We start from the raw sequence: 57671 nt of genomic DNA on the forward strand, positions 1-57671 counted from the left end.
CCCATCCAGATTCTTGATCTCATATCCCCCACTGCCTGGAAGTGGATTCAGTCCGGCGGACACCGCTTCTGGAAGCTGGCGATAAGGATACACCACATCACTACCTGCTTTTAAAATAATGTCACTGTCCTGGCTATCGATGCCCGCATACTCCTCGACGAGTCGCTCGATATTAATACGCAGAAACAGGATGCCTACCGGTTCCAGGGTCATCGGTTCATAGGCTCGCATTTGACGCACCATAACCAGCATCGGGTCATCGTCATCCGGGTATAACCAGCGCACTGCACCATTGGCCTGCTCCGCAGCCGCAATCATCCGATCATATTTTTCCTGAGATACGGTTAGTGTCTCGCCATATTTATTGACTCTTCCCCTGGAATCAATCAGATGAACGGACTGCACATATCGTGCAGCCCCACTAATATGCTCCCATAGCCGATCCGTGATCTTTTTTCGTTCAATAAAGCTTGAATATGCGCTATCGTCATCCAGCAACGACTTCAAGGCTCTTTGAATCTGCGTATCGGAGATCATGTTTAATGATACCGCTTCCAACTTCTGAAGTTCAACATCCACTGTAGACGAAGAAAGGTTCAGAAGTCGGGACGACTTATCAAACAGCTGTTTGTCATACACCGAGTACGTATAATACAAGGACCCAAACGCGAGGATGATGACAAACGCCATCATGAACATAATCATCAGAAACATTTTCATTTTGATGCTGAGTTTGCGGTAGGCTGTCATGACCAAAGCGCTCCTTTGAACCACGTGATACTACTAGGTATATCACATACAGGAAGGTTTCCCCAAAGTTTTAGCGCTCGATTTCTCACGTTTTATTTAGACTGATATCGATCATACGCAGCCTGATGAACCTCAATCGCCCGGTCAATATCCATGCTCTTGATTGTTTCGGCCATCTTGTCAAATTCGGTGATCGGCTTCTGTCCGCTAATAATGGCAGTCATCGTCTCATTCAAATACGTATTCACCTGACTCATGATGGATGTACTTGTGGTCACCTCATCTGTTGACAAACGAATTGGAGGAAGCGTTAATGCTGAGCTTGCTTTCATCCATTCCGCATTTGCCGCACGCTGTCCATCGTCAAATAATAATGCATCCAGATAACGACTATCCTGATTGATTGGACCGTCCATAATGGATAAGGCATAGGAAGCCAGTGCCTGGTCATACGTTAGACCGTTCGGATTATCAATGATGGTATCTGTGAATTTGACACCTTCCCCGTCACGAACATAGCTGTCATTTTCGATACCAAAGTTGAACAGATCACTACCCTCTTCGCTATAGTTGTAGTCCATCCACTGTACAATGTATTTCAATTTGTCTTCGTCTGCGGAAGCCGTAATAGCCTCACCATAAGACAACACTTTAGTGTCCAGATTAAATGTCGCATACGAAGTTCCATCCGGAGATACAGGCCATGGTACACCCGTCACGTTAAAGTTCGGATCCGTATCTCTCATCAGATTAAAGTATTTCCCCATGCCGCTGAACACACCACCCTGATATGCGCCTGCCAGATTGCTGGTAACCTTGTAATCGAAAGCTTTACCGTCATTGGTCATGATCTCGGGATCAATCAGCCCTTCTTTGTACCACTTGGCCATGGTCTCCAAGAAATCACGGTAGCCCGGCTGAATCGGTCCAAACTCCACCTTGTCTCCATTCATCTGGAAACCACCAATGACACCAAATGCCGCGGCAAAATCATGGAGCTTGGTCAGGTTGCCCGGTCCCCAGTTTCCGGTGAATGGTAGCTCATCTGGCTTGCCGTTGCCGTTAGGGTCCTGTTCCTTAAATGCCTTAAGCACCGTATACCACTCATCAATGTTGGTAGGTACTTTGAGATTTAATTTATCAAGCCAGTCCTGGCGCATAATTAAACCTGAAGTGGCATTCAGCTTCAATGCATCCAGCTTCAGCAGCGGGAACATATAGATCGTGCCATCGTCGAGTGCAATCTGTTTTTTCACATCCGGATCGGATTCAATAATCCGCTTTAAGTTCGGTGCATAACTGTCGATCAATTCATTCAACCGGATGATCCGGCCGTCCTTGATCATTTTTTCCGGTCCGCCAACGGCATCCGCCCAGTTATAATAAATGACATCCGGCAGCTCCTTCGTGGAGATCAGCAGATTGAACTGGTCACGCTGTTGTCCAAGCGGAGGATGTGTGAACTTCACTTTGATGCCTGTCAGCTTCTCCTTTTCCTTATAAGCCGCCATATCGCCAAAATTGTTCAAGGAAGCTGTCAGTTTGGCATCATTGGCGCGCCAGTAATCAATGGTAAATGGCTCACTTGTAATCGGTAGCGGAATCTCGGTCAACGCCTGAACCGCAGGTTCTGTTCCTTCTGCTGGCTCTGCGTTACCTGGTTCATTATCACCTGTACAGCCCGCCAGTAAAGACATGGTAAGTAGCGATGACAACAGGATGGACCCCATTCTTTTTTTCACGTAATTCGCCTCCATAGGATACATTTTTTATTGTTTCACAGCACCGATTAGAGCGCCCTGAACAAAATAACGTTGGATGAACGGATATACCAGCATGATCGGCAGTGTGGAGATAATAATCGTCGCATATTTGATGTTCTCCCCAATGGCAAAGCCGGTATCGGCGCCAGCGCCCATGGCCTCTGTACTGCTGCTGATCAGAATATCACGCATAATAATCTGGATCGGATACAACTCCTGACTGCGCAGGTAGAGCATCGGTCCGACATAATCATTCCAATGGTCAACCGCATAATACAGCATCATGACCGCCAGGATTGGCTTTGACAAAGGCAGTACAATTCGGAACAAAATCAGAAAGTCATTGGCACCATCAAGCTTCGCCGATTCGATCAGACTGATCGGGATGCCTTCAAAGTTTGTTTTCATAATGAGGAAATAGAATGTGCTGATGGCACCCGGAATAATAAGCGCAAAACGGGTATCCACCATGCCCAGATTCTGAATCAGCAGAAAAGTCGGAATCATACCCCCACCGAAGAACATCGTGAACGTAATTAATTTCATCAGCGTTTTTCTGCCCATCAGATCACCGCGTGACAGCCCATATGCAGCCAGTGAAGTCATGAGCAGATTAATGGCGGTACCCACCACAACATAGAACAAGGTGTTCATATATCCCGTATAGATGCGAGTATCCTGAAATACCGACTTGTACGCTCCCAGCTGAAAACCTTCAGGAATGAGCATCAGTGAACGGGAACGCAGCATCTGGTCCGGGTCGCTGATTGAAGAATTGAACACGTACAGCATCGGGTACAAGCATAAAACCATGATCACCAAGAGCAGCAGTGTATTAAATACATCAAAAAGTCGTTCCCCTATAGACTGTTTCATCGCTTCACCTTCCGATTACCATAGACTGGTTGAGTTAAGCTTTCTGCTGATCGCGTTTGCGATAATGAGCAGCGCGAAATTAATGACGCCGTTAAATAGTCCGATGGCGGTTGAATACGTATAGTTCCCCTCCAAAATACCGGATCGATAAACAAAGGTGGATATGACATCCGATGTCTCATAGGTCGGTGCTGTTTGCATCAGCAATATTTTCTGAAAATCCGCATTCATGACCGCCCCCATACGCAAAATTAACATGATCACAATCGTGGGCATAATGCCCGGCAGTGTAATATGTAACAGCTGTCTCCAGCGGCCTGCGCCGTCAATTTTGGAAGCCTCATACAACTGAGGATCAATACCACTTAGTGCTGCCAAAAAAATAATCGAGGCCCAGCCTGCGCCCTGCCATATGTTGGACAGAATGTACATCGGACGGAACATATCTTTTTCTGCCAAAAACATAATTGGCTGCAGATCGAAAAAGTCACGAATGACGTTAAACAAGCCACCGTCCAAAGATGAGAACGTTTTCAACATTCCAACCACGACGACAACCGAAATAAAATGCGGCATATAACTGATGGTCTGTACTGCACCTCTGAACCACTTCTTCCGGACTTCATTCAGTAGCAGTGCTAGTAGAATCGGAGCCGGGAAACCAAACACAATACTGTAAAAACTTAAAATCAGTGTGTTCTTAATCAGTCGCCAGAAATAATAACTTTCAAAAAACATGGTGAAGTTGTCAAATCCGACCCATTCGCCTGCCAAGATTCCTTTGATCGGGTTGTAGGATTCCTGAAATGCCATCAGTAGCCCGTACATTGGCCCATAGCTGAAAATCAGATAGTAGGCTACCACAGGAACGAGCATCAGATAAACGTATCTGTTGCGGACAAGTTCCTTTTTCACCGAACTCCATTTGCCAGCTGGCTTCAAACGCCCAGGTTCAATCCCCCGGCTTCGATTCAGCTCCATCCACTCAACCTCCACTCTCGATGTTCATTCACTAACATGACACTTCTAATGATAGAAGCGAGCGCCTTTTCTTCCCATGCTCATTTCCGATAAATGGATGTTCAAAACCGAGTTCCGTCCGACAAAAAAAGACCCTGCTGCCGATGAATGGCGTACAGGGCCCGATCACAGATTAGATGTAGATCGGATATAAAGATTAGCTATGTAGAAGCGACAGCAACGCTGTCTTAGGGTACTTTTTTATACTCGGAAGGGGAGAAACCCGTGTATTTCTTGAACATTTTGCTGAAATACGGCCAGTTGGCACCAAAGCCTGTCTGTTCGGCAAGCGAGGATACAGTGCAGTTCCCGTCCTGCTCCAGAAGCTCCAACGCTTTACGGATGCGGTAGCTTAACACATAGTTCGTAAATTTCTCACCCGTTTCTTTTTTGAACATTTTGCCGATGTAGTCTGGATTCATGTATATTTCCCCAGCGATGGACTGGAGTGTTAATGTCTCGTCCTTGTAGCGTTTCTCTACCAGCTGTTTCACACTACCTACCATCTGCGATTGTCTGGAGCGATGTTGATCATAGCGGCGCAAGGTGATTTCTTTGGCGACGGCAAGCAGAAACTGTTGAAAAGAATGCAAGGTGCTGGATTCAATCATGCCTGGCAACTGGTCCATATACCTTTTCATCTCGGCAGAGCCACTGAGTCGAATCATCTCCATAAACATCTGAATAAGATAGGACTTCGTTTGGGATATATCGTATCGCAAGCTGGCAAGCAGCTGAAACATCCGGTTCAGCTCTGATCCCACTTCCTGCCAGTGTCCCGCCTTGATTGCAGTAACCATCCGCTCCGGATCGTATTCGAATTCAGGAAGAATGCGTTCTCCGGGAGAGTAAATATCCCGTTCCATAATGAGACTGCCCTCACCGAGGTAAAAGCGGTAATTGAGATAAACCAGCGTCTGCATGTACAAATGGCGTGCCTGCGAGAGGTCTCCTGGCTCGCTTAGCGCTATCGTGAGATCATCATGATAATATCGGGTAAATGTGGCGCGAATCTCATCGATATTATGGAACAACTGCGTTTCAGACAACTTGTCCTCCATAATTAGTAGCACATGCCTTCCAACCGTGGCACTTAAGATGGGATTGTGAAAAATATCTTCGGCAATGTTCTTCACCGCGAACAAGTGCAAATACTCATGATCCCCCTCAATCTCTACCAGCAGCAACCGCACACGCTGATCCTGAAACTGTACATCGAATAATTCCTCGAAATACTTCCATTCCTTGACCCCGTATGTTCTGTTCGTGACTAGCTCTTTCAGAAAATATTCCTTGGCATGCGGCAGTACACGCTCCAGATCATATTGGATCGACTGCACAAAACGCTCCTGATCGGTTAACTCTCGCTTCTCACTGACCAATTCACTGATAGCCTGTACAAGATGCTCCTCGCTGCAGGGCTTAAGCAAATAGTGCTTCACCCCATACTGCATGGCCGTTTTCGCATATTCGAACTCCGTAAAACCCGTGAGCATGATAAACGAGATATGCTGATACTTCTCTGCCACAGCTTCAACCAGCTGTAACCCATCCATTCCCGGCATGCGGATGTCCGAGATGATGATATCCGGGCGTTGCCGCTCAATTGAAGCAAGCGCTTCCAATCCATCTTGAGCAATGCCGATCAGTTCTGTTCCTAATCTGGACCAGTTCACCACACTGGAGATCCCGTCCGAGATCATAAATTCATCATCAACCAGCAAAACCTTGTACATCGTATGCATCCTCCTGCCTTTAACCAGTTCCATTCTATTATATGGGCATTATGCACAAATAGAGGGGAGGACATTGAATGACATGGAATTGCACACTAACAAGTCTGATTGTTGAACATTTGTATCACGTGTGATGTTATTGGCTACAGAATCATGGTTTGTGCTGTTCCTTTGATCAAACCAAACAACCTTCACCCTGCCACAGGGTGAAGGTTTGCCGCTACTATGCAAATGCGGGCTATATAGGTGACTTACATGCCCGGATCGATTTATTTTTTTACTGCGTGAATGAAATGTATCGTTTCAAATGCCCTTAGATGATCGATTCGATCCTGGAAAAACTGTTCCTGAATCGCCTCGGGAGTCAGATGCTCATAAATAAGTAGCCCTGCTTCATCAAGCAAGGCCTCCATCTCCACATATGCATAGCCGGATTGCATCGGCTCACCACCCATTGCAGCCAATTTAACCATATTTTCAACCCGATTAAACATTCCTTTTTCCTCAAAAAGGTGCTCATCTGCATAATCCAGAACTATAGAGCTTCCGGTTGGCAGGTTCGCAAACACATGACGAATCACGTTAAACAGATCATTTTGGGGCAAATAATACGAAACACCCAAGAGACTAGCCAACGTCTTCCGTTTCTTCAAACCTTCAATAGTCAAGCTGTCATTCGAAAGCTCACGCGTAAAATCCATGGGTACCAAGTGAAGATTGTCCGGAATAGTCAGCTCGGCCTGATTCAGCCGCTCTTTCTTGAATTGCTGTGTAGCCGGATAATCCACTTCAATGATATCCAGCGTGTCCTCCAATTCCGGATGCCTCAAAGCAAACGTATCCATCCCGGCGCCAAGAATGACTACCTGCTTCAATCCCAACGCGACTTCATGCAAAAGTACATGCTCACAGTAAGCGGCCCGAGCCAGAGTTATTGGAGATAACTGTACCTGGGTAATCCATTTTAGAACCTTTTCCGGGTCGTCCTTGAGCTCGTGAGCCATATCCGGGTTGAAAAAATGAATGCCTCTAACCATGTTATTGCTGATATCTGAAAACTCTTGAGGAGAGATCAGCAATCTCGCCATAAAATCATCGAAAATGAGGGGTGTGTCATGTTGGCTGTGATAGGCTCGGCCAAAAGTCGAAATCAATGATGTGATACTGGATTCATTTTGCTTCATACTTATTCCTCCCGTACAAACAAAAATAAGATTCCCCTGGCCAGGAGAATCTTATTATATACGGAATATTTTTATATGTAAATTATAGCATAAATACATTTTTTTGTCAACCATAATTTACGGATGAACAGACAGTTTACAGTGGATTTACCGTCCACTTCAACTCGTTCTTCCTTCCGCATCCTATCCAACCCGATGAGATCTGTTAGGCGTCCATTCCATACTCCTTCACTTCACGATTACGGTTCAACACCGCATGCAACACAAAACCAAGTACCGCAATAGCTGCTGTGCCTGTTGCCAGCCACGCTACCGGAATAAGTCCCTGTTTGTCATACATGACCCCCATCGCATAGGGGCCGATAACCCGTCCAACCGCACCGATCCCACCCGATATCCCGATGTAAAAAGGTGCCGCCCTGCCAGCATGCTCGGAGATAAATGCAGGCGTTGCAGGGGAGATCAACATCTCTCCAAACGTGGCAAGTACCATTGCAAGCACCATGCCTGGATAGCTGTACATGGTAATCATCACAATGTAGGCCATGCCATAGAATACCGCACTCGCCGTCATCTGGGCAGTGGAGGTACGGGCCATGGTCCGTTTCACCCAGCTGGTAAAAGGTTGGCCCACAAAGATCAGCACCCCGTTCAGGGTCCAGAGCAGACCGTACATTCTTTTTTCCATACCCTCAGAGATGATATACGGGGACACACCTGTGTTCCAGATGGAGTTGCCGAATAACAGGAAGAGTACGCCCAAGCTCATAAACAGATATAGTCGGGTATTCCCCAGCAATGCCCAGACGCCCGGCCCATCGGGGACGGTTTTCCGTTTCGTCAGATGTACTTCCCCCTGATCCGGTTCAACCCGCGACAGATAATACCAGAAGAAAATTGCAAATCCGGCTGAGGTCACCCCGTTCAGTACAAAGCTGAGGTGATAGGAAAAGTCAGCCAGAAAACCGCTCAACGCCGTACCAATCGCCACCCCGATATTGTTCGCCACATAGATAATATTGAATAATTCACCGCGTCGCTCCGCAAACCGGAAGCCAATAAAGGCTTGAATCGCTGGCAGCGACAATGAACTGAACAGACCAATCCAGCCCATGGCACATATAAATACGACCCAATACGCACTAATCCACGGCAACGCAAACAAACCTAACGCATTAAGCGCCAGTGAGCCAATAATCAGCTTCTTCACGCCTACTCTGTGATACAACGAACCACCAAGCAATTGTCCAAAGATGCCACCCAGGGACTGAATGAGGATTACAAAACCCGCGTTTGCCATCGTCCGTCCAAGCTCATCAAACACATACATGGTGGTCAGCGGCCACATCAAGGCACTGCCTGTTGCGTTAACCAGACTTGCTAATAAAAATACTCTCACTTCTTTTGGATAGTTATCCAGCCATCTCATCATCTCTAGTTCATTCTCCTTAGTACCTCTGCACATACAAATGGCCATAAAAAATAGACCTTTGCCCTGACGGCATAAATATAACCAGCCAGAGCGAAGGTTTTATGAAGTGTTACATCAATTGCACTATAATCCTGCTCAAGTTCTAGCCTTTGTTCATCTTACCTCAAAAAAATCATGCTGCAAGCACACTCATTGACGCTTCACTTCAACAGTGGCTGAGAAGAAGGTCGCCCCGTTCCCCATGTCCGACAACCGATTGGACGTCAGTGAATTCGCCCGCTGCTTCTTCCCGTCACCATCCCACCATAAGCCTTGGCTAATCACTGTTCCCGGCAGCATGGCTTCACTCACCTTGGCGGTAAGTTCAATGCGCCCACGATCATTCCATACGACTACTTCATCTCCATCCTCTAGGTTTCTACGGATGGCGTCCTCGGGGTGTATCTGCAATAAAGGCATCTTTTCCAAACGCTGATGTTTGGCTGAATTACCAAAGGTGGAGTTCAGGAAATTATGGTTTGGCGGCGACAGGAACATCAATGGATACGTATCGGCAGGTCCAGCCGGATGCTCCCCATCATATCCTTCAACCAGAGCACTATAGGTAGGGAGCGGCGGAAGCCCTCTCTGTTCCATCGTCTCGGAATACAATTCAATTTTGCCTGAAGGTGTGGGCAGCTGATCCAGATATGCAGCATATGGCGTCATATCCAGCTTCACGAATCGATGTTCCTTCAGTCCTTCCAACGTGACCCCATTCATGTAGGGGTTGCCTGTGCCCTGAAGTGCGTCCTCAATCATCTGTTCCGGTGTTTCTCCGAAGATTGCAGGATCGTACCCCATAGCCTGCCCAAGCAGTGAGAACAGTTCCACATTGCTCTTGCTCTCCCCAATCGGTGCAATCACCGGCTCTTGCAGATGAACGTACTGATGCCAATAAGAGGTGTACAGGTCCGTCGCTTCAAATGAAGATGTGGCTGGCAATACGATATCTGCATACTTCGCCGTATCCGTCATGAACAGATCATGCACAACCGTGAACAGATCCTCCCGTGCAAAACCTCGCTCCACCCGCTCGGTATCCGGTGCCACCACCAGTGGATTGCTGCAGTAAACCATCATCGCTCGGATTGGCTGCTCTGCTTCCAGCAACGCTTCACCAATCCGGTTCATGTTCACCACTCGCGGCTCCGGATTCTGCCGTAGCTCCGGACGTTCGAGCGCGTCGCTATTTGTGCTCGCGTAGCTGTTAGTGCGAACGGCACCGCCGCCTTGCTTCAGCCACTGCCCTGTAATGGCAGGCAGACATGCAACGCTACGCACGTTCATCCCCCCATTATCATGGTGCTGGAGGCCATTGCCGATGTGAATATGGGCTGCCTGTGCGTTGCCGTATAGTTCGGCCAGCTCCACAATGGTTTCCTCCGGCACGCCCGTAATGCGTGCAACACGTTCAGGGGTGTAACTGCGGACATGATCACGCAGTGCTTCATGACCTACCGTATACTTTTGCATAAACGCTTCATCCGTTAGTCCCCGTTCGAATAGCACATGCATCAAACCCAGCGCCAGTGCGCTGTCCGTGCCCGGATACAGCGGAATAAACCAGTCGCCCCATTGGGCGGTACGATTGCGATGAACGTCGATGACGACAATCTTGGCGCCTTTCTTACGGGCTTTCTCCGCCAAAACGACCTGGTGCATATTTGTACTGACGATATTGCCGCCCCACACCAGGATGAGATCCGCATGCTCCGTATCTTCCGGCACCGTTCCCCGGTTGGCACCCATCGTATATTTCCAGCCCGTATTTCCAGCAGAGTTACAGATCGTCTGCTCCAGTACACTCGCACCAAGCGCATTGAAGAAACGCCGATCCATACCGTCTACGCCGAGAATGCCCATGTTACCGTAAAAGCTGTAGGGCAGGATGCTCTCCGGGCCGTAGGTTTCGGACAATGCGGTGAATTTGGTCGTAATCTCGCGAATCGCTTCATCCCAACTAATTCGTTCGAACTTGCCTTCACCTTTGGCTCCTACACGTTTCATCGGATATTGTAGACGCTCGGGGTGATACACCCGCTCAGTCATATTTCTAACTTTATTACAGATGGCACCCTTGGTTATGGGATGATCCGGATTGCCTGCCACCTTCACAATTTTGCCGTTCTCTTTATGTAATAACAGACCACAAGTGTCCGGACAGTCGAGCGGGCACACCGCCGCAAATACACCATTCTCCTGATCGATCATCGTAAGGCTCCCTTCTTTAAAAGCTATCCCTATATCATATCTTCTTCGAGGTTATCGCGTAAAGAGAACAGTATGTTTTTGCTTCATATTCGCCGCTATAGCGGCTTTAAATTATTTTCAAAAAAATGTTTTTGAGTTTGATTCAACTTCAGAATTCAGGGGTAAATTAAAAATAAGGCATTAGGCTAGTGTTTCCCCACTTCCTCCTCATGCCATATCATGGACCACTCCCGAAATTCGCCATGAACAGGTTTCGTTCCCCCGAACCTTGTCATGGCGAATTTATTTTGCGTTAGACTCCAACAAGAACCCCATACAAAAAAACGATCCCGCCCTGCTCCCTCACAGCATATTCGCCATGAACCGAGCAAGATCAGAATCGTCTTCTCTTCTATAACCCGTGCACACATGCTACGCTGTGCCCGCTATGCTTGTTTGCTCAACATCACTCTAGCCTCCGTCTCCACAGCTTCGATCGACGTTGCTATCTCCGGCTTCACTTTCGGCTCAGCTTGGCGCAGGTACACCACCCAATAGGCTGCAGCTACAAACAGAGCACCACCAGTCAGATTCCCGAGCCATACCGGAATGAAATTCATCACATATTGACCCCACGAATAATGTCCTTCAAAGATTGCCGCCGGGATGAGGAACATATTGGCCACAACGTGCTGGAATCCAATCGCCACAAATGCCATCGTTGGAAACCAAATGCCCAGTACCTTGCCACTCATCGTATCCGAAGCATAAGATAACCACACGGCCAGCGCGACCAGCCAGTTACAGCCGATGCCAGAGATGAAAGCTTGCAGGAAACCCTCATGCAGCTTATGCCCAGCCATATCCACCACTTTTGCCAGATATACACCCTCTCCGGTCAGACCCAGCACATGTCCAAACGCGTACGCGACAAACAAAGCTCCAACAAAATTACCAATCGTCACTAAGGTTAGATTTTTCAACATGCTACCCACGGATAATTTTCTTGCAATCGTTGCAAGTGGAACTGCCATCATGTTACCTGTCAACAGCTCTCCACCACCGATGAGTACCAAGATTAATCCAACCGGGAACACTGCCGCTCCAATCAGATTGACCAGACTTCCCCACTCTGCTGGCGCAGAAGCAATCACTCGAATATCCAGTAGAAACCCCAGCGCAATAAAAGCACCTGCCAGAAAACTAAGCACCAGTACAGAAGACGCCGGATATTGAGCCTTCTTCATGCCTGTCTGCGCCGTATATTGTGCAACCTCAAGAGGTGTTTTTGCTGCCATATCATTCATCCTCTCCTTCATTGTTCATCGTTGGATAAAACCATCTGAATTCCTTTGTTTATGCGTTGAATACCATATCTCAATTGTATCTCGGTCCTAAACATAACTTTGTGCAAATTATCACAATGTTGTTTAAAAAGATACTTTAAGAGTGTCTTGGAATAGTTATGACAGCAAGAGTGTAGTAAGGCCTTTTGTAGCTAAAAAAATCACAAAAAAGACTGACGATATACTCGCCAGTCTTCTTTTCCTTTATAATCATCCGCCTTGTTTCGAATCTTGGCAGTTATTGTACTCCTCTTATTTACGGACAAGCATGACTTATCTTTGTATGGCGTTTATCATGCCCTCTGTTCAACCATCTATTCTGCTTCCTTACACCATTGCTGGTGCTTTTACTTCTATTGGAGGCAGTGCTTGCAGACCCGCCGTGTTCAGGAAGTTCCACGGTTTGTTGTAATGTGGCTGGAAGAAGAAGTCGATGAAGGCCAGCTCATCTACGGTCATGTTATTTTGGATGCAAACCGAGATTGTATTAATCGATTGAGTCAGATCAACCTGAGACATCACCTGTGCTCCAACGATCCGACGAGTAGCCTGCTCATATACTACTTTGAGCAACAGTTTCTCAGCCGTTGGCATGAACTCCGGACGGTAGCTGTCTTCCAGTACGACAGATTCAACAATCAGGCCTTCGTCAGCAGCAGACATTTCCGTCATCCCTGTACCCGCGATATTTTGCTCATAAATTTTGATACCCGATGTTCCTTGTGTACCCATATACGGTGTCGTAGGACGAACCAGGTTACGGGCTACGAGTGTACCCATCCGCACGGCGTTGGTTGCCAGTGGAATGTAAGATGCTTTGCCTGTTGGGTTGTAATGAATAGCACAGCTGTCACCCGCAGCGAAGACGTCTTTTTGACTCGTTTGCATATATTTATCCACGATGATTGCGCCGTTTGGCAGCATATCCACTTGGCCTTTGAGCAGCTCTGTATTTGGACGGAAACCAATGCACAGAATAACCAGATCGGTTTCGAACTCTCCTTTGGACGTGATCACTTTAGTCACTTTGCCATTTTCACCAGTAAACTTCTGTACCGTTTGACCAAGTGCCAACTTGATGCCGCGTCCAGTCAACGTATCTTCAATCGCATCCGTGAACTCAGGGTCCAAGTATTTATTCAAAATCCGGTCCACACTGTCGATCAGGGTAACTTCCTTGCCGTTCATTTGGAAAGCTTCCACCAGCTCTACGCCGATATATCCTGCACCTACAACGGTGACACGTTTGGCATCTTTGGCTTTTTCAATAATCGTGTTGGAATGATTGTAGTTTTTGCAAAGTAAAATGTTATCCATCTCGATGCCTTCAAGCTTTGGAACGACAGGCCATGACCCCGTTGTCACGATCAGTTTGTCAAACGTATCTTCAAATTCTTCCCCGGTTTGCAGGTTTTTAGCCTGAAGGGTATGGCCCTTGGCATCTACTGCTGTTACTTCATGAAGCATCTTGGTCTCAACACCAAGCTCTGCCAGTTGATTAGGCGAAGAATAGAACAAACCGTCAGGGTCTTTCACAACCCCACCTACGTAGAGTGCAATGCCACAAGATAGGAAGGAAATATTGTCATTGCGCTCATACACGGTGATGGTAGCATCCGGGTACAATTTAGCGGTATTTACGATGGCTGCGGTTCCTGCGTGTGTACATCCGATAACTGCGATTTTCATTAAAAGTTCCTCCTCGAAATATATAAATGAGTTTGAATATAAGGTTGTTATGGTTGTGAAACATTTCACTTCTTGTTCGAAACTGTGTATGTGATTTATTTCACTTTATACACTCATTATAATGTGATATTTTTCACATTGCAATAGGTTGAGCAAAAAAAGTTTGTCGAAGGAGGTCATTTCCCTGTATTTAAGCCTTTCTTCCCTTCATTGTATTGATTTCATTGTCCCCGGATTTGGGCGGGTTTATGCTATGTAATGGCTTCCGTGATCCCTGTATGAATGCAGTGTGGACGTATAAAGTTAGAGGCGTCTTCTGCATTCATGTTTGACTTATACAAAAAATAAATGGCTTCAATTTTCATTACAGAGTTGATCTCATGGATCCAACTCATACCTGTGAAGAGAATAAATCTGCGTATATAAAATAATCAAAGAAGCCCATCTTTGCTTATGCAAGGACAGGCTTCTCAAACGTTCTTGTATTAACCGAGCAATTTCTCGATATCTGCAATCATTGTCTCCGGAGATTCTTTCGGTTCAACACGACCTACCACTTCACCTTCACGGTTAACAAGAAACTTGGTGAAGTTCCATTGAATGTCGCTTGTTTCACCTACGCCAGGTTGTTGCTCCTTCAGGTATTGGAACAGGGGATGAGTGCCCTCACCATTCACATCTACCTTGGCAAACACCGGGAAATTCACACCATAGTTAATCTGGCAAAATGATTCCGCTTCCTCACTTGTACCTGGCTCCTGCCCTCCAAACTGGTTACAAGGGAAACCCAGTACAACCAAGCCTTGATCACGATAACGATCATAAAGCTTTTGCAATTCACCGTATTGCGGGGTCAGCCCACACTTGCTGGCTGTATTGGCAATGACCAATACCTTACCTTGATACAGATCCAGTGAGACTTCTTGGTTCGCGGTGGTTACCGCCTGATATGAATATACGGACATGACTGATTCCTCCCATGACATATGTTGGTTTGGGCTGTTGCGAGCACGTTGGCATAACCAATGAACCCACAGCCTGTCCTATTATTATAAACCTGATCCAATGTGATTACCAAATCCCGGGTCTACTCGTCCCCTTTGCTCCCATGCATTGCAAATCCCCCATGAATGCAAAAGAGCCGCGTGCGATAGCGCACAGCGGCTTCATTCTATAATGTAAGGACCACATATGGCCCATTTCGTTAACTTCCTGTCGCTTGAACACGTGGTTCTGCCCGTCCTCCAGCATGAACCATCGCGCTGTTCATGACCAGCTGCTCTGGCGTCTTCGATTGCTGGCGTTCGCCTGCAAGAGCGTAAGGCAAGCAGAGCGGTACACCGGAACGCGGATCAATCACGATATCTGCTTCAATGTTGAATACTTCACGAAGTACATCTGAGTTCATAACTTCCACAGGTGAACCATGAGCGATGGCTTTACCTTTTTTGATACCAATCATGTGATGTGCGTAGCGGGAAGCATGATTCAAGTCATGCACAACCATAACAATGGTACGGTTGGCTGTGGCATTCAGTTGCTCCAGTAATTGCAATACTTCGAGCTGGTGAGCCATATCCAGGAATGTAGTCGGCTCGTCCAGGAAAAGGATATCTGTTTCTTGGGCAAGTGCCATGGCAATCCAGGCACGTTGACGCTGTCCACCGGACAGTTGATCAATCGGACGATCATGGAATTCAGTCATGGCTGTCACTTCAATAGCCCATTCAATCATACGTTTGTCTTCCGCACGCATGGAGCCAAATCCTTTTTGATAAGGAAAGCGACCATACGATACCAATTCAGTAACGGTAAGACCTTCAGGGGCTGTTGGATTCTGTGGCAGAATCGCAAGTTGCTTGGCAACTTCACGCGTGGACTGTTTATGGATGGACTTCCCGTCGAGCAATACATTACCTGCTTTTGGAGCCATAATGCGTGCCATCGTTTTCAGGATGGTTGACTTCCCTGAACCATTGGCTCCAACAAGTGCTGTAATTTTTCCTTGGGGAATCTGAATATTCAGATCCTCTACAATTAGTCTTTCCTCATAAGCGATATCCAGCTTGGTCGTCTCCAGACGAAACATGCGATCATCCCTCTCTCATTTATCCCGGTTATGTAATCCGGCTATGACAACAAAAACGAAATTGTAATTCTGTGATTTCCGACGCAAATATCTTCTACACTAAAGATACTGATAATCATTATCATTTGTCAACATAAAAAACCAAATTTTCTTCTCTTTTCGTGCTTTATTTGGACTTTCTGTAGCAGAAATCCCGCTCTTTTCTCAAGTACACATGAGATCTTTTCTCATTCATTCCGCGCACTTTATCACTTCTGACTGTTTTTCAAACTCTTGAATCGCAAATTTTGTGTCTGAATTGTGAATGTGTGAGTTTTTTTCATGCAATGGCTGTATCCGCCATATCAAATAAAAAAAGATGACCTTGAAATCTAAAGTTCAAGGTCATCTCACATACGCTCGTTTAATAAGGTATGAGGTCAGCATTTTTCATTATTGGATCAAAAGACACTTAATGAATCTATGCAACATGCTCATATAAAATAACTTACAGCTTCGGCTGAGGCATCAATTGAATTACAGTCATACTGCCCTGCGTACTCTTCACACTGGCAATACTCTCGGCATCCATATTCGCTGGAAGATCGATCTGCAATCCATACGGATAGAGACGATCTACCTCTCCAATAGACATCTGTGCAGGAGTGTTCGCATCCTGTTCATTGGATACAGATGTGTCAGGCGATGTGGAACCAGTAGCTTGATCGGCATCCGTACCTTGATCCGTGTCTCCACTCCCAGCATTAGACGGTGCATTCGTCCCTGTATCCGTTGTTGTATCAGTAGCAGGATCTGAAGTGGAATCACCCGATGTTGAAGGATCGGCCTGCTGATCGCCATCCTCCGTCTGCTCTATGTTTCCCGCTGAAGAACCATCCGTGCTTCCTTCGGAAGTACTTCCTGAGCCACCATCGGAAGGAACTTGGTTATCTGGCTCCTCATTCCGATTAAAGCTCTCCCACTTACCTGTAGCATCCAACTCCTGAGTGCTATCATCCTTCAGCGTCAATTGAAGTTTGCCTTGCTCAAACTCAGTGCTTCCCGTATCATTCCTGAAACGGATCACCAGTTGAGCAGGTAATTCCGTACCCTCCTGTTCACTCGCAGGAATCATATAAGCAATCTGCTCCGCGAGCTGCACCTCCGGTTCAGCCGGTATGACAGGCTCCTGGGTAGATGGAGGGGATGCCGCTGGCGGCTCTACAGAATCTTTCATCCATGCATATGTACCGCCAGCAATACCCAGAACCAGGATCAAGAGGATTAATCCGAACAGATTTTTCCTTTTACCCGTTAGCATCCGCACCAGTGGAGAGGACAATTCCGTCTTCGCACGGTCATAGACCGGCTTCATTGTCTTGCTGGCTCTAACGTAATACGGTTTGAAAGCTGACTTCGACTTGAATGCTTCACGGTCATGGGCTTTGAAATACGCCACGATCGCATCCGCATATCCTTTATGCGCATTGGAACCCCGGACAAACATTCGATGATCTCCTGACCATTCGAAGAATGGATACAGCCCTTCAGCACGACTTGCATTGGTGCGGATGAATTCAATCAGGCCAGGATAATCCAACCGATTGCTGCCGCTTCCTCCCCGATAAAAAGCCATCGGCAAAGCTTCATATGCCGCAATCCCCGGATGAGCCTGCAGCTCTCCGGCAAGCCAGCGACGCGTCCAGCGTTGAAGTTCATTGCGTTCTGCCAGGGAAAGTGCCTCCAAGGCCTCTTCTTCATTCCCCTCGCCACTAAGCCACACTCTCGCAGCCAGCATCATGTTCGTTCGAGCAGATACATCAGAGCCCTGACGTGCCGCCCAATCCCGAACCTCATTACCATGCTGCAAAATATCAATGCTTAATAGCTGTTCACGGTTAACCCGATCCAGATCCAGATCCTGAATCATAAACAGGTTAATGACATAAGCAAGCTTGTCTGCAAGGCGGGTTAACTCCTCCTGATATGCCGGATCTTGACTGGCAGACGGAGATCCCCCTTTGCGATTAGGACGGGCTGTAGCTTCAGATTGACCAATTCGTGCCGTAATGCCTGTATCATAGGTGACATCAGCGGATACCCGATCCAGTATGCTAACACGCTGGAGGGCTTCATTCGCAGATTGTACCGGATTAGGCGCAGAACATAACCGTTCAAGCAGCTCATTGGCTGTCCGCTCCTGCAAGAAGCTGTAGTGGATCGCAGATGGATGGGACGTAACCCATCTTCGGATCACTTCCACAACGTTCGCTGCCGATTCCGTGCGTTTCAGCTGATTGTCCAGATAAGGCTCGAACAACAGCTTGGTAAGCGATTCATTGGCCAGCACTTTATCAAAGAAAGCCCGATTCAGCTGCGGATCCCGATCCAGCACAGCATACAATTCCTGCACAGCGCGCATACGCTTCTGGGCGCGGGCATTATTCACACCGTAGATGAAATAGTCCACAATCCGGGATTGCACCACGGGCGTGGCAACACTGAAATATTCGCCAATGCGAGCTGCGACGTCTTCTTCGGGTACGTTCTCACGCTTCACGCTGTCCAGTTCCCTGCTGAGCAAGGTCAGGAACAGCTCGTTCAGACGGGAACGTTGCTGCAATCCACCATCCGGCTTCAAATAGGTCAGCAAGCCACTCAGGACATGACTTTTGTTATCCAGATAGAGGTCTTCCATGCCTTGTTCAAGACCATAGAACACCGCAAGTTCGCCATATGCTTCAATGGAAAGTTCCCGCCCAGGTTCCATGCCGGACATCATTTCATCCGCAAACGTATAGAACGCATCCGCCGCCGCAGGTTCCTGCAATAAGGCCCAAGCGAATTCTGCATAAGGTAACTTCGCCACAGATGCATCCGCATGTGTCACTCTGCCGGATACCAGATCAAAGGTGAAATCCTTCTCCGTATTCCGGTCTTTCGGACGTAACGTCCCTCGCTCAACAAACTGGACGTGGATGCCCTTCTTGGCCTGTGGCTCCTTGGCAAACGTCATGAATCCCAGCTGCCGCCGGAATGCGTAGGGTAAAGCCGTGTACAGCAAACGTAACAATCCTTTGGCCCCTGCGGTCACTTCCTCTGCGGGAAGGTCCAGCGCAATGTATACTTTTCTGCGTGTCGCTACAGACTGCATTACCGCATAGAGCAGGCGCTTGAACAGCACTTCGTTCATTTTCAAGGTGCTCAGCACTTGGGTTGGTGATCCTACGCCAGCATCGGTCGCCCCACCCTGTCCGCTCCTAGGTGATATAGGCAATTCAGCAAGTGCTGGCAGAACTGTACCTTGTTCGATGTCATATGACGTGGCGAACACGGCATCCAGCCAGCCGCCTTGCTTCATCTGCTCTTCCGAGCGTTCGGGAGACAAGACGTAATTATGTGCAAAAAAGGCACTTCGCAGCCCGGTGAAATCTGCAGACTGGTACACATTTTGCCCAAGAATCGTCTCTCCACTCTCCAGATGAAGCAGGTGAATGGCAGCCGGAAACTTCGTCTCGTCCTTCTCGCTACGGCCTGTTAGCTCCGCTGGAGCGTCATAGACACAGTAGGGGTGAAGCACTTTTTTGATAAAAGAAGGGTCCAGTCCCGGCGATGCCGCAACCGTATCAAACCCCTCTGTTGTGCGAAACACCCCGCGCCGCTCTCGGGTATACAGCTGTTGTTCAATGGGCGGGGTTACGGAAGAACGCATCATCCCACTCTCCCCTCAATGTACTTCAGCTTGTACAGGAGCCACAGGAAAGGTTCATCCACGCGAATCGGACTAACCACACCCTGCAATTTCATATCCACCGGATTGCTACCCAGCGCAGAGACTGCGAAATAGGCTGTATCCTTGAAGTACACATCCATCGTGCCCTTGAATGGGCGATCCACTTTCTCGATAAAACGCCGGATCTCCCCGTCGATATTCTCGAACTCGGTTAAGTCGAACCAATCGCGGTGCACCATGTTGCGGAAGACATTACTGTTGGATTTGATATAATCCCCCTCTTCATCCTTGAGGGAATGCAGCATGTCGCTTTTGGTGAGCACAACGGCCGTTGGAATATTCGTTTTGGCTTTGTCCTGGTATGCGATAAAATCTCCAAACATCGTCAGTACCACGTCACGCGGCTCATCGTATCGTGGTGTCCACTCTCCCGGCTCGTTGCCAAGGTTAATGCGGATTTTGTCCCGAATCGAACGAATCTGAAGCGGGTCCACCATGAACAGGATACCTGCCGAGTTCTTGATGTGCTGCCCGTGAAGTCCGAGATAATCCTGCTCCACCATACCTTCACCCGCAACGTCGAAAAAAACCAGTGTCAGCGGCGCTTTATCTTCGTCCTTGAACACAAATTGGAAGATAAACGGCTCCTGCAGTTTCTCCTTCTGTGTGGAATCCAGCAGATCCCCCCGTTCAAACAACGGTTCTTCATAATCCGCACGGAACCGGCGGCTAATCTCCGCATTCAATGGCATGCAAGCCGCGTCAAAATGATCGGCCGTATAATGCTGCAATGTATGAATTAATGAAGTCATGTAGACGGATTTCCCCACTTGGGATGCACCAATAATGGAAATGATATTGCTCGGTGCTTTACCTGCCGTAACAGGCAGCTCGTTATGACATTGCGGACACAACCGGCGACGTGTAACGACACCATACCGATCGTTCAGACCCATCACAATGTTATCGGAATAAATCCGGTGTTCCTCCGGTACATCATGAGGGGCCAATACCGCCTCCATATCAAATACCGTGTCGAGTCCGAATCTTTCACGATACCGATTCAACTTCGCATCTTCCCCGAGTGCGTAGTCCTCGTCATCATCGCGGTGATGGGCGGCGCGGAACACTACCTCTTCCGGTGAAAACTTACTGAAACAATAAGGGCACACAATATCGTAAAACAGCGGACGTTCCTCCGGCTGTTGTCTCTTCAAAAACCGACTAAAAAAGCTCATAGCCACTCCCCTCCCCTGATCAGTCAGACTAAGGTGATTTACACTTGCACTACGATGACAGAGTAACCTTCCAATCGCTAGTCCAACTATCTAGTCTGATATAAGCCGATAGGCGGCTCCATATTTCGGTCCGTCCGTGAAGAATAATCGCACATAATCATCCTTGGCAACTTCAACGGGCGGCATCTCATTTCTTCCGGGAGCAAAATCACTCACAAAAGGGTACACCGTACCATCTTCCTTATTCAGCGGAACCCCGCCCTGTTTGCGAACATAACAGAGGGCTTCCTTTGGAACAGGTACTTCCGCTGTGACGGTGATCAATACACTTTTTCGTTTCTGAAAAAAACCGCTCTTGTAACGAATGGAAAAGCGGATATCCGCCTTCCCTGCGCTTGCAATCACCATGTTGTCCTCGTCTCGTTGACGGATCAGCACAGGCCCATCTTCCTGCATCTGACACACATAAACCGTGTACTTGATGGCACCAAAACCTGTAATCCGATCCGTGTAACCATTGCTCGCCTTATATTCCTCTCTCGTGTACAGCTTCAGCTTGCCCTGTGCAGGCTCTTCCCCGGTACGATCATCGCTCATCATATCCAGCTCCAGCCGTTCCACATACACAGCTTCTACCCGTTCCGGCCAGAGCCAGCGAAGTGTACAACGCCCTTCGTCCACCGCAAGTGTCAGTTTTCGAATCAAGGGTGTCGAAGGGTCTGCATCCGTAAACCGCATTTCCATTGACCTCCCGACGTTAGAATCCTTTGCTGCGTGTATCTCTTGGTCTCTGACCAAACCCTTCGGCAGAAGAAGTTCCGCCGCCAGCTTCACGACGACCCCTGCTCTTCCGCGGCGTGTTCTCCTTAATCGGAACAGTCCAGGAGAAGAGGGTCAATACGCCAGACAAAATGAGCATCGCACCAAGACGTACGAATGTATCCCCCACGTTCGAACCGTCGAGTCCCCACTCCAGCAGAAGCCCTGCCAGTAGACCCGACACCGCACCACCAATACCAAAGCTGAGGGCGAGATGACGGTTATCAAACACAAGTCCGAGTGACACACCCAATGCTACTCCAATCAGTAACACGGCTGCTACACGGAAAATCGCCAGATAAACGCTATGCTCCATCATACCTGTACGCTCCGTCACAAGCGTCCGTTCATCAATCGTATCGTAGATCTGCTGAAATGCCAGATTCAGACCACCGGAATCCGGTACATCATAGTACATGCCGCCCGTTTGCTGAGCAATATTACGTAGCAGATCCGTACCTGATGGGTCCACCAGGCTTAGGCCAACTGTATTAATAGAAATCTGTTCACTGGTATATTGGGACAAAATATCTGCCGTATCCGCTTCACTGAAGCCATCAGATAACAAGATGACAACTGTACCGCGTTTCGGGTCCTGTTTGCCCTGAATCTGTTCCATGCCTTCCCGCAGCACGGCATCAAAATTGGTGCCGCCCGAAGTCGTGACAATGCCATCGATTTTGCTATAAACCTCATTCTTGGCCGCTTCACTATCCAGCGCAATAAATGGCTGTAACAACTGCGGCTGGTCATCAAATGTAATGACAGCCACCTGTTTGTCACTCTCCATTTGGCTGATCAGTGTCTTGGCTGCTTCAAAGCGTCCGTTATCCGGATCTGTCTCGCTCATGCTGCCCGAGTTATCAATCATCAGTACGATGTCCTTGACTTGCTTCACACCGCCCGGATTGATCTGATACAACAATTGCAGGGCGAGTCCAACAACAAATAACAGAGCCAGTGTTGCCGGAACAAGCAATTTCCACGACAGTCCCAGATACCGGAGCTTCCATGAAGCGCCATTCAGCTTGGGTGAGATCATCTCTGCGATCAAACAGAACAATCCAACGCTCAGCGCCAGTACGCCAAAGTATAATCCCATCAGCAACAGACGTGGCATCTCCCCAAGCCATTGACGCAGCATGATTTCTCCTGCCGCAAAGCCCACTGCCCCGCCAATCAGGCTGAACAGGACCAGGAGAAGATTGATTTTTCGCTGCATGTCTACATGCATCCTTTCCATACCAGCCGTAAACAGGCTGAGTTAATACAAGATTGGTGCTGGGTGTCAGGACACCGCCGGCGTCTTAACGAATGGGTGACAACTTTTCCACCAGACCAGCGGGGTGAAGTTCATAGCCATTCTCCGTGTACGAGTCATAATATACCTTACCGTTCCGATACACCATGAGATCCTCCAGATGGAAACCGCCCATCAGATTCAGCTTCTCCACGCCACTACTTCGTTCTTCGTACACCACACCCAACTTGTAGATACGTGACGTCTCTTCGGCATGTGCCGCGTAGTCCATGAAAGAACTATGATGGTCACCAAAGAAATACTTCTCTTCATACCGATGTTCCTGCGTATAATCGAATACCCGGACCCGAACAACCGCCTGATCCTCCAGCGTGTGGTACAACCTGCGGAACAGATCATCCCGGGTTAATACGTCTTTATCTCCGTAGGCAATCGTTACATTCGCCCGCTGCAACAGTTCTTCTTCAAATGGCAATCGCAATGGCTCGGCCGTAAGCAGCAACGAGTGACATACCTCCATCAGCCGTTTCAACAGACGGTCATCGCCTTCTGTGGCAAGCCGGTTCATGTCTCCCATGTAACGGTCCTCAAACCATACATCCCGTCCGCGTTTGGCTTCCAGGTCGATGATTAGCTCTTCCGTCACTTTGCCGTAGTACTCCATCACGTTCTGGCCGATGTATTCATCCGCAGCGGCGATACTTTGGGCAGCTGTCTCTCGCAGTGTGCATTCCAGCGCTTCAAGTGCTGCTGTGACTTGGCGACTAAAACGATGAAGTTCTTCCATCTCCGTATCGTAGATACGCAGCAGATGTAATTCATTTTCCAGTCGCAGTAATTCTACCTTTGGTACATACACTCGCTCCAGCATGCAGTCAATCAGATTGCGCACATTCTGTTTATCACGGAACAACGCTCGTTTGAACGACTGATCTTCCACTCGCTCTTGCTGACGTTGCTCCAGCAGAGCACGTGCCGATTCAAGCTGCATCGATTTATCCCGAATCAATCCGAGTAGCGCTTCACGCACACTGCCAGGCTCACTGTCACTCCAGGCCGCCCACTGGAAGTAACCAACCTCTGGATGCTCCGCGCGGGAATGTTCAGCATGACGGCGCAGGGAACCGCTAGAGCTGCGCTCGCGCACACGCTCTTCGACAAGACGGACAACGTTATCGCGGAAGTACGCTTCAGCTCCTTGTCCAAACAACGCTCTCTCCGCTTCACGAAGTGAGAGCGGCTTCAGATCAGAGAAACTGACGTTATGCGTCATGATGCCACTCATGCCACTAACCAGATCTTCATTGGGCAGCAGGCCTTCGACTTTGCGTTCCACCGAGGCCGCGTCCAGTCCAAAGAAAGCGAGCTTGTCCTTAATGCTCCAATCCGGCTCCTGCCGCATGCGTGCGAGCAGATACCGATACAGGTGATATAACACCGCCAGTGCAATCGGCTTGTTTGGCCGCCTGATCTCGGCAAAACCCGCGCTGGCATAACCATGCTGATCAGAGGTGGTACGAATATTGTTTTTAAAGGATGTATTGTTGTAGGTGTTCGCTCCCGTGCTTGAAACGCTACCCGAGTGATCTACATCCTGCTTCCTGTTCTTCAGCAGGCAGATCCGGCAGATGATCTCAGCATTTTCGATCCAGCCACCGGGAACGCCGGTTCCACGCTCATTTTTGTCGGACAACAGATATACCAGATCAAACAACGGTGACGCGGGATGTGTAACCGGAATGGAGATCCCATCCTCCGTCACCAGCAGTTTACCGCTGAACGTGTAGTCCAAGGACTGCATATAATCCAGTTCCCGCAGAAAAGCGAGGCCTGCTGCGCTGGCATACCCGAAGGAATCCACCTGTTCCATCTCGCTGACCAATACATGCAGATCCGTCTGCACCGACTTGAAGGCTTGGGACAAAATGGTCTCCGTCAGCTTGGTGAGCTCTGGCAACAATACATTCAACGGATCATCCGCTCTGGTTACCACCGTAACGTAAATCCGATCAAATGACGAGTATAACCGTCCATATTCGGCAATTCGGTTACTGACCCGACGAAGCGTACGATTCAGATCGTAGAGCGCCTGATCCGATTCGTGGAAACTGCGGTGTACATCCTTGCGCCGTGTTTTGGACGGTCGCTCCGTCTGCCCAGCGGACAGAGGCAAGCGGTGACAAGTCACCTGCCCATCATCGGACGAGCCAATATTCCTCTTTTCACCCGGATGCTCTTTCTGATCTTCTGTACCAATCTGAACGTAGACCACACCGTCTCCGTTATCCCATTTTAGCCGATTGATCTCCTGCACAGCAGACACTGCAGGTGCAACCAGATCACCCACAAACAGGAACAGCGCCGGGTAATGGATACTGCTGCGTCCATCACCCAGGCTGCCTTGACGCTCCTGCTCTATTGCATACTGCGCTGCATACTTCTCCAGATCACGCTTCAGGGTATTGTTCGAATTGAACTCCATCCCGGCCGCCATCTTACTTCAGCCTTCTGCGAATGTCGTTCAGCTTGGACGACATCGTTCTGTAGAACTGATAGATGTCTTCTCCGTTAGCCAGTTCTACCCGCTCATATTCGAGACGATCGCGCGATTCCATGAACAGGGCAGCCAGATCATCCAGCTTTGTCAGCAGTGGGGTGATATCCTCAGAAGCTGTAAGATCGTTATCGCGGCGGGAGGCTTTGCGCAGCAATGTACTGCGATCCTTCTCTGCCAGACCGCGGAAGTTGCCAAACACTTCATACTCGGCAAAGTTACGGCTCTTCATCAAGTTTGCGAACGGCTCCCATGCGTCTTCTTCCGGGTCACGGTCATAGACGTAGAGGGCACCTTTTTTGACGATGGTGTCAGTATATAACGCTTCGATGAAGCGGTCATACCACTGCTCTTCGTCCTGGTACTGGGCAAGAATGCCTTCGAGTTCGGCAACTTTGGCCGAGATGGCATTCATCTTTGCCAGTTCCTCACGGACACGTGCGATCAGCTGCGGAGAGCGTACCAGGTTTTCTTTGGCCATATCTTCATTAATACTTCCGAAAATATCCTTAACGCCTACACGCGGCAACCCTTCGGTTTGCAGACGCTTCAGCTCGATCACGGCCCGCTTCACTTCGCCGAGGTTCGGCGTGGTGGACGTCAGACGCATGTCGTAGGCTCCCAGTTTGGCAGACAGATCAAACGCTTCTGTTGTCACAATCGCATACCGATTGCTTGTATTCTCATCAATGGATTTGGCTGTCACAATGTTGTATCCAAGCGCCTGCTCAAATTCGTTACGCACACGGGCGTTATACTGCTTCACGCGGGCGTTCTCGTACACATCTCCCCATGATTTCTCCGGAATCGGAGACGGCAGATAGGTCCAGTTGTTTTTCTCCGTTTGCACCAAGTGACGACCAATGCCTTCTTTGTCCAAAATGGTACGTTCATAACTTTCCTCATATACTTTGAGCGGTGTATACACAAAGAGTGGTACCCCGTTGCGGGTGTTCAGCCAGAATATCCGGTTACGCACTTCACTTTCCTTAACGGTAAAATGAGATTTGCCTACCGCATTGTTCTGATAATTGCGAATCCCTTTCAAGATGCCTGGCGCCTGTGCCGGTACCGATACAAATCCCCATGAAGGGAAATGCAGACTGCCCGTACTGTTGCTCAGATTAAACACCGGAACAGCCTCATCATCCAACTTGCCAGCAATGAAACGTTCCACGAATTTCTCAACCGACTCATCCTGACCGTATTTGATTACCAGGAAATCTTCCATGGAACGGGTAATCAGATCACCGAATTTCTCACTCAGGAAGTCGGAGATGGAGCTGACGATATCAATCTCGTTTTCTTTCACCCACTGGCTGGAGTTTTCCAGCAATTCACGAGAGAAGTCACGGATCAGATCATCTGTATCACGTTTATCCAACAGCCCGTCCACCACACTGACGATATCCGGTACACTTACAACGTTCCAGTAATATGTTTTGTTGCCTTTGTGATCAGCTTGTTCCTCGCCACGTGTCAGCAGGTCACCGTTCTTGGCGAATATCGAGCTAAGGGCGTTCAGCGTTTCGGTAAATACGTTATAAATGCGGCTGTTTTCCTGGTTCAGCAACTCATACAGATCTTCATAGAACTCGATCATCTGATCGTTGCGTTCCACGTCGGCGTGCAGCCAGTACTCATGAATTTTTGCTTCAATATAAGCATTCTTTTTCTTCTCTTTGGAGACAAAAGCACTCTTCGCATCGCCCAGCTTCTCTTCGGACTGCTCCTGAGCTGCTTCAATATCACGTGGAATGCGGAAGGCATTCTCACGCAACGTTTCGATGTACGACTGAATCATCTTCAGTACACAGAAACCTTTTTCCGTATAAATCAGACGGGAGACATAGAACGGACCTTGTTCGGGATGTAAAAACATACGCCGGATCTGTTCAGTGAACTGACCGGCAATCTCGCCCGGCAGTTGTTTCTTCGCCTTGATATATTCTTCACGGGCACGAGCCAAGAAGTTCTGCTCCAGTTCGGTATCCATATTCACAACCTGTGATTTCACCACGTTGCCATAGGATAGACGCTCACTGTTCTGATAACCAGGCAGCGGCTCTGGCACGCGCGCTTCAAAGGACTTGACCACACTTTCGAGATCAATGCCCAGCTTGCGGGCAAACTTCTCGGTATCCTCCTGGTTTGGTGCTTTGGAGAACATGGTGTTCATTTTGTCGAACATGCGATACGCCAGATACGTGGTCATCTCTTCAATCGGCAGGACAGCCGAAGATGCACCAATGATGTTGTAATCATAGTTCGCCGGGTACACCTTGTTCATCTGTGCAATGTTGGTGCGAATGTTGCTGATATAGTCATGGATCGCAAACTCCTCACCCGACTGCTTCTCCTCACTTGCCATGAAGTTGGTAATGTTCTCGGCCGTGACGTTCATGCAGTAATCGTAGGCGTTCTCCAGCAATTTGCCTTCGGTATTCGTCGCTGAGATTAGATGACACAGGTTAAATGGCGGCAGTGGTGAGTTAACGGTTAAAATATTGCCGTACTTCTGAGTAAATCGCTCACCGCGGCTATCCACGTTCATCCAGTAATCCAGCTCTTTGAGCGCAGCATATCCGTTCTTGCGAATGTATTCACGAGTGTGTTCGCTCAAGCTTTTGTTGGACAGGTTCACGTCTGGCGTGAACAGATATCCCAGCGTATTCACGCGGTCAATCCCGGCAGAGCCGTGATCACGTTCGATAATACCGCGCACAATATAGGAAATATCGAGGAAACAGCCGCTGCCTGTACCGCCGGACAGACCTGTCAGCAGGAATACCATCAGTTTTTTGTTGGTGCCTACGGATAAGGTTTTGATCTTTTTGTCGATGGCCTGTACCACCTGATTAATCTTGGTGAACAGGAGCAGACGTCCAGCCTGACGTACACCTGCGGCACCGTTCATCCCGTCCGTGATGCTCAGTTCCGGAGATAGCCAGTCCGTAATATACGGCTCCAGCACGCTACGGTTCTGTAGAAGTCCGCCAATTTCGGCATTGGATAGCAACACGAATTCATTGATCGGATCAAGTCCGATCCCTTTATACTTTTTGGCACGATCCTGTTCGTTTGTCTCAAAAGCCAGAAACTCCACATTGTCCGGCTTGTCCATTTTTTTCTTGGATACCGGGTCCTGTGGCAGCTTGAAACGACGGTTAATCTGATATTTGAGACGCAGCAACGCATCAATTCCCGTTCCTCCCAAACCAATAATCAGAATGGGATTATCAATTGTATCAACTCTGATCTTCTCACTGACAATACCTCCGCCAAGTGATACATCCAGTTGCTGAATATGTTCTCTAACAATCGGTTTCATTCCATGTCCTCCTTAGATTAACGCACGTATGCTTCAATCTATATAATTCAAACTAAAGAATATTTACACTTGCCACTCCGATGACAGAACAAACTTCCGATCGCTGTTATCCCCAGATTTTTTGATTCTCTTTTTCAAAGGTGAAAATCTGGGGATAGCCTATGCTTCCGATGTAGCTTTCTTTCAGAAAGCTTTTAGGCGAACGCTTCCGCTTCTCCAGCTTTTTTCTGTCCTCTGCGTTCTCGTGTAAATGGATTAGTTCAACTTATATAGCTTACATTCATTTAGCTATAATCCTTCACACCAAATACTCGATCAAAATCGTTTTGTCCGCCTGTTGCAGCGGGATGCTCAGTCGGTCACCGTTCTTCAGTTCAACGCCTGAGCTTGCATCGACTGCACGACCGGATTTCTCCAACGTACCGCCTGCGGTGTTACGGATTATAATTCGATCCCCATTGCTGGGCGTAAATACATATTTTTCGGTTTCCTTCAGCTCAGGGTCCAGTTGCAACAACTGATGAAGATGAAATCTGCCCCGGAAGGATACCAGCTTTTTATATTGCGGATATGATTTATCTCCCGTGTTCTCATCACGAATCTCCACGACCATCTGGCCTACAAAACCTCGATTTTTCCGTTTCAGCCAGCCCATCAGGAACCAGGCACCAACACCAACCACGATCAGGGCTATAACACCCAAGATGACAGGCAACCAAGGAAACGGCTTGTCCTGTTCACCGCCAGACGTTGTTGGTTGAGATCCACTTCCAGCTGCTCCGCTCGCGTTGATCGTGATTGGCTCACTTTCACGGTAGAAGCTGTCTTCTTCCGCACGGATGACTAATTCATAGTTATGATTGTCTGGTACTTCAAACGTTCCGGCAAAACCAGAACCTGTGTTTTCCAGCGGTTGTTCTTCACTTTTGCCAGTATCCACATCTTTCACAACCAGCGTGGCCTTCATATCTGTATACAGATCATTATCCTGGAGTGGCTGACCGCCATTCTCCAGTTTGGCTGCAAGATCAACCTTGTCCTCTTTGGTATAGGACTTGGTCTTAATTGGGTCCACAACGAGCTGAAGATCATAGTTGAACAACAGGTTGATATCGATGCTGTCTTTCGGAGCCCCTTTTACCCGAAGTTTCCAGTCTCCTTCTTGGGGTTTCAACAGCTTCACGAGTGAATAACTCTTCGACGTCGAGAGCTTGGCTGCATCCGAGTTCAGGTCCACGGCTTGTCCGGAAGGGTCCGTCAATTGCACTTCCACCGGCTTCGAAGACATGATCGAAATGTTTGCTTCCAATACACTGTCATTCGGTACATTCACGGTAACTTCCTGATAACTGCCGTTTCCCGTTACAGAGGGCAGCTTTACCACATTCAGTTTGGCATGATCCGCGAAGATCTCACTCAGAATCTGTGGCAGATCATCCGGCGTATCGGTAATGAATGATTTACCTCCAGTCTGCTGAGCCAGGTCTGCGAGTGCATTCTTGTTCAGCTTGCCATCGGCGTTCAATCCGATCGTATACACCGGAATACCCTGATCCTGTGCTTCCTTCACGGCTTTTGCCAGGTCAGCATCAGATTGTGCCTGTGTACGGCCTTTGGTTTTGTTAAAGTCATTGTTGCCATCCGCCAGCAGCACGATCATTGGCGAGTGGGATGGGTCTGCACCATGATTCAGTATGTTCACGGCTTCGGCGACACCAACTGAGACATCGGTATATGGCCCCCGGCCAAGCTGATCAATAAAATCCTTCAGGCTGCTCTTGTCCGCATCGGACTGAATCTCCAGCATAGCCTTTTCCCGCTCCACCTGATCGGTATAAGCGACAATCCCTACCTTGTCCCCCTGGACTGGCAGCATATCAATAAACATTTTCATGGCTTCATTACTGATCTTGTCACGGTCACTTGTATTCATTGAGTTACTTACATCGGCTACAAGTACCGCATCGATTCCGCTTGTCTGTGCCTGAGCCGCTGCAGCTTGTGGCAGCAACGCTTGAGGTAACAGTAGCGTTAGAATTGTCAGCAGAACCATCGTTCCACTAAGCCAGCGTATTTTGCGTGTCCGCAGCATTGGGTGTACTCCTTCACGTTTGAGATTAAAATGGGAATAGTTTATTATAGGCGTCAAGCCTTAAGGAAATCTTAACAGTCTACTAACAAATTCTGAAAAGCACCCCTATCTTGAGTTACAGTTTTGTAATGACTGACAAAAATCGACGATTTCATGCCTTGAACTGGCACAAAAGTACCAACTATGGAAATATGATATAGTTATTGCCAGCAAACTGCAATATAACAGCGCTTGTTCACCAAGCCATAGAAGGGAACGGATTATGGTTACATACGGATGCCTCGCCATATTGTTTCTTTTTGTCATTATAAAGGGTTTTGCACTCCAGCTTCATCGACGGAAACCGGTCTCCCGGGAAGACACGGATCGTACCCTCTACACTATTCTGAATGGTGAGCGTGATTAAGCATGAGTACTAAACTAGTTGTATCCATAAGACCATTTCATCGAACGACCTATGCCTATGAAAAGTTGCAAGTCTGCTCACGTTGTGGACAGTACACCTGCCTGTGGGAAGATGAGTGCACGGCCTGTGGCCGGGGTACCCTCAATTCCGTTCAAGCGAAGGCAACTTCCCGTGTAAAACGCCGGATTGCACGCGACTTGTTCATTACGACATTGTTCGGTGTAGCTGCTACCTATTTCGGTGAGACCATAGATCAGACCATGGCGGCAGCCAGCGTTTCCCTGTTGCTTCTGGCCTTACTGATCTTCATGCAGAAACGTTCATTCGAGGTAGAGCAGCAGCGCGAGTTGAAGCGCACGTTACAACAGGATGAGGAACTCATCCGCCAGGGTATTAACCGCAATTGGGCTCTGGTCGCCGAAGCTCGAAAACAGGATGAAGCACTTGCCTATGAGATGCTCCGCGAGATCGGCTCACTCGTCTACAATGACCGGATTCGACTGCAACAGGTTGCGCTGTTACAATCCTTTGTCCTACGCAGTGATATGGATCTGCAGCTCAAGCCCTTGCTCTTACGTAGCTTCGAGCGGCTGCTGGCTGAATATATTGGTGAGATTGCTCGGCTTAAGCCCGATTTGATCCGTGAAGATGCGATTCGTTATATCGCAACCTATGAAGTGAACATTTTACAGCTCCACAATGGAATTCAGATACTTACAGCCGTAGCTGCTGCTGCCGTACGCAAGAGCAAATATATTGAGTTATTCCCTAGTCTTATTACCCGCTACGCCCGCTTTATGCCCAAGGATCGCTTCATGAGACTTTATCACACGATTGAACGCTATCCGAGCAAGGCACGCGGGGGTCTGGCGGAGTCGGTAGGCCGGGTGTATAACGAGAAATATCGGGATCAATACGCAGATGTTCAGCTGTAGGGATGATATATTGAGAAAGAAAAACGTAGTTTAGTGCAAACTCACTCCCTGTATATAGACGAATGCAATTTCATCCATCCCTGCATGCGCGTCAGCACCACAGATCGAAGGTTATGCTTCTAATGATATAAGAATTAATCCAAAAACACCCCATCCTTAGGTCTAGGATGAGGTGTTTTGAATTTTATGGCAGTCTGCCACGTGCTATACGCAGTACACGAAAAAAAGGAAAAACTACATGGGGAATACCTAAATGGCATCTTCCATGGATCAAGTAGGCACGCAAACAGGTACTCACAGATGACAAAAAGAATAAGCGGAAATGATCATCTGTCCTGGTGAAAGGGCCGCGACGTGGTTCCGTCGCGACCCTTGATCTGAAGGTTCGGTACATCTGTACCCGAACCCTCTCATATGTGCCATGCCCATCACTGTGGCATGGCATGGTGCCTGCGCAATTGCGGCTGCATCGCCGCTTGCGCCAAGGCTTTACCGTCCGCGACGAGAATCGCGACGGTCACCCTTCGCCGGTCCGCGTCCTGCGGATTCCGGACGGCGAGAGCCTTCGCTACTGCGCCCGGAGGTGCGCTTGTCGGCACTACGGCCAGCCCAGCCGCTGCTAGCTGCGCGGCCGCTTTGACCCGTTGCTCCGCGACTGCTGTCGCTGCTGCGCGCGGAACCACGACCTGCGCTGCGCTCGTCGCCACTGCGACCCGCACCGCGTCCACCTTGACCCGCTGCACCACGACTGCTGTCGCTGCTGCGGCCACCGCTACGACCACCACTGCGTCCGCCTTCACTGCGGCCACCTTCGCCACCGCGGGAACCACGTCCCCCACGTCCGCCATCTCTGCGATCGTTACGGCCTGCACCGCGACGGGCACTACCAGTTCCGGAAGAGCGTCCGCCTGAACGTTCGTCATCCCCTTGACTGTTGATGGAACGTCTAGCTGCTCCAGTTGAAGCAATTGGACCTTCGCTTGTCCACTGGATACGGGACAGCTTTTGGTCAATACCTTGTTCAATACGTGCAAGTTCCGGTCTGTCGTGCTCTGTTGCAAACGTTACAGCAAGACCTGTACCGCCTGCACGGCCCGTACGACCAATCCGGTGGATATAACTTTCCGCATCATGCGGCATATCGTAGTTAAATACATGCGTAACGCCTTCAACATCAAGTCCACGTGCAGCTACATCTGTAGCAACCAGCACTTGCAGTTTGGCATCGCGGAACGCTTTCATTACGTTCTCACGCTTGGATTGGGACAGATCTCCATGAAGTTCATCACTTGCATAACCTGCTTCACGCAGATCTTGGTTCAGCTTGGATGCACGACGTTTGGTCCGACAGAAAATAATCGCCAAGTATGGGCGATACGTATCAATCATGCCGCGAAGCGCTTCTAATTTACCACGATCCGTACATTCCAGCACTTGCTGGCGAATTTGTTTGATCGGGATAACAGATTGGGAAGATACTTTTACATCTTCCGGATCTTTCATGTAGGTCTTCGCCAGGTTGCGAATGCCCTTAGGCATCGTTGCTGAGAACAGCATTGTCTGACGTTTATGTGGTAGCTCGCTAAGAATCGTCTCCACATCGTCCAGGAAGCCCATGTGCAACATTTGGTCGGCTTCATCCAGCACCAGTTTTTTCACATTATCCAGCTTCAGCGTGCCACGGCGCAGGTGATCCAGGAGACGACCTGGTGTACCAATAACGATCTGGGTACCGTTCTGCAATTTACGCAGTTGTTTGTCCACATCCTGCCCGCCGTATACGGCAAGCACGTGCAGTTTATCGTCGTTAGCAGTAAGCTTCTTCGCTTCTTCCGTAATTTGCAGCGCAAGCTCACGCGTAGGCGCGATAATCAGCGCTTGTGGCGAACGGTCGGATACGTTAATTTTCTGAATAATCGGCAGCAAAAATGCCAGCGTTTTCCCTGTTCCTGTCTGTGCCTCAGCGATAATATCGCGTCCACCCAGCAGTACCGGAATCGAACGCTCCTGTACCGGAGTCGGCACGGCGATTCCCTGATGTTTCAGGATCTCGCACCATTCCGGGCGAATGCCCAGTTGTTCAAAGTTTGCCAATCGTTACACCTCTGTATATTCATTTAGATAAGTCCATTTCATAATGACTCAGTATCAGTATCTGCCATCAAGACTAGTTTTCCTTAGTTCAATCATGATTATGAAATGAATTTTTTAAAAAGCAATCCACTCGTTGCTCTTCTTCTCCATACCCTGTAGTTTACACGTTAGTCAAGCAAAACAAAAGGGGATACAGCGTTACACCCCCAACTTGTAGCACAAAATTCCAAGATCAGCGTAACTTGTATCGACCAAGTGAGTTTGAGGATGGTTATGAGAGAGAGTGTAAGGATGATTTTGACAGTAACCATAGGAGCCCCTCTGAAAATGATGATGAGTGGAACATCCCAAGGTGTTGGCTCGAAGTATGACTCTGATTCTGTGAATTGGTTGAGGATTGAACTGCATGCAAATCCCACGTACCACCAATTCTAACGAATCCAGGACACCCTATTACGCCAATTAAAGCCGTTTGGATTTTCTAACGAACTCCAGTCACTTAATTACTCGGAATACCCGCGAAACGGCATCAGTATGGGTGGAATCAGCAAAATAAGATGTCTGAGATTCGTTAGAATAACGAAAACATGAAATAACTCCATATAAGACGTGCCAGGTTCGTTAGAGTTTACACACACTGAAGAACACAAGCTTGAGCACAATAAGATCAGCTAGAGAAATAACAACATTTACTAGAACCAGAACACCAACTACAAATACTAGAACTAACAACAACCAGCACTACCTATACTTCTACTAGAACTATTACTAGAACTATTACTACAACTGCTACTCCAACTTCTACTTCTACTTCTACTTCTACTTCTACTAGAACACCACTACCACCATTAGAACTACTCCTTCTTCTTCTTCGTTCTTTTTCTTTTCTTCACTGTACACACCACACAATCTAATAAAAACAACGACGCCCTCTCCCCAATTTATTTTAGGAAAAAGTGCGCCGCTGATAGAAAGTATCTTTTTATGTTATCTACTACACAGGGCTGTCGCATGTCTACTCAACACTACTTTAGGACAGTAGCCTTCATAACTTTACTTCATTACTTGTTTAGATCCTTAATTCCAGATTTACTAAACCGTTCATTTTTCACCTTGTCCGCGTAACTATAGTCAGACAATGCACCTTTGGACAACAACCTTCGTTGCAAACAAGCTACGAACCATGCCCTCCAGCTGTAGCAAATCCACTCCGTTCAAGAATACGGGAGCTTTCCTCGTTTAACCCGCGCAGGTGCACGGTTTTGCCAAGCTTCGCGTATTTGAACTTCACTTTGCCGATAGCCACAACCGCAGTGTTATCCCAGATATGTGAACCTCCGAAATCAATCGTGATCTCCTTCGGATCGGCCTCTGCATCGAACTCATCCACGAATCGGGACGAAGAACCGAAGAAGAACGGTCCGTGAACCCAATAAACTTTCTGCCCTTGCGCTTGGCTCGCCTGTACACGAATCTTGGTCTGTTTCCAGCCAAAATGCAGCACACTGAGCACAACGCCGACCATGACCCCGATCGACAGATCGTGGGTATAGACCACAATCGCTACCGTCACGATCATGACAAAAGCTTCCGCCCGCGGCACGCGAGTTATATTTTTGATGGAACTCCAGTCGAATGTTCCGATACACACCATAAACATCACACCGACCAGCGCACCCATTGGTACCTGTTTCACCACACCGCTAAACAGCAACAACAGGATCGCGAGAAACGCACCCGCAGTAAACGTAGATAATCTTCCACGTCCGCCAGACTTCACATTAATGACCGACTGCCCAATCATCGCACAGCCGCCCATGCCGCCAAACAAACCGTTCACGAAATTCGCAATACCCTGACCACGCACTTCACGATTCTTGCTGCTTTTGGTCTCGGTCATCTCATCCACGATGGTTGCGGTCAGCAGAGATTCCAGCAATCCAACCAGTGCCATGGTGAATGAATAAGGCAGCAGAATCATCAGCGTGTCCCAAGTCCACGCAATATTTGGCAAGTGGAACATCGGCAGAGTGCTCGTTATATTCCCCATGTCGCCGACTGTTCTTACGTCAAGATGAAATACCAAGGTAATAATCGTCATCACGATAATTGCAATCAGTGGAGCTGGAACGCCTTTGAAAAACCGTGGCAAAATATAAACGATCGCCAGCGTACCCGCTACCATCGCATACATGATCCAGTTCGCTCCCGTGAAGTGGGTTAACTGCGCCATAAAGATGAGTATAGCCAGTGCGTTAACGAATCCGGTCAGCACCGAATGAGGCACAAACGTAATAAACCGTCCAACCTTAAATATGCCCAGTAGAAACTGGATAATGCCCGTCAATATCGTCGCTGCAAAAAGATATTCCACGCCATAATCCTTGACGAGTCCAACCATCAGTACCGCCATGGCACCGGTTGCCGCCGAGATCATGCCTGGTCTTCCACCAGCAATCGAGATCACAATCGCAATCGTAATCGAAGCGTACAATCCGACCATCGGATCAACACCCGCAATGATGGAGAACGCAATGGCTTCCGGAATTAACGCCAGCGCTACCGTAATGCCTGCCAGCACGTCTCCGCGAATGTTGCCAAACCATTGTTGTTTTAAAGTATTCATATGTTCTTGCCGTTCCTCCTACGTGTATTCCTCATAATGGACAATCTTACTGAAGAGTAACGGAAGCCGTTCACACTAACCAACTACCCAGGACAGCACAAAACAACGGATTCCTCTCCGCATTATTCGTATGCTCTTGCCTGAGTTGCATCATTATTAACCATCCATATAGCCTTGACGGGTTAATATGCACTCATGTCTTTTCCGTTCCAGTGTGTACCGCTGGTGTTCCATTACTGCCTCAGTTGCCTTACTTCGTGCGACATAAGGAGCTGATCCTGATGCCCATAGGTTTTCCCCTCTCAGAAAAACCGGGTCCGTTAATGTACTGACCTATTATTATAGTCACAGGACCGGATATGTACTAATACAGTTAAGGCGAAAAAACAGAACCTTTTCTTCTATTATCTTAATCTTTCTATAATTTACTCACCAATTCTCTATTCACAAAAAATAACCCGCAAAGATCCTTTGAAGAAAGTCTCTTTACGGGTATTCTTGTGATGTAATGCTGTTGCTAGAACCTTCCCGATTTGAATATCGAATAGAGCAGGAAAGCCACCATCAGAATCGCCACCAGGAAACCAATCTCAATGACCGGAATATCCCACAGCATCGTGGACTGATGACTGATCGAAGAACCGATAATCAATCCCACCATAATGATACAAAAGGCGAGTAACACGATACTGAAAGACAGCCGATTACTAATCTGGTCCATTCTACGCATGAGTGCATCGAGTTCAGGGACACTGATCTCCAGCCTCAGCTTGCCTTTGCTAATAATGGATGATAATTGCCTTAACTGCCCTGGCAGACCAATGACACTCTCGGCCATATCGGCCGCACTGCGGAACAAGCGATTCTTGATTCTTCCAGCGCTAAAACGTTCCTTGATCAGCTTCCGCCCAAAAGGCTCGGCCATATCTACAATGCTCAGGGAAGGATCGAGATGTTCAATTACACCTTCCATCGTCAGCAACGATTTACCTAGCAGCAGAATATCAGCAGGCATGACAACCCGGTGCCTCTGAGCTACGCCGAACAAGTCATTCAACGCCTGACCCACACTAATCTTGGAAAAGGGAATATCGTAATATTTGGTACGTAACTTGTCCAAATCCACATGAAGACCACGCAGGTCCATGTCATCTGGCATCATGCCCAATTTTTCAATCGCCCGGATCATACTGTCCGTATCTTTGCGCATTAACCCAATAATAAGTGAAGCGAGCTGTTGTTTCATCTCGTCGCTCAGACTGCCCACCATACCGAAGTCTATAAAAGCAAGACGTCCATCCTTCAATACCATCAGATTGCCCGGATGTGGGTCAGCGTGAAAGAAACCCTGAATAAAGATCTGATTCAATAATGAATCCACCAGCCGCTCGGCAATGTTGTTCAGATCATGGCCGCGTCTGACCAGTTCTTCACGATCATTGAGTTTGATACCTTCGATATACTCCATAGTGAGCACACGGGACGAAGTCTGATCCCAGTAAATTGCCGGGATTTTCACCTTGTTGTCCTGTTGGTACTGCTGTGCAATCTTTTCCGTATTTCGGCCTTCGACCGTATAATCCAGCTCGGCCATCAACGCCTGAGCATATTCTTCGACCATTTGCGGAATCTGATATTGCTTCACCCAGTCCCAGCGCTTCTCGGCCATGGCTGTCAGTTCACGCAAGATATCCAGGTCACGCTGCACAATACGCGATATACCGGGACGCTGAATCTTGATGGCTACCGATTCACCGCTTTGAAGTTTGCCCAGATGCACCTGTCCAATGCTGGCCGCAGCTACAGGGGTATCCTCGAACCGGGAAAAGATCTCCTCCAGCGGTGTATCCAATTCCTGTTCCAAAATACCCCGTGCCGTCTCGGAAGAGAACGGCGGGACCTGATCCTGTAACTTCACCAGCTCACGAATGACAGACTCAGGCAACAGATCTGCCCTTGTGCTTGCGAGTTGCCCCAGCTTAACGAAAGCTGGCCCCAGCTCCTGCAGCACAAGCCTAATACGTTCACTCAGCGTTTTGGTGGTGTGTGCTTCACGCGACATCCACCGTCTGGGCAGAGCCAGCAACTGGAACAAACCCAGCTCCTCGACCATATAACCGAAGCCATGACGCACTAGCGCCATGGCAATTTCACGGTATCTGCCGACATGTTTGATTCGCACTGCCATCTACTCGATCTCGTTTCCTTTGAGAGGAGGAGGAACTTCAAGTGGAGCTGGGGATTCATCAGGTTGAAGCTGTGGTGAGTGGCCCAGTTCGGCAAGTTTTTTCTCCAGAACGGCAACGCGCTGTTCCAGACTGGTTACATCACTTTCGGATGCCACACCAGCTTCCTGAAGCACACGCTTGACCTGTTCTTGAATCACTCTCTTGAACTGGCCTTGCTCTTCATCGCCCCGTTCCAGCAGACGTTCAACCAAAGCTTTGGATTCACCGGGCGCAAGTTCCCCGCGCTTGACCAAATCATCCACGGTTTTCTCAATTTTTTCTTTGCTTACGACAGTAAGACCAAGCCCTAACGAGATCGCCTTTTTGAACAAATCGCTCATTTTTGTCATCCTCCTCTTCGTTGATCTCTATATTATACCCCTTATACTCTGCATGCAAAAATGTCAGTCCGATCAGACGTAACGCGCAGCCCATTTGCCTGCTTGCAGAAGTAACTTCCGGTACGTTTCGTGTGCAAAAGACGGCACATGGTGACCCGGCATCAGATAAACAATACGCCCAACACCATATCGATGAGCCCAAACCGCAGGCTTTGGTCCTTCTTCGGATTGATATTCAAGTAATATTTTCGTTTCGGCAAAAGAACCAAATTCGAACTGATAAGGCTCTTCTTCCATTGTGAAATTCGAAATGCCCTCCGTCACGGGATGGCTTTCCGCCGTTACAGTGAATTCAAGCGGTGCATACGCCGGATGATGCAGGAACTTGGCACCGATCATCTGTTTGAGCTCATAACGATTTTGGAGCGAAATGCCGTTATGTATAATGACCAGTCCACCCCCATTACTTACATAGGACAACAAACCTGCTGTCTGCTGTGGAGAGACTTTACCCTTCCAATCGTCCATGTATGAGATACATACATCAAACCCGGTTATATTTTCTTGCAGCAGCATATTCCGATTCTCACTGCACTGCACAGTCATAGTATCATGGAAAATTCGGCTAATCTCCGCATCCACCCCCTGAAGCGGGTGCCAATCCGGATGTGTATAATCGCCAAGTAATAATGCTTTTTTACGATGATCCATTCAATTAATCTCCTTTCTTGTTCACCTCACTGTATAAAACCAACTACCAGGGGAGCTTCTCTCCCTTGTAGTCCACATATGCGGGCTGATCTCCTTTAAACTGTTCATGGCGGTCGATAAGTACTGCGATATGCTGTGCAGATTGCTCGGGCGTGAGATCCGCAGCAACATCCAATTCGCCCCTCATATAACTCTGTACCCAACCGGGATGCACAAGCATCACTTGTCCGCCTTCATCCTTCAGACCATTGTGCACAAGACGGGCCTGCATGTTCAAAGCAGCTTTGGACATACAATAGGCATACCACCCATCCCGACTGCATTGTTCTATACTTCCAGCCTCGGAAGAGATATCAACAATCAGCTTGACCTGTCCTTGAAGAAGGAGGGGTAACAGGGAATGAGTCACACGCAGTGTACCTAAGGTGTTCACATTAAATACTTCAGCCATCTCCGCCATATTCAACGGCCCGCGGATATGATCCGTAATACTTCCTAGTATAGCCGCATTATTGATCAGCATATCCAAATGATTCGTATCCAGCTTCAATGTCTCCGTGAACAGTGCTACCGACAGGTCGTCCGCGATATCCAGTTCGATGGCGCGCAGATGGTCAGGATATCCTTCTGCAAGCATACGAATTCCCTCGGAATCTTCCACGTCCAGACCGGCCGCATACACGAGATACCCTCTCTTCAGCATCTGTGCCGTCAAAGCCAATCCCAATCCACGAGCAGCTCCCGTTACACATACGGTTCTCATCATGATGTCCCTCCCTCGCATAATGATTCTGTCTTTTATTCATTCCACATATTCATCTGAAAACCTTTAATTCAGAATAGGATTGCCAACTTCACGACCAAAGACTCAGGAGGTAAAAGCGAGATTAGAGCCATTTTGCTTATTGAATTCAGCTATCTATTTGAGCTATAAATAGCTGTTATTATCTCTGCATATCTCGCTCCTGCCGATAGGCTAAACAATGTTCCACCCATCTTTGAGCAGCTGCCGGATAAGAGCCCAGATGAACGTGCGTATACCCCGCCACGATGTTGCCTGCGGCATATCCCTCTTGCTTCAAGCCACGCATCCCCTTGGTCTCATACGCATAAGGAATCGTTTCTTCATCACGATAGGTCATTGTCGAATAATGAAATTCATGACCTCGAAGTACTTCACCCTTTTTCAGTAAAAAGGAATCCTGAACGCTACTCGCTTCACGGTAGCCAAGCGCAGCGCGCTTCTTCTGCATCTGCACCTGTGCGGGGATAATGCCCGCCATGTCAAAAGTAACTCCCTCTCGGTCGGTCAACGTTTCTCCAAGTACCATGTAACCACCACACTCAGCAAATAAAGGCATGTTGGATTGTGCTGCCCGTCGAAGTCCTTCCAAGAAATCTTGGTTACCGGCAATCTCTGCTGCAAACTCCTCTGGAAACCCGCCACCCAAATAGATGCCATCCACATCTGTTGGAATACTTTCGCCAGCGAGCGGACTGAAGTAATGTAATCGAGCCCCGGCCGCTTCGAGCAATTCCAGATTATCGGGATAATAGAAATTAAATGCCGCATCGCGCGCAACGGCAATGACAGGCTGCATCGCATATGATACATGTCGATTATTAACATGGATCACTGAATTGGAAAGTGGATCGTAATTCGAGCCTGATTCAGCATTAGCCGAATCAGCTTGGGCAGTAGTTGCAGGAATCACTTCTTCTTCATTCAAAGGTGGGGCGCTTGTCGCCAGCTCCAGCAGCAGATCCAGATCGGTGCCTTCCATCAGCACATCGGCAGCCCGCTGAAATAATGGTTTCAATTCACCCCGCTCAATGGCAGGTACAAGTCCCAGATGTCTCTCAGGAATGGACATGTCTTCATCCCGCTTCAGCCAGCCAACCACCGGAATTCCGCACATCTGCTCAATGGCTTTTTTCACAATGGTATAATGACCCGCACTTCCACACCGGTTGACGATCACTCCGGCAATATTTAATTCAGGATCCAACTGTTGAAAACCCAGGACAATCGCGGCCGCACTGCGAGCCATGCTGCGTACGTCCACAACCAGAATCACAGGGGTCTGCGTGACCAGAGCAATCTCTGCAGTTGAGCCTGTATTGCTGAGCGGATCTTTGCCATCGTAAAGGCCCATAACGCCTTCTATAATGGAAATATCATGTCCCGCCGATGCCTTCTCGAACGTATCTCTCACGTATTCAGGCGATGTCATCCATGCATCCAGATTACGTGACGGTCTGCCCGTGACGGCGGTATGATATGTCGGATCAATATAGTCCGGGCCGCATTTGAACCCTTGTACACTCAAGCCACGCTGGGCAAGTGCCCTCATCAGCCCCAAGGTTACTGTCGTTTTTCCTGCACCACTTCCGGTCCCTGCAATGATAAGTCGGGGTCTGGCATTACGATCTGCAATGGTCATCGTCATTTCCACCTTTTCTTCGAGATAAGAAAAGCTTCTGATCGAAGCACTATCAAGGATGTACATTCGTATTTTAGTTGTAACGTATAAATTCTATAATCTAAACAAAACCGCATCATATAGCGATGCGGTTAAGATTAATGCACACTTTTTATTCATGAAGCGACGCCAAAAGCTTTTTATCGAACTGATCTAAAAGCAGGCCACTAATCTCTAATCTTGGCCGCACGCCCTGCTGCAAAGTAACGTCCAAGCTCAACGATGAGTGCTCCCATCTTCTCTTCCTCCGGAATGACCAGTGCCTCAATGCCTTCTTCACGCATGGAGTTTGCGGTAACTTTACCTACAGACGCAGGAATTACACCTTGTCTGAAGGCTGCAAGCATCGGCTCAAGCTTGTCCTGGGAGGCCGCATATTGCGTCAGAAACCTAACCTGCGGTCCACTTGTGAACGCAACAGCATCTACTTCGTACTTTAGAATTTCATTCAATAACTGTTCCAGTTCTGCCTCTTCTGGCGGTACATGGCGGTAAGGAAGCACTTGTCTGACGATGGCACCTTGTTCTTCCAACCATGCAACGAGTTTGGGAGCTGTCTCCCCATGAAGCTGCAACATAACCTTTTTCCCTGCGAGATCATGTGGGGTGAATTCTCGGATGAGCCCGTCCGTGCTACCGTCATCATCTCGTACCAGCGGTGTTAGCTTGCGCTTTTTGAGCGCATTCACCGTCTTGTATCCCCTTGCCGCAATTGAGGATTCTGATAATACATCCAACAATTGGCCTGCCACTTCCATATCCTCAGCCATTTCAAACAATGCATCCAATCCCATACCCGTCGTTAATACCGCCCAATCTGGCGGGTCTGAGATCCAGGATACCAGCCCATCCCTGATACTCCGATCATCCAGGAATACGGTCCCCTGTGCCGGTCGCACAAGCGGGATTCCACCCATTTTTTCAACCAGTATGGACATTTCTTTCGATTTTCGTGGTCCTGTCAATGCTACACGTACACCTGCCAAATGTTGAGCCATTCATGTTCCCCCCGTTAGTTCAGCCGAATGTTCATCAGTCTGACTACAGTATACAGGGTACTTCTGTGGAGGGAAACTGTACTTTCCCTCTTTTTGCCCGTTCATCTATAAGGATTTTTGATGGAATGCATCAGGAAGGCTGGAGTTCTCCGCCATGAGAATCTTTCCGTCTTTTCTCTCCGTCCTTCTCCGAATCAGCCGATTTTTGTTCCGGCTCATGTTTCTCTTTCTTTGACTGTTCTCCCGATCTCTGTTGGGTAGATTCTTTTTTATCCTTTTTGCGAGGACGAAGGAAAAGAAACAGCACGATAGGGAACATCACTTCAAATACAATGGCGATCCACGTCCATTCCCGAGTAAAACGATTGAGCTGAATGGCATTTCGGAAGAACCAGAATGCACAGACAAATCCGACGAGGGCAATCGGGCCTGTCAACACCTTTCCCGATACGTTCGGAATGATTCGCTTCAATCCCCAGCAGACAAAGTACAGGTCAAATGCAATCTTCGTGATCATGGTAGGCAAGGTTGCCGCTGCCAGCGCAAGGTCAAACCGATCCAAGAAATCACTGATTTGCAATTGTCTTGCCAGTTCATAGGAGGGATACACCAACCTTGAAGCGATAGGAACTCCAATGGAGGTAATGGTCTCCACAAGGATTAGCATCATCAGGAGTGCAGAGAGGATAATACCTGACACAACCGATTTATATCGAAAATCACTGCCTTTGATAACAAAAGGTAATGCAATCATCTCTCCGTAAAACGAAAATATGTACCAACTCCCCTTGCCCACTCCCGTAACATCAACGTGAAAATACGGCATCAAATTATCCATATTGATCTGTTGAATGAGCATGAAAGGCACAATCACGGAGTTTAAGAGAAACAATGTCACATACAACTCCGACATACCGATTAAGGAGCCGAGCCCACCTCTGACGATAAAAACTCCCATAACGATCAGAGATAACACAATGATGGAGATGGGCGTGGTCTCTAACAAAGTTATGCTGATATAATCCCCCGTTAACCGGATATCCCTCGCAAACACAAAGAAAAAAAACAAAATGTACATCAATCCTGCGAGCCTTCCCAAAAAGGGGAATCGCCCAGCAAGGGCTTGAAATAGATCCTGATCCGGAAATCTCCGCTGGACCCGACTTAACATCCACATGGATGCAAGCATCACTAAGACTACAGGTATATACGAGAGATAAGCGTGTTGTTCCGCATAGTAGATAGCTTGCGCGTGAGGCTGAATTAACGTTCCTGAAATACTGAGCAGCAGCACGAGCAGGATCATCTGACGGTGTGTCACTCTCTGATTCATGATATACCTCCTTTCCCTCTCGCGATCTCGCAAACTTAATGCATCCTGTCCACAACCTAGGGCAGTGGCAGTAAGCGCTGGATAACGTGGCTTATCCATACCGACACAAATAAGGTTTTGCTTAGATTAGTCACATAGAACCAAATGCCTGTAGCCACTGCTATCAAACTATAGGATAGCCAGCGATTAATGGCAGCTGCCTGTTTCAAATGTCTGAAATCCATCAAAATGACCACGATTACCATGGCCAGGAAGGTAAATAAGAGTGGTTTAATCATGTACAACTTCATCCTCTCCGACGCCAATTGGTTTATTGCTCACCCCAACGTTTTCAATAAGGACATGGGGGGTAACCGTCACCTCAACTTCAGGGTATATGTCATCCCAACGATCCTTCATCGTGTCCCACTTGGCCGGCAGATGTTGATGAATGGATCGACCGATTCCAAGGATGTCCGCATGGTATTTTCCCTGAACCAACCGGACACCTTCCTCGATATCCAATTTTATTTTCTCGTGAATGGCTTCATGTAACTTCAGAATCTCATTCTCACGCCGGTCGCCATAATTGGATTCGTTATCTACGAGAACTCCCTTGGCATATAATTCAATATTCACGGTGACCTTATCAGCCTTGATACTGGGATGTAGTGAAGCGTTGTTCTCGTTCAACTTGATGAACATATTTCCATCTCCGCCAGGAGCTTTAACCATAATCTCCGGTGCATTGGCCTCGCCCATAGCAAGAATGAGCGCATCGGCTGGAGCTTTGTCAATCATGCCAACCAGCTTATCTTTCTTGAAAATGGCCAACCCATCCAGCTTTATGTTTGTTTTGGCGTCCTTCCACCCTTTTGGAACATTGCTCACTTTCGAAGCGACCGGCAGGAATGGATCGACACCTTCACTCAGAATGGCATCTATAAACGTTTTAAGTGAACGTGGATTACGCATATTGAGGAAGCACAGTTCCCGCACCATCTCGGATGGAAACTTCTCTATAGGTGCATCCGTATCCATGACCTCATATGCTGCACCTTTTGTGACCACTGGCAATGCAGAGAGTCGGTTCAGCGGATACCGTGTAAACAGATCGAGCATGGGGGCCACGCCATCCCGGGCAAGCTCCTCACCAATAAGCATCGTACGGCGATGCGCGTAATAGATTGTTCGTGAAAGTTCCTTTTGACCTTCAATAGACGTACCATGCACAGATTTGGCTGTATTGGATAACATGAACCAGGATTTATCCCCACTCGTGCCGCCTCCGCCTCCTTCACTACCGGAAGAACCGGATTGTCCTGGCAGAGCAATCTGAAGACTGGATCTGTAATTGTCCCCCTCCTTATCAACAGCAATACCAATCACAAAGGCAACATCGTTAATCTCCTTACGATCCCAGCAACCTGAAATAAAAGTGGTACATAACAACAGCGCTATCACTGCCCGGTACTTATATATGATCTGCATGGGTTCACCACCCTTCCTCAGCTTCAGGGGAACCGTTGATCTTTTCGGTCATCCGTTTCTGATCCCGATGTACCGTAGAAGGACGATTGATCATTTTCCACCATGGCACACGAATGAGAATGTCTTTGGTATCTGTTTTACTGTACGGGCTAAGACCAGAGAGATATGGGACACCGAACGAAGTCATCTGTGTCAGATGCACCGAGATCAGGACCAAGCCGATGACGATGCCGTATAGTCCAAGCATACCTGCTAGTAACATGATCGGAAATCGGAGCAGACGCACCGTAATCGCGAAGTTAAATCGCGGGATCGTGAAGGAAGCTATTCCTGTCATGGATACGATAATAACCATCGGTGCGGATACAATCCCCGCTTGAACTGCCGCCTGTCCGATCACGAGTGCACCGAGGATACTGACAGCCTGACCCACTGTCTTGGGTAACCTGACCCCCGCTTCCCGGAGAGCTTCGAACGACAGCTCCATGATGAGGGCTTCCACCAAAGCCGGAAAAGGTATAGCCTCCCGTGCACCCGCAATACTCAGAATCAGCGTAGTTGGCAGCATGTCCTGATGAAATGTTGTAATAGAGATATACAAGGCTGGCAGGAACAGAGCGATGGCTACGAATAGGAAGCGAATCCACCGCACCAGATTACTGATGAAGAATCGCTCGTAATAATCCTCGCTGGCTTGTAGCATCTGCCACATCGTGACTGGAGCAATTAGCGAGAATGGGGTTCCATCTACCATAATGGCAAAGCGTCCTTCCAACAGATTGCCTGCAACGGTATCCGGCCGCTCCGAATAGTGCATCTGAGGGAAAGGGGAATACGGATGATCTTCAATCAGTTCCTCGATATAACCCGTCTCCAGGATGCCATCAATATTAATTTTTTCCAGACGTTTCTTGACATCTTGAATCGTTTTTGGATCAGCAATACCTTCTAGATAGGTCAGCACAATATCTGTCTTGGTGTCTGTTCCAAGGGTCATACTCACCATCTTGAGCGCAGGTGTTTTCAGCTTGAACCGCAATAAGGCCGTATTCACACGGAGCGTTTCGGTAAATCCCTCCCGCGGTCCCCGAATGACGGATTCTGTCTGCGGTTCCTCCACACCACGTCTGACGCCACCTTTGACATTGAACATCCAGGCTTTGTTACTTCCATCGACCACCAGAAGGGCAGAGGATGCCAGCACCCCTTCTGTCGCAGCAGCCCAGGTATCCACTCGCTTCACCTGTGTTAGCTCAACGGTTGTATCATCCAGTGGAACATCAGGTTCATCTGTGCGCTGCTGCACCAGCCCTCGAATAATCGGTCGCAGCATGTGTTCCTGGATATCAGCCGAATTGACAATGCCTTCGATATAGACCAGAAGTCCTTTCACTTCAGGCGTAATCATGACGTTGCGAAAAACCACATCAGAACAATCGGAGAATATCTCCTTTACCGCCTTAATCTGAGTTTCATGTACTGCACTAATTGGCTGCCGAAGAAAAGGTGGGGACGGCAGTCCCAAAGGAATATGTTTTTTTTCTTCTGAAGCTCGTCCCGGTTGTCCGGACTTGTCTTTCCCAGATGTTTTGTCTGCCATATGCCGCCCCTCCGTTCTTGTTTTTATACAAGGTAGCTTGTGCCAGACAGCAGGGAATTATGTGGTCTTTTTTGCAAAATTACGATTAAATTCTCTGAGTTTTTAGACAGCAAAAAGGCCTCTGTATTTAACAGAGACCTCTGGGATGTTCCAAGTTCTATAGGTACTTATAAGTTAATCCGCAAAATAATCTTCAGGCACATAACGAATCTCCGACTTCGCATAGATGCTTAGCGTGTGACTCTCCCTGTCGTATACTACCTGTTCACCATCTACGTAGTACCAGTGTTTCAAAAGGGGCTGATCCTTGCGTTGGACAAATCGAAATACGTTCAGTTCCTGTCTAAGCTCCATAATCTGTTCCACAATCTGCTCGTCCAGACCCGTAACGGTAAATATGAAACCTGTACCTTCTTGTTGGAACCGATAGGACAGCGAATCTGTTTTGCTATTAGCTAATCCTCGTCCGGTCACCGCATGTTTAACCATAAACCATTCCTGTTGCGCCATACGTGTATATCCTCCTTCATCTTGGAGTTCATTTCATCAGCCATCTACGGCAAATCAATAATCATATAGAACGTATCTTCGTTTCCTTGCAGTTCGATTGAATCCCGCTGTTCCACACGAGCCGTGTCGCCTTCGTTCAACAGGTACTCTCCATCCAATCCCAGCTTGCCTTCGATGGAGAAAATGTACATTCGGCGGCCTGCATCCTGATTAAAGGTTAACGTTTCGTCTTTGGCTAATCGGCCAAGGTAGATCGTCATATCCTGATGAATGGTCGCAACTCTTGGTCCCCCATCTGGGGATACAATCGGCACGAGTGCTCCTGCCAATGCCGCTGGATCAAATGATGTCGTCTCATAGGAGGGCTCCAACCCTTTTGTCTGTGGCATGAACCAGAGCTGAAGCAAACGTACTTCTTCGGTATCGGATGCATTATGTTCGGTATGAATCATGCCACTGCCTGCTGACATCCGCTGGATACCACCAAAGCCTGTAACGGCTACATTGCCCAGATTATCTTCATGTCGCAACTTGCCGTTCAGTACGATCGATACAATCTCCATATCACTATGCGGGTGAGCTCCAAAACCGCGACCAGGCGCAATCACATCGTCGTTCGCTACCCGCATCGGTCCAAACGCCGTATTCTCCGGGTCTTGGTATTCTCCGAAAGAAAAGCTGTGACTACCACGGAGCCAGCCTCGATCGAAGCTGGAGCGGGCATCGGATGGAATGACGTTAATCATAAAATGCATCCTCCTTATTTTTTCTTAGTAGCATACTTATTCTCATTGTAACAAACCTCAGGCATGTCGTCCAAACGAAAAAAGTTCTCTACTGATCAGCCCGGTTCGCAAATCAATTCCCGAACCGGCCTGGCCAATAAAGAACCTCGTTACAGGACTCATCCTGCACTTCATTATTTTTAGCAATCGTTAGTCAAATCAAGCACTCACATTCTGGCGAGCGCTCCCCTGTCTGGAGAACAGATAATCCACGGCCAGGAGGCGGCTTCCTGTGAAGAGCAGTGTCAGGGAACCCGCAAGCAGCAGGTAATCTAACTCGGTACCACTCAGGAACGGCTCACCCACTTTGGCTGTAAACAGAACGCCAACCATCACGATGGCAAACAGAGCAGCAAACACACGTGTTCCCAGACCCAGAATCATCGCTGCACCACCTACCAACTCAATGATGGCTACAACGGATGCAAGAAATCCGGGAATACCAATACTTTCGAAAAAACCTACCGTACCGCTGATTCCACCTTCGAATTTACTCCAGCCGTGCAATACAAAGATCAAACCGATCATAATCCTTGAGAAAAGTAATCCAATCTCTACACTTTTATTATTCATGTTCATCTTCCTTCCTCATTATATTTGACTTCACATGTAGCCCAATTAATCTATCCGATGGACCAAACAAACAAGATAGACAGCAATAGAAAAACAGTAGCCGACATCAGGACAGCATAACGTGGCAACCTCAGCGTTACGTCCTGTTCCGGGTCCAGCAGACGTGAAATGCGGACATTCACCGACGTATCCGCAAATGAGGATTGAACGGTCAGTTTTTTGACCCCCCAAGGTTCAGGACAAGCACGGAGCAACTTGAGCAAAGCACTGCCAATGCCTGCCACATTGCCTGTACGCTCAATGGCCTCATTGTCTGCCAGAATTTCTCTAACAATATTGTAATGTTTCGAAGTATGCTTCAATACAGGAATATACGGCATCATGATTGCAAATACCGATAACAGTGTTGTCTTCAGTGGGTCACGGTGCCACAGATGATGGACTTCGTGGTACACAACTGCAGTCTCCTCTTCTGCATCCAGCATCGTCAGAAGCCCCGTGGAAAGTACGATGCAAGGTCTCCATAGACCAATTGTAAATGCAACCGGAGAATGCTTGTCCACCACAATGAATCCCGGCTGTCCGAGATGGTGATACTTGGACTCCAGTTCGCGAGACAATGCACGCACCTCCATGGAGCGAAGCTTACGTACGGCTGCTCTGGTTTTCATCATACGCACCATTAACAACCAACCTGTTCCCGCAAATGTCAGCAATACCAGTGCCAGCAGGAAATGTCCCACGGATAACCATCCCAGTCGACTCATCCAATGATTGCAGAGCCAGAGCAGGTTAAACGGGATATCCCAGCCAAAAATTTTGTACATCGCGTACATGAACATCTGCATGAACACGAGTAACGGAATGCCAAACCCGACGGTAAACAAAAGTTTCGAGCGGGTCTTCCACATCTTAATCGCTATCCTTTTTCCATTGTTTGATCTTCTGTTCCAAGCGTTCAATCAGACCCGCATCTGCTTCGTCCAGCGCATCCAGCATATGATTCAATGCCAAAGCTCCGAATTCATCCACCAACTCATGTGACAGTTCCTTGGATTGGTCGTTCATAAACTCCTCCTTGCTCTGTACCGGTTGGTACAAAGATGTTCTGCCCTTTTGTGACTTTCCGAGAAGTCCCTTGTCTACGAGCCGGTTCATCACGGTCATGACTGTATTAAAATTGACGTCTTTGTCTTGTTCAAGTGCGGTCTGCACTTCACGGATGCTACTGCCAGGACGAGCCCATAAAATGTCCATGATCTTGGCCTCCAGCGGACCAAAAAATCGGTTGAGCCCACGCTCACCCACTTTGAAATTGTGTATTCTCATTTTCTGACACCCCTCACACTACCCATTGTAGTGCCATCAAATGAGAAGTCAACCTCTATGTCAGCTATTTTATGTAAATGATTTGTAAATTTGTTTTCCATTTCAGTAAAAAAGGCCAAAGACCGGGAGTTCCGCACGTTCGCGGTTCTGCCCGGTCTTCAACGAATATTAGTCCGTATGATGTTGTAGAACATGGTCAAACTGTACTTTATTTTCCATCCTGTGACGGCATATGTGCAGAAATATCCACGCCGAGTCCATGAGCCAAACGTCCGCCAAGCTGTCCATCCGCTCGGAAGAAGTGGCACAGGGCACGCATTTGAATATCAACAGATACGCCCTTAAGGTCATTGATCAGATTATCAAGCAAATGCTGCTGCTCTACAGGAGTAAATGAACGGAAAAGCTCCCCTGACTGCGTATAATCATCCGTCTTCTCGATTTTCTCTCTTGTAACATGCCCTTGCAACGGAACCTGACTGTCCCGGTATGCCGGATCTTCTTGCGGGCTGTTTCCTGAACTGTTGGGTTCATAGTTCACCGGAGATGGGTCCTGATTCACATTCATGAGTCCATCACGCTGATGATTACGAACGGGTGCGTACGGGCAATTCACCGGAATTTGCAAATAGTTCGGTCCAAGCCGGTGACGCTGTGTATCTGGATAGGAGAATAGGCGTCCTTGCAACAATTTGTCTTCGGAAGGCTCAATTCCGGGTACAAGCGCACTAGGAGAAAAGGCCGCCTGCTCCACTTCAGCAAAGAAGTTTTGTGGATTCCGATTCAGGGTCATGGTCCCTACCGTATGGAACGGCAATACATCTTCAGGCCATGTTTTGGTTGGATCGAGAGGATCAAAAGCAAAATCATCCATTTGCTCCGGCTTCAAGAGCTGTACCTGAAGCTTCCACTGCGGGTATTGCCCGTTCTTGATATGTTCATGCAGGTCCCGGGTAGCATGATTAAAGTCCTGTCCTTGTACCTCGGCAGCTTCCTGACGAGAGAAGCCTCGCACGCCTTGTGCAGACTCCCATTTGTATTTCACATAGTGGACCTGTCCCTGTGCATTAATCCATTTGAAAGCATGTACGCTGAAACCATCCATCTCCCGATAACTTGCTGGTGTGCCCAGATCAGAGAACAACCAGGTCATCATATGTGTTGATTCCGGTGAGAGGGTCATAAAGTCCCAATATCGGGCAGGTTCCTGAATGTTTGTATCCGGAGCCGGCTTCAAGGAATGCACCATATCAGGGAACTTCATCGCATCACGAATGAAGAAAACGGGCAGATGATTACCGACAATATCATAGTTGCCTTCCCGTGTGTAAAATTTGACGGAAAATCCACGTGGATCTCGTGCAGTCTCTGGTGATCCCGTACCATGAATAACGGTTGAAAAACGAACCAGCACATCCGTCTCCGTACCTGGATCTTGCAGGAAGTCAGCTGTTGTATAAGCCTTCATACTCTGCTCCAGCGTGAATACACCATGAGCTCCGGCACCTCTCGCATGTACGACTCTTTCGGGAATACGTTCACGGTCAAAGTGGGCTATTTTCTCAATGAGATGGTAGTCTTCAAGCAGTGTCGGCCCTCTTCTGCCTGCTGTGCGGGAATTCTGGTTGTCACCTACAGGTGCTCCCTGATTCGTTGTCATACGTTCTGTCATCATGTCGTCCTCCTCTAATGGGTCTCACGGCTGTTATATATCTACTATTAAAATCATATTCGGCTTCGGTTTAAATATACATTTAGACTTGATCTAACTGTTAAATTGATTCTAACATGTCCCACTCTACTCTTGCATGAGGTTCACATGAGATTAAGATGAGGTTCTTCAACATTCATGAATGAACTATGAACATGTTTTAAGGGAATGATTCTGATCTGCCTCTCTATTAGGTAGTACCCGAAAAAGCATGAAGTGAAAGATAAAATTTGGGCAAAAAAAAGCGGACTAATCCGCCAGGCGGTAGCCCACTCCTCTTACTGTTACAATATATTGCGGCGAAGACGCATTATCGCCCAATTTTTTGCGCAAGCTTTTGATATGAACATCGACCACATTACTTCCACCCGTAAAGTCCGTCTCCCAGATATCGCTGAGCATTTCCTCACGGGAAATGACTGCACCTTTGGCATCAATCAGCTTGAGTAACAGATCATATTCGGTCTTGGTTAGATGAATCCGGTTATTATCGCGCTGTACACTCATCCGTTCACGATCGAGCCACAGATCTTTGAATCCGATACGGTGCCCTTCCTCAGGCAAAAAACCACGGTTGGGCAGAGCAGGGCTGTTGCCAATCATGCGCTGCACTCGGTAAAGTGCTTCCTGCGGGCGTGCAGGCCACACCAGCAATTCCTCCTGAAGCATCGGTCCACTTGCACTGCCAATCATCTTCTCACCAACCAGATACAAACAAGGGGTTGTATGCTCAGCCTCACGATTCAATCGGCTGCTAATGCCGGCAAATGCATCGATAGTTCCAGCAACAGACAGATCATAGATCAACAGATCAAAGACAAGACGCTCATGCAGATCCGGTTCCCAGCGATGGAAGACCAGTACATCAAAGCAACTATCCGTTAAGGCCTTTACCAGTTCATGAACCTGCCCCGGCATCGGGCTGATCAGAATAACACGCCTTGTAACCGGACAATTGTCCACAAGGGGTGTTGAGTCAGACAAGGCTGGTTTAACCCTTAGGGGTAAACGGCGGCCAGGCAGTTTTATTTTTACTTGATCCGTTTGTTTCTGCATTCCCCGCAGACACCTCCAAAGACCACATGAGCATGATCGATTGCATATCCGGTTTCTTCAGCTACCTGTTTCATCCATTGTGGAGGAATCTCTGTCATCACCTCGTCCACTTTGCCGCACACTTCACACATAATATGCTGATGATCATCCATACGGGCATCGTACCGGCTTGCTGTCTCTCCGAGTTTAAGTTCCCGTATCAATTCTTTGTCCGTCAGATAACGAAGAGAGTTATACACCGTACCATAGGCCAGATTATATCCTTGTTCCACGAGTCGATTCATGACATCAGCAGCTGTCGGATGATCCTCTGAATGGCGCACCACATCATATACCGCTTGCCGTTGTATCGTCAGATTTAAAGTTCTCACAACCATTTCTCCTTTATTATTGATCCATTTTATATGAAATCAGACACTGATCTTCTACTTATGATGGTCTTCCCAAAAAGAAGGAATATATTTTGATTTAGATTAAGTATAAATCTCATTGCATATTGAAGTCAATATCACTCTAACATCCTGTATATGCAAATAAACCACCTTTACCAGCAATCCCCTCATAAATTTGGGATAATATGGTTCGCTACAGCGCAAATTTTCAGATAAAATATAAGGATGTGCGTAAAAAGGGGGAATGTCGGTTGTTTAGCACTTTTTTCATTAATATCTGTGTCATGATTACGTTTATGTATGTGTCCGGGATCATCGCAAAGTTCTATAGTATCCGATTGCCTTTTCCCTCGTTACGTGTTCAGTTGATCGGCGGCTTATTATTCGGTATATATGGCACAGTACTCATGAACTATTCATTCCCTCTGAACGAAACTACGATTGTAGATCTACGGCATCTGGCCATCGTTACCGCAGCGGTATATATGGGAGGATTGGCTTCGGTCGTTACGGGACTCATGATCTCGATCATTCGTATTCTGATGTTCGGCTTATCATCCTCTGCCATAGATGCAGGTTTTGTCATGACTCTGATCGGACTGTCCGGTGTATACTTCGCCTATGCTCCTTGGTCCAGACTGACTAAAATAATTACAATGAATCTGCTTGGCATGACATTAATTTTTATCATCCTTATGTTGAACACGGACAGCATGAATTCATTAATGAAGATATATCCGTTACAAATGACCATTTCTTTTGCCGGTGGAATATTTATCTATTTCATTGCAGAATTCATTAATAAATCCAATGAAATGTTATTTCTATTGGAAAAAAGAGCTTCTACCGATCATCTTACCAACCTGAGCAATCGACGACAGTTCGAAAAATCACTTCAACTGGAACTACAGCGTGCGCGGGATTACCAACAGAAGCTTTCCTTGCTTGCCATTGATATTGACCGATTCAAAAAGGTAAACGACACCTATGGTCATTCCGCTGGCGATGCGGTCCTGAAGCAACTTGGACAACTGCTTGTTGAGCATGCACGTTCTGCTGATATCGTATCACGAAACGGTGGGGAAGAATTCGCCATTCTCTTGCTCGACTGTGGACACCGTCAGGCCGTGGCTACCGCCGAATCTATACGACAGGCTGTAGAGAAATACCATTTTGCTCTGCCCGACGGGCACACGACACGTCTAACCATCTCCATTGGTGTAGCCGTATATCCCGATCATTGTGATGATCATGACGATGACGACTTCTTCGAACAGGCCGATCGTGCTTTATATGAAGCCAAGAATACAGGGCGTAACCGTGTGTGTGCCTTAACTTTTCGTTCCTTGCCTCTTACGCTTTAAAGTAAGATCTAACCTTTCAACGTTCTCCAAAAAAGGGATGTCTCGTTCGCCTATTCAGGCGCACAGGACATCCCTTTCTTTATAGATCATTGCATATCATCTCAGCTTGTGTAAAATGACAGGAGATCAAGCAAGGATGCTCTCAATCTCCTCCACAATGGCAGCATCCAGCTTCACGCCAGATGCAGCCGCGTTCTCTTTTACCTGCTCGGGACGACTCGCCCCTACAAGTGCACTGGATACATTGTTCTGGCGCAGAATCCAAGCCAGGGCCAGTTGGCCAACCTTCAGATCCAGCTTGTCCGCCACTTCAATCAGTTGACGAACTTTCCCGATACGATCCGCATTGATCTTTCCTTCGTCCCATCCTAGCTTGGCAGCACGGCTATTCTCTGGGATATCGGAAACGGACGTATATTTCCCGGTCAATAGACCTTGAGCAAGCGGGGAATATACGACTTGTCCGATGCCTTTACGCTCACCGAGCGGGATAATTTCATTTTCGATATAACGGTCAAACATGTTGTACACCGGCTGATTAACCACGATACGATCCAGAAGCAGACGATCTGCTGTACCCAACGCAGCTTCCATCTGAGCCGCTGTCCACTGGCTGACGCCTACATATAACACTTTGCCTTGGCGTACCAGATCATCGAGCGCGCGGAGTGTTTCTTCAATTGGTGTTTCGGTATGATAACGATGGCAGTAATAGATATCCACATATTCAACGCCCAGGCGCTTCAAGCTGGCTTCACATTGCTCCTTGATATGTTTCCGAGACAACCCCTGGTCATTCGGACCATCACCCATTTTGCCAAATACTTTGGTTGCAAGTACATAAGAGTCACGGGAATATGCTTTGAGCGTCTGCCCCAGCAGTTCTTCTGCTGCACCCCGTTCGTATACATTGGCAGTATCAAAAAAGTTAATGCCTTCATCAAATGCAGTTTCAATTGATTTCACCGCATTCTCACGTTCCACATACCCTCCGTACGTCAGCCAGCTTCCCAGGCTGATCTCGCTCACTTTCAGTCCGCTTCCACCTAATCTGCGATAATCCATTGATTGCATATCCTCCTCTGTTGGTTATAAAGATGAAGTTCACTTACTATTGTAACGTAACCAGCTCGGAATAAAAGGGCTTTGGCTCAGAAAATGGAAAATGAAAAGAAGCGCACCTATAACCGGTGCGCCGAATAAAGATTTATCTATGATCATGATTTAAGGCAAAGTAATACTCAATGCATTCAACAGATCAGCCTGTCTGACCGGCTTGGTCAGAACAGCATCAAATGCTTCTGCTTCATGCAATTCAATGTGCATCCCATAAGGAACAAGAACAATGACGGGCAGATTCTCCAGGCGCTGTTTCAGTTCATGTACAAAATCAACTGCGCCGCCTTCCAGTAACCCCATATCCACAACGGCTACATCCGGCATGAATCCTTCCTTGATCCAATCATGCGCTAATGTCACACCGGAGGTCATGTGTACATCCATCTCCCACCTACGCATCAGGGAAGAGACGCCTTGCAAAATGTCAGGGTCCTTGGCAAGCAACACCTTTTTCCCTTTTAACCGCTGCTGAACACTTGCGAG

At 48.0% G+C, this 57671-nt stretch carries 43 protein-coding genes (2 of these 43 only partly in view); 2 read left to right on the forward strand and 41 right to left on the reverse strand.

The window, feature by feature from the left end:
* The 19 genes from NST38_RS28155 to NST38_RS28245 all read right to left on the reverse strand — a co-directional run.
* Positions 1-750 carry the 5' portion of a sensor histidine kinase gene (locus NST38_RS28155; protein ID WP_076253666.1) on the reverse strand. 1026 nt of this gene lie to the left of the window's left edge, so 750 of the gene's 1776 nt are visible here — the first part of the coding sequence; its start codon is at positions 748-750; its stop codon lies beyond the left edge, outside the window.
* A gap of 92 nt (positions 751-842) precedes the next feature.
* Entirely contained in the window at positions 843-2492 is a 1650-nt protein-coding gene (locus NST38_RS28160; protein ID WP_076253667.1) for an extracellular solute-binding protein, read from the reverse strand.
* 27 nt (positions 2493-2519) lie between these two features.
* Entirely contained in the window at positions 2520-3389 is an 870-nt protein-coding gene (locus NST38_RS28165) for a carbohydrate ABC transporter permease (protein WP_036667808.1), read from the reverse strand.
* Between the two features lie 15 nt (positions 3390-3404).
* The gene (locus NST38_RS28170) at positions 3405-4265 is read right to left on the reverse strand and encodes an ABC transporter permease (RefSeq protein ID WP_235193717.1); all 861 of its coding nucleotides are present in this window, start codon (positions 4263-4265) and stop codon (positions 3405-3407) included.
* Positions 4266-4597: 332 nt separating this feature from the next.
* Positions 4598-6145, reverse strand: a complete 1548-nt coding sequence (locus tag NST38_RS28175) for a response regulator (RefSeq protein WP_076253668.1) — start codon at positions 6143-6145, stop codon at positions 4598-4600.
* Between the two features lie 269 nt (positions 6146-6414).
* Complete coding sequence (locus tag NST38_RS28180) at positions 6415-7329, reverse strand: class I SAM-dependent methyltransferase (protein ID WP_076253669.1); 915 nt, start codon at positions 7327-7329, stop codon at positions 6415-6417.
* Positions 7330-7534: 205 nt separating this feature from the next.
* On the reverse strand, positions 7535-8758 hold the full coding sequence (locus tag NST38_RS28185) for an MFS transporter (RefSeq protein WP_076253731.1): 1224 nt from the start codon (positions 8756-8758) through the stop codon (positions 7535-7537).
* Positions 8759-8950: 192 nt separating this feature from the next.
* Positions 8951-11014 (reverse strand): molybdopterin-containing oxidoreductase family protein, encoded by a 2064-nt coding sequence (locus NST38_RS28190; RefSeq protein ID WP_101313532.1) that lies wholly within the window; start codon positions 11012-11014, stop codon positions 8951-8953.
* 425 nt (positions 11015-11439) lie between these two features.
* Positions 11440-12291, reverse strand: a complete 852-nt coding sequence (locus NST38_RS28195) for a formate/nitrite transporter family protein (RefSeq protein ID WP_076253671.1) — start codon at positions 12289-12291, stop codon at positions 11440-11442.
* 375 nt (positions 12292-12666) lie between these two features.
* Positions 12667-14028 (reverse strand): FAD-dependent oxidoreductase, encoded by a 1362-nt coding sequence (locus NST38_RS28200; protein ID WP_074092585.1) that lies wholly within the window; start codon positions 14026-14028, stop codon positions 12667-12669.
* Between the two features lie 485 nt (positions 14029-14513).
* Positions 14514-14993, reverse strand: coding sequence for a glutathione peroxidase (locus tag NST38_RS28205; protein ID WP_076253672.1), 480 nt, complete (start codon positions 14991-14993; stop codon positions 14514-14516).
* 239 nt (positions 14994-15232) lie between these two features.
* Positions 15233-16117, reverse strand: coding sequence for an ABC transporter ATP-binding protein (locus tag NST38_RS28210; protein WP_036612750.1), 885 nt, complete (start codon positions 16115-16117; stop codon positions 15233-15235).
* A 487-nt stretch (positions 16118-16604) separates the two neighbouring features.
* Positions 16605-19811, reverse strand: coding sequence for a GAP1-N2 domain-containing protein (locus tag NST38_RS28215; RefSeq protein ID WP_143781305.1), 3207 nt, complete (start codon positions 19809-19811; stop codon positions 16605-16607).
* Positions 19808-21067, reverse strand: coding sequence for a TRAFAC clade GTPase domain-containing protein (locus tag NST38_RS28220; RefSeq protein ID WP_024632789.1), 1260 nt, complete (start codon positions 21065-21067; stop codon positions 19808-19810). The genes NST38_RS28215 and NST38_RS28220 overlap by 4 nt, the downstream gene beginning before the upstream one ends.
* A gap of 90 nt (positions 21068-21157) precedes the next feature.
* Positions 21158-21805 carry a hypothetical protein gene (locus NST38_RS28225; protein ID WP_062836882.1) on the reverse strand — a complete coding sequence of 216 codons (648 nt, stop codon included), beginning with the start codon at positions 21803-21805 and terminating at the stop codon, positions 21158-21160.
* A 19-nt stretch (positions 21806-21824) separates the two neighbouring features.
* The gene (locus NST38_RS28230; protein WP_076253674.1) at positions 21825-23108 is read right to left on the reverse strand and encodes a vWA domain-containing protein; all 1284 of its coding nucleotides are present in this window, start codon (positions 23106-23108) and stop codon (positions 21825-21827) included.
* 85 nt (positions 23109-23193) lie between these two features.
* A complete protein-coding gene (locus tag NST38_RS28235) occupies positions 23194-25641 on the reverse strand; it encodes a transcription initiation factor TFIID (protein WP_083684951.1) in 2448 nt (815 codons plus the stop codon).
* A gap of 1 nt (position 25642) precedes the next feature.
* Positions 25643-29032 (reverse strand): tubulin-like doman-containing protein, encoded by a 3390-nt coding sequence (locus NST38_RS28240; RefSeq protein WP_076253675.1) that lies wholly within the window; start codon positions 29030-29032, stop codon positions 25643-25645.
* A gap of 298 nt (positions 29033-29330) precedes the next feature.
* The gene (locus NST38_RS28245; protein WP_076253676.1) at positions 29331-31124 is read right to left on the reverse strand and encodes a vWA domain-containing protein; all 1794 of its coding nucleotides are present in this window, start codon (positions 31122-31124) and stop codon (positions 29331-29333) included.
* 408 nt (positions 31125-31532) lie between these two features.
* Between NST38_RS28245 and NST38_RS28250 the strand changes: the two genes are divergently transcribed.
* Positions 31533-32465, forward strand: a complete 933-nt coding sequence (locus NST38_RS28250; protein ID WP_076253677.1) for a hypothetical protein — start codon at positions 31533-31535, stop codon at positions 32463-32465.
* 489 nt (positions 32466-32954) lie between these two features.
* Here the strand turns inward: NST38_RS28250 and NST38_RS28255 are convergent, their stop codons facing one another.
* The 20 genes from NST38_RS28255 to NST38_RS28350 form a co-directional block, all read right to left on the reverse strand.
* Positions 32955-34559, reverse strand: a complete 1605-nt coding sequence (locus NST38_RS28255) for a DEAD/DEAH box helicase (protein ID WP_036667827.1) — start codon at positions 34557-34559, stop codon at positions 32955-32957.
* Positions 34560-35733: 1174 nt separating this feature from the next.
* The gene (locus NST38_RS28260; RefSeq protein ID WP_076253678.1) at positions 35734-37185 is read right to left on the reverse strand and encodes a SulP family inorganic anion transporter; all 1452 of its coding nucleotides are present in this window, start codon (positions 37183-37185) and stop codon (positions 35734-35736) included.
* A 517-nt stretch (positions 37186-37702) separates the two neighbouring features.
* A complete protein-coding gene (locus NST38_RS28265) occupies positions 37703-39373 on the reverse strand; it encodes an ABC1 kinase family protein (RefSeq protein WP_036667829.1) in 1671 nt (556 codons plus the stop codon).
* On the reverse strand, positions 39374-39754 hold the full coding sequence (locus NST38_RS28270; RefSeq protein WP_036612779.1) for a phasin family protein: 381 nt from the start codon (positions 39752-39754) through the stop codon (positions 39374-39376).
* A gap of 72 nt (positions 39755-39826) precedes the next feature.
* Positions 39827-40465: a ThuA domain-containing protein gene (locus tag NST38_RS28275; RefSeq protein WP_036667831.1), complete on the reverse strand. Its 639-nt coding sequence runs from the start codon at positions 40463-40465 to the stop codon at positions 39827-39829.
* 43 nt (positions 40466-40508) lie between these two features.
* A complete protein-coding gene (locus NST38_RS28280; protein WP_235193706.1) occupies positions 40509-41231 on the reverse strand; it encodes an SDR family oxidoreductase in 723 nt (240 codons plus the stop codon).
* 178 nt (positions 41232-41409) lie between these two features.
* Positions 41410-42909 (reverse strand): cobyrinate a,c-diamide synthase, encoded by a 1500-nt coding sequence (locus NST38_RS28285; RefSeq protein ID WP_076253679.1) that lies wholly within the window; start codon positions 42907-42909, stop codon positions 41410-41412.
* Between the two features lie 206 nt (positions 42910-43115).
* Positions 43116-43946 carry a uroporphyrinogen-III synthase gene (locus tag NST38_RS28290; RefSeq protein ID WP_076253680.1) on the reverse strand — a complete coding sequence of 277 codons (831 nt, stop codon included), beginning with the start codon at positions 43944-43946 and terminating at the stop codon, positions 43116-43118.
* A gap of 130 nt (positions 43947-44076) precedes the next feature.
* Positions 44077-45279 (reverse strand): GerAB/ArcD/ProY family transporter, encoded by a 1203-nt coding sequence (locus NST38_RS28295; protein WP_076253681.1) that lies wholly within the window; start codon positions 45277-45279, stop codon positions 44077-44079.
* Positions 45280-45335: 56 nt separating this feature from the next.
* Complete coding sequence (locus NST38_RS28300) at positions 45336-45557, reverse strand: hypothetical protein (protein ID WP_036612790.1); 222 nt, start codon at positions 45555-45557, stop codon at positions 45336-45338.
* Entirely contained in the window at positions 45550-46749 is a 1200-nt protein-coding gene (locus tag NST38_RS28305; protein WP_076253682.1) for a Ger(x)C family spore germination protein, read from the reverse strand. Before NST38_RS28305 ends, NST38_RS28300 begins: the two co-directional genes overlap by 8 nt.
* A 4-nt stretch (positions 46750-46753) precedes the next feature.
* Positions 46754-48349 carry a spore germination protein gene (locus tag NST38_RS28310; protein ID WP_051447282.1) on the reverse strand — a complete coding sequence of 532 codons (1596 nt, stop codon included), beginning with the start codon at positions 48347-48349 and terminating at the stop codon, positions 46754-46756.
* A 174-nt stretch (positions 48350-48523) separates the two neighbouring features.
* The gene (locus NST38_RS28315) at positions 48524-48859 is read right to left on the reverse strand and encodes a hypothetical protein (protein WP_076253683.1); all 336 of its coding nucleotides are present in this window, start codon (positions 48857-48859) and stop codon (positions 48524-48526) included.
* 44 nt (positions 48860-48903) lie between these two features.
* Positions 48904-49605, reverse strand: a complete 702-nt coding sequence (locus NST38_RS28320) for a pirin family protein (RefSeq protein WP_036612794.1) — start codon at positions 49603-49605, stop codon at positions 48904-48906.
* A 198-nt stretch (positions 49606-49803) separates the two neighbouring features.
* On the reverse strand, positions 49804-50217 hold the full coding sequence (locus NST38_RS28325) for a DoxX family protein (protein ID WP_083684969.1): 414 nt from the start codon (positions 50215-50217) through the stop codon (positions 49804-49806).
* Positions 50218-50267: 50 nt separating this feature from the next.
* Positions 50268-51128 carry a M56 family metallopeptidase gene (locus NST38_RS28330; protein ID WP_076253685.1) on the reverse strand — a complete coding sequence of 287 codons (861 nt, stop codon included), beginning with the start codon at positions 51126-51128 and terminating at the stop codon, positions 50268-50270.
* Position 51129: 1 nt separating this feature from the next.
* Positions 51130-51546: a BlaI/MecI/CopY family transcriptional regulator gene (locus tag NST38_RS28335; protein ID WP_017691824.1), complete on the reverse strand. Its 417-nt coding sequence runs from the start codon at positions 51544-51546 to the stop codon at positions 51130-51132.
* A 208-nt stretch (positions 51547-51754) separates the two neighbouring features.
* Positions 51755-53218, reverse strand: coding sequence for a catalase (locus NST38_RS28340; RefSeq protein ID WP_047840780.1), 1464 nt, complete (start codon positions 53216-53218; stop codon positions 51755-51757).
* Positions 53219-53506: 288 nt separating this feature from the next.
* On the reverse strand, positions 53507-54313 hold the full coding sequence (locus NST38_RS28345; protein WP_036612804.1) for a winged helix-turn-helix transcriptional regulator: 807 nt from the start codon (positions 54311-54313) through the stop codon (positions 53507-53509).
* Complete coding sequence (locus tag NST38_RS28350) at positions 54289-54684, reverse strand: Fur family transcriptional regulator (protein ID WP_076253686.1); 396 nt, start codon at positions 54682-54684, stop codon at positions 54289-54291. The genes NST38_RS28345 and NST38_RS28350 overlap by 25 nt, the downstream gene beginning before the upstream one ends.
* 272 nt (positions 54685-54956) lie before the next feature.
* Here NST38_RS28350 and NST38_RS28355 point away from each other — a divergent pair, with 272 nt between their 5' ends.
* Complete coding sequence (locus tag NST38_RS28355) at positions 54957-56069, forward strand: GGDEF domain-containing protein (RefSeq protein ID WP_076319286.1); 1113 nt, start codon at positions 54957-54959, stop codon at positions 56067-56069.
* 126 nt (positions 56070-56195) lie between these two features.
* On the opposite strand, the gene NST38_RS28360 is transcribed toward NST38_RS28355, so the two are convergent.
* Positions 56196-57134: an aldo/keto reductase family protein gene (locus NST38_RS28360; RefSeq protein ID WP_047840782.1), complete on the reverse strand. Its 939-nt coding sequence runs from the start codon at positions 57132-57134 to the stop codon at positions 56196-56198.
* A gap of 159 nt (positions 57135-57293) precedes the next feature.
* Positions 57294-57671, reverse strand: partial view of a hybrid sensor histidine kinase/response regulator gene (locus NST38_RS28365; protein ID WP_076253688.1) — the end only. The gene runs 1260 nt beyond the window's last position; only the last 378 of its 1638 coding nucleotides appear in the window; its start codon lies beyond the right edge, outside the window; the stop codon is at positions 57294-57296.

Source organism: Paenibacillus sp. FSL H8-0104, from assembly GCF_038050215.1.
In the GTDB taxonomy this organism is placed as follows: domain Bacteria; phylum Bacillota; class Bacilli; order Paenibacillales; family Paenibacillaceae; genus Paenibacillus; species Paenibacillus amylolyticus.

What these genes read in the sequence shown, in the direction of transcription:
- NST38_RS28235 (WP_083684951.1), bottom strand. Translation starts at nt 25,641, where the DNA reads ATGGCGGCCGGGATGGAGTTCAATTCGAACAATACCCTGAAGCGTGAT.
- NST38_RS28260 (WP_076253678.1), bottom strand. Translation starts at nt 37,185, where the DNA reads ATGAATACTTTAAAACAACAATGGTTTGGCAACATTCGCGGAGACGTG.
- NST38_RS28325 (WP_083684969.1), bottom strand. Translation starts at nt 50,217, where the DNA reads ATGAATAATAAAAGTGTAGAGATTGGATTACTTTTCTCAAGGATTATG.
- NST38_RS28200 (WP_074092585.1), bottom strand. Translation starts at nt 14,028, where the DNA reads ATGAAAATCGCAGTTATCGGATGTACACACGCAGGAACCGCAGCCATC.
- NST38_RS28300 (WP_036612790.1), bottom strand. Translation starts at nt 45,557, where the DNA reads ATGATTAAACCACTCTTATTTACCTTCCTGGCCATGGTAATCGTGGTC.
- NST38_RS28280 (WP_235193706.1), bottom strand. Translation starts at nt 41,231, where the DNA reads ATGATGAGAACCGTATGTGTAACGGGAGCTGCTCGTGGATTGGGATTG.
- NST38_RS28215 (WP_143781305.1), bottom strand. Translation starts at nt 19,811, where the DNA reads ATGATGCGTTCTTCCGTAACCCCGCCCATTGAACAACAGCTGTATACC.
- NST38_RS28185 (WP_076253731.1), bottom strand. Translation starts at nt 8,758, where the DNA reads ATGAGATGGCTGGATAACTATCCAAAAGAAGTGAGAGTATTTTTATTA.
- NST38_RS28250 (WP_076253677.1), top strand. Translation starts at nt 31,533, where the DNA reads ATGAGTACTAAACTAGTTGTATCCATAAGACCATTTCATCGAACGACC.
- NST38_RS28240 (WP_076253675.1), bottom strand. Translation starts at nt 29,032, where the DNA reads ATGAAACCGATTGTTAGAGAACATATTCAGCAACTGGATGTATCACTT.
- NST38_RS28190 (WP_101313532.1), bottom strand. Translation starts at nt 11,014, where the DNA reads ATGATCGATCAGGAGAATGGTGTATTTGCGGCGGTGTGCCCGCTCGAC.
- NST38_RS28270 (WP_036612779.1), bottom strand. Translation starts at nt 39,754, where the DNA reads ATGAGCGATTTGTTCAAAAAGGCGATCTCGTTAGGGCTTGGTCTTACT.
- NST38_RS28230 (WP_076253674.1), bottom strand. Translation starts at nt 23,108, where the DNA reads ATGCAGCGAAAAATCAATCTTCTCCTGGTCCTGTTCAGCCTGATTGGC.
- NST38_RS28345 (WP_036612804.1), bottom strand. Translation starts at nt 54,313, where the DNA reads ATGCAGAAACAAACGGATCAAGTAAAAATAAAACTGCCTGGCCGCCGT.
- NST38_RS28220 (WP_024632789.1), bottom strand. Translation starts at nt 21,067, where the DNA reads ATGAGCTTTTTTAGTCGGTTTTTGAAGAGACAACAGCCGGAGGAACGT.
- NST38_RS28340 (WP_047840780.1), bottom strand. Translation starts at nt 53,218, where the DNA reads ATGACAGAACGTATGACAACGAATCAGGGAGCACCTGTAGGTGACAAC.
- NST38_RS28315 (WP_076253683.1), bottom strand. Translation starts at nt 48,859, where the DNA reads ATGGCGCAACAGGAATGGTTTATGGTTAAACATGCGGTGACCGGACGA.
- NST38_RS28285 (WP_076253679.1), bottom strand. Translation starts at nt 42,909, where the DNA reads ATGACCATTGCAGATCGTAATGCCAGACCCCGACTTATCATTGCAGGG.
- NST38_RS28225 (WP_062836882.1), bottom strand. Translation starts at nt 21,805, where the DNA reads ATGCGGTTTACGGATGCAGACCCTTCGACACCCTTGATTCGAAAACTG.
- NST38_RS28360 (WP_047840782.1), bottom strand. Translation starts at nt 57,134, where the DNA reads ATGGATTATCGCAGATTAGGTGGAAGCGGACTGAAAGTGAGCGAGATC.
- NST38_RS28245 (WP_076253676.1), bottom strand. Translation starts at nt 31,124, where the DNA reads ATGCTGCGGACACGCAAAATACGCTGGCTTAGTGGAACGATGGTTCTG.
- NST38_RS28180 (WP_076253669.1), bottom strand. Translation starts at nt 7,329, where the DNA reads ATGAAGCAAAATGAATCCAGTATCACATCATTGATTTCGACTTTTGGC.
- NST38_RS28175 (WP_076253668.1), bottom strand. Translation starts at nt 6,145, where the DNA reads ATGTACAAGGTTTTGCTGGTTGATGATGAATTTATGATCTCGGACGGG.
- NST38_RS28210 (WP_036612750.1), bottom strand. Translation starts at nt 16,117, where the DNA reads ATGTTTCGTCTGGAGACGACCAAGCTGGATATCGCTTATGAGGAAAGA.
- NST38_RS28195 (WP_076253671.1), bottom strand. Translation starts at nt 12,291, where the DNA reads ATGGCAGCAAAAACACCTCTTGAGGTTGCACAATATACGGCGCAGACA.
- NST38_RS28320 (WP_036612794.1), bottom strand. Translation starts at nt 49,605, where the DNA reads ATGATTAACGTCATTCCATCCGATGCCCGCTCCAGCTTCGATCGAGGC.
- NST38_RS28305 (WP_076253682.1), bottom strand. Translation starts at nt 46,749, where the DNA reads ATGCAGATCATATATAAGTACCGGGCAGTGATAGCGCTGTTGTTATGT.
- NST38_RS28330 (WP_076253685.1), bottom strand. Translation starts at nt 51,128, where the DNA reads ATGTGGAAGACCCGCTCGAAACTTTTGTTTACCGTCGGGTTTGGCATT.
- NST38_RS28310 (WP_051447282.1), bottom strand. Translation starts at nt 48,349, where the DNA reads ATGGCAGACAAAACATCTGGGAAAGACAAGTCCGGACAACCGGGACGA.
- NST38_RS28170 (WP_235193717.1), bottom strand. Translation starts at nt 4,265, where the DNA reads ATGCTCGTTCCTGTGGTAGCCTACTATCTGATTTTCAGCTATGGGCCA.
- NST38_RS28265 (WP_036667829.1), bottom strand. Translation starts at nt 39,373, where the DNA reads ATGGCAGTGCGAATCAAACATGTCGGCAGATACCGTGAAATTGCCATG.
- NST38_RS28205 (WP_076253672.1), bottom strand. Translation starts at nt 14,993, where the DNA reads ATGTCCGTATATTCATATCAGGCGGTAACCACCGCGAACCAAGAAGTC.
- NST38_RS28335 (WP_017691824.1), bottom strand. Translation starts at nt 51,546, where the DNA reads ATGAGAATACACAATTTCAAAGTGGGTGAGCGTGGGCTCAACCGATTT.
- NST38_RS28295 (WP_076253681.1), bottom strand. Translation starts at nt 45,279, where the DNA reads ATGAATCAGAGAGTGACACACCGTCAGATGATCCTGCTCGTGCTGCTG.
- NST38_RS28290 (WP_076253680.1), bottom strand. Translation starts at nt 43,946, where the DNA reads ATGGCTCAACATTTGGCAGGTGTACGTGTAGCATTGACAGGACCACGA.
- NST38_RS28165 (WP_036667808.1), bottom strand. Translation starts at nt 3,389, where the DNA reads ATGAAACAGTCTATAGGGGAACGACTTTTTGATGTATTTAATACACTG.
- NST38_RS28275 (WP_036667831.1), bottom strand. Translation starts at nt 40,465, where the DNA reads ATGGATCATCGTAAAAAAGCATTATTACTTGGCGATTATACACATCCG.